Annotated in this window: 61 protein-coding genes (2 of these 61 running past the window's edge); 25 read left to right on the top strand and 36 right to left on the bottom strand. The window is 72.8% G+C overall.

The window, feature by feature from the left end:
• The 3 genes in view from G514_RS24985 to G514_RS0105045 are tightly spaced (at most 23 nt apart) and all read left to right on the top strand, a layout consistent with a single transcriptional unit that may run on beyond the window.
• Positions 1-210, top strand: the 3' portion of a protein-coding gene (locus G514_RS24985; RefSeq protein WP_051246826.1) for a DUF6457 domain-containing protein. 150 nt of this gene lie to the left of the window's left edge; the window shows 210 of its 360 coding nt (coding positions 151-360); the start codon falls outside the window, past its left edge; it ends in the stop codon at positions 208-210.
• A 7-nt stretch (positions 211-217) separates the two neighbouring features.
• A complete protein-coding gene (locus G514_RS0105050) occupies positions 218-1,198 on the top strand; it encodes an NAD(P)H-quinone oxidoreductase (RefSeq protein ID WP_028650869.1) in 981 nt (326 codons plus the stop codon).
• 23 nt (positions 1,199-1,221) lie between these two features.
• On the top strand, positions 1,222-1,818 hold the full coding sequence (locus G514_RS0105045) for a bacterial proteasome activator family protein (protein WP_028650868.1): 597 nt from the start codon (positions 1,222-1,224) through the stop codon (positions 1,816-1,818).
• A gap of 11 nt (positions 1,819-1,829) precedes the next feature.
• Here the strand turns inward: G514_RS0105045 and G514_RS0105040 are convergent, their stop codons facing one another.
• The 5 genes from G514_RS0105040 to serS are packed head-to-tail and all read right to left on the bottom strand — an operon-like array spanning position 1,830 to position 5,850.
• Positions 1,830-2,444 (bottom strand): hypothetical protein, encoded by a 615-nt coding sequence (locus tag G514_RS0105040; RefSeq protein WP_028650867.1) that lies wholly within the window; start codon positions 2,442-2,444, stop codon positions 1,830-1,832.
• A 20-nt stretch (positions 2,445-2,464) separates the two neighbouring features.
• Positions 2,465-3,259 carry a Cof-type HAD-IIB family hydrolase gene (locus G514_RS0105035; protein WP_028650866.1) on the bottom strand — a complete coding sequence of 265 codons (795 nt, stop codon included), beginning with the start codon at positions 3,257-3,259 and terminating at the stop codon, positions 2,465-2,467.
• Positions 3,256-3,750 (bottom strand): GNAT family N-acetyltransferase, encoded by a 495-nt coding sequence (locus G514_RS0105030; protein ID WP_028650865.1) that lies wholly within the window; start codon positions 3,748-3,750, stop codon positions 3,256-3,258. The genes G514_RS0105035 and G514_RS0105030 overlap by 4 nt, the downstream gene beginning before the upstream one ends.
• Positions 3,747-4,580 (bottom strand): HAD family hydrolase, encoded by an 834-nt coding sequence (locus G514_RS0105025; protein ID WP_028650864.1) that lies wholly within the window; start codon positions 4,578-4,580, stop codon positions 3,747-3,749. The genes G514_RS0105030 and G514_RS0105025 overlap by 4 nt, the downstream gene beginning before the upstream one ends.
• Positions 4,573-5,850 (bottom strand): serine--tRNA ligase, encoded by a 1,278-nt coding sequence (gene serS, locus G514_RS0105020; protein WP_028650863.1) that lies wholly within the window; start codon positions 5,848-5,850, stop codon positions 4,573-4,575. Before serS ends, G514_RS0105025 begins: the two co-directional genes overlap by 8 nt.
• Positions 5,851-6,025: 175 nt before the next feature.
• On the opposite strand from serS, the gene G514_RS0105015 reads away from it, so the two are divergent.
• Positions 6,026-7,603 (top strand): bifunctional phosphatase PAP2/diacylglycerol kinase family protein, encoded by a 1,578-nt coding sequence (locus G514_RS0105015; protein ID WP_051246823.1) that lies wholly within the window; start codon positions 6,026-6,028, stop codon positions 7,601-7,603.
• A gap of 21 nt (positions 7,604-7,624) precedes the next feature.
• Here the strand turns inward: G514_RS0105015 and G514_RS0105010 are convergent, their stop codons facing one another.
• Positions 7,625-9,202 (bottom strand): MFS transporter, encoded by a 1,578-nt coding sequence (locus tag G514_RS0105010; RefSeq protein WP_036563702.1) that lies wholly within the window; start codon positions 9,200-9,202, stop codon positions 7,625-7,627.
• A 122-nt stretch (positions 9,203-9,324) separates the two neighbouring features.
• On the opposite strand from G514_RS0105010, the gene G514_RS28985 reads away from it, so the two are divergent.
• Positions 9,325-10,218 (top strand): MarR family winged helix-turn-helix transcriptional regulator, encoded by an 894-nt coding sequence (locus G514_RS28985; RefSeq protein ID WP_051246820.1) that lies wholly within the window; start codon positions 9,325-9,327, stop codon positions 10,216-10,218.
• On the opposite strand, the gene G514_RS24975 is transcribed toward G514_RS28985, so the two are convergent.
• Together G514_RS24975 and G514_RS0104995 are read right to left on the bottom strand one after the other, a co-directional pair.
• Complete coding sequence (locus G514_RS24975; protein ID WP_051246817.1) at positions 10,205-10,891, bottom strand: class I SAM-dependent methyltransferase; 687 nt, start codon at positions 10,889-10,891, stop codon at positions 10,205-10,207. The two genes, G514_RS28985 and G514_RS24975, sit on opposite strands and share 14 nt — an antisense overlap.
• Positions 10,888-11,280 (bottom strand): DUF4446 family protein, encoded by a 393-nt coding sequence (locus G514_RS0104995; RefSeq protein ID WP_245582108.1) that lies wholly within the window; start codon positions 11,278-11,280, stop codon positions 10,888-10,890. Before G514_RS0104995 ends, G514_RS24975 begins: the two co-directional genes overlap by 4 nt.
• Before the next feature lie 23 nt (positions 11,281-11,303).
• On the opposite strand from G514_RS0104995, the gene G514_RS0104990 reads away from it, so the two are divergent.
• From G514_RS0104990 to G514_RS0104960, 7 genes are all read left to right on the top strand, one after another.
• On the top strand, positions 11,304-12,167 hold the full coding sequence (locus G514_RS0104990) for a prephenate dehydratase (protein WP_028650859.1): 864 nt from the start codon (positions 11,304-11,306) through the stop codon (positions 12,165-12,167).
• 118 nt (positions 12,168-12,285) lie between these two features.
• Positions 12,286-12,963 carry a nickel pincer cofactor biosynthesis protein LarB gene (gene larB / locus G514_RS0104985; RefSeq protein ID WP_028650858.1) on the top strand — a complete coding sequence of 226 codons (678 nt, stop codon included), beginning with the start codon at positions 12,286-12,288 and terminating at the stop codon, positions 12,961-12,963.
• Entirely contained in the window at positions 12,960-14,147 is a 1,188-nt protein-coding gene (larC, locus tag G514_RS0104980; protein ID WP_245582107.1) for a nickel pincer cofactor biosynthesis protein LarC, read from the top strand. The genes larB and larC overlap by 4 nt, the downstream gene beginning before the upstream one ends.
• Complete coding sequence (locus G514_RS0104975; RefSeq protein WP_028650856.1) at positions 14,147-14,737, top strand: TMEM165/GDT1 family protein; 591 nt, start codon at positions 14,147-14,149, stop codon at positions 14,735-14,737. Before larC ends, G514_RS0104975 begins: the two co-directional genes overlap by 1 nt.
• A gap of 21 nt (positions 14,738-14,758) precedes the next feature.
• Positions 14,759-16,006, top strand: a complete 1,248-nt coding sequence (locus tag G514_RS0104970; RefSeq protein ID WP_036563655.1) for an arginine deiminase — start codon at positions 14,759-14,761, stop codon at positions 16,004-16,006.
• Positions 16,007-16,179: 173 nt separating this feature from the next.
• Positions 16,180-16,557: a Crp/Fnr family transcriptional regulator gene (locus tag G514_RS0104965; protein WP_028650854.1), complete on the top strand. Its 378-nt coding sequence runs from the start codon at positions 16,180-16,182 to the stop codon at positions 16,555-16,557.
• A 1-nt stretch (position 16,558) separates the two neighbouring features.
• Positions 16,559-17,563, top strand: coding sequence for an adenylate/guanylate cyclase domain-containing protein (locus G514_RS0104960; RefSeq protein ID WP_245582106.1), 1,005 nt, complete (start codon positions 16,559-16,561; stop codon positions 17,561-17,563).
• A 3-nt stretch (positions 17,564-17,566) separates the two neighbouring features.
• On the opposite strand, the gene G514_RS24970 is transcribed toward G514_RS0104960, so the two are convergent.
• The 7 genes from G514_RS24970 to G514_RS30120 form a co-directional block, all read right to left on the bottom strand.
• On the bottom strand, positions 17,567-17,797 hold the full coding sequence (locus tag G514_RS24970) for a hypothetical protein (RefSeq protein ID WP_036563651.1): 231 nt from the start codon (positions 17,795-17,797) through the stop codon (positions 17,567-17,569).
• A 24-nt stretch (positions 17,798-17,821) separates the two neighbouring features.
• Complete coding sequence (locus G514_RS0104950) at positions 17,822-18,238, bottom strand: MerR family transcriptional regulator (RefSeq protein ID WP_036563697.1); 417 nt, start codon at positions 18,236-18,238, stop codon at positions 17,822-17,824.
• On the bottom strand, positions 18,238-18,567 hold the full coding sequence (locus G514_RS0104945; protein ID WP_028650851.1) for a hypothetical protein: 330 nt from the start codon (positions 18,565-18,567) through the stop codon (positions 18,238-18,240). Before G514_RS0104945 ends, G514_RS0104950 begins: the two co-directional genes overlap by 1 nt.
• A gap of 133 nt (positions 18,568-18,700) precedes the next feature.
• Positions 18,701-19,639 (bottom strand): DUF5926 family protein, encoded by a 939-nt coding sequence (locus tag G514_RS0104940; RefSeq protein ID WP_028650850.1) that lies wholly within the window; start codon positions 19,637-19,639, stop codon positions 18,701-18,703.
• A gap of 11 nt (positions 19,640-19,650) precedes the next feature.
• Positions 19,651-20,451: a glycerophosphodiester phosphodiesterase gene (locus G514_RS0104935; RefSeq protein WP_028650849.1), complete on the bottom strand. Its 801-nt coding sequence runs from the start codon at positions 20,449-20,451 to the stop codon at positions 19,651-19,653.
• Positions 20,452-20,467: 16 nt separating this feature from the next.
• Complete coding sequence (locus tag G514_RS0104930) at positions 20,468-21,973, bottom strand: Ig-like domain-containing protein (RefSeq protein ID WP_028650848.1); 1,506 nt, start codon at positions 21,971-21,973, stop codon at positions 20,468-20,470.
• Positions 21,974-22,120: 147 nt separating this feature from the next.
• Positions 22,121-22,297, bottom strand: coding sequence for a hypothetical protein (locus G514_RS30120; RefSeq protein ID WP_157544607.1), 177 nt, complete (start codon positions 22,295-22,297; stop codon positions 22,121-22,123).
• 4 nt (positions 22,298-22,301) lie between these two features.
• On the opposite strand from G514_RS30120, the gene G514_RS0104920 reads away from it, so the two are divergent.
• The gene (locus G514_RS0104920) at positions 22,302-23,234 is read left to right on the top strand and encodes a hypothetical protein (protein WP_157544606.1); all 933 of its coding nucleotides are present in this window, start codon (positions 22,302-22,304) and stop codon (positions 23,232-23,234) included.
• A gap of 12 nt (positions 23,235-23,246) precedes the next feature.
• Here G514_RS0104920 and G514_RS0104915 read toward each other — a convergent pair whose 3' ends face one another.
• Positions 23,247-24,455, bottom strand: coding sequence for an ATP-binding protein (locus G514_RS0104915; RefSeq protein WP_028650845.1), 1,209 nt, complete (start codon positions 24,453-24,455; stop codon positions 23,247-23,249).
• A 159-nt stretch (positions 24,456-24,614) separates the two neighbouring features.
• Positions 24,615-24,857, bottom strand: a complete 243-nt coding sequence (locus tag G514_RS0104910) for a hypothetical protein (protein WP_036563648.1) — start codon at positions 24,855-24,857, stop codon at positions 24,615-24,617.
• Between the two features lie 163 nt (positions 24,858-25,020).
• Between G514_RS0104910 and G514_RS0104905 the strand changes: the two genes are divergently transcribed.
• Complete coding sequence (locus G514_RS0104905; protein ID WP_028650843.1) at positions 25,021-25,899, top strand: Fpg/Nei family DNA glycosylase; 879 nt, start codon at positions 25,021-25,023, stop codon at positions 25,897-25,899.
• Positions 25,900-26,029: 130 nt separating this feature from the next.
• Positions 26,030-26,347, top strand: coding sequence for a rhodanese-like domain-containing protein (locus tag G514_RS0104900; RefSeq protein ID WP_245582105.1), 318 nt, complete (start codon positions 26,030-26,032; stop codon positions 26,345-26,347).
• A gap of 31 nt (positions 26,348-26,378) precedes the next feature.
• On the opposite strand, the gene G514_RS0104895 is transcribed toward G514_RS0104900, so the two are convergent.
• The 3 genes from G514_RS0104895 to aat all read right to left on the bottom strand — a co-directional run bounded on the left by G514_RS0104895 (position 26,379) and on the right by aat (position 28,089).
• Positions 26,379-26,813 (bottom strand): hypothetical protein, encoded by a 435-nt coding sequence (locus G514_RS0104895; protein WP_028650841.1) that lies wholly within the window; start codon positions 26,811-26,813, stop codon positions 26,379-26,381.
• On the bottom strand, positions 26,813-27,325 hold the full coding sequence (locus G514_RS0104890; RefSeq protein WP_028650840.1) for a hypothetical protein: 513 nt from the start codon (positions 27,323-27,325) through the stop codon (positions 26,813-26,815). Before G514_RS0104890 ends, G514_RS0104895 begins: the two co-directional genes overlap by 1 nt.
• Positions 27,326-27,420: 95 nt before the next feature.
• Entirely contained in the window at positions 27,421-28,089 is a 669-nt protein-coding gene (gene aat, locus G514_RS0104885) for a leucyl/phenylalanyl-tRNA--protein transferase (RefSeq protein ID WP_028650839.1), read from the bottom strand.
• Between the two features lie 17 nt (positions 28,090-28,106).
• On the opposite strand from aat, the gene G514_RS0104880 reads away from it, so the two are divergent.
• Positions 28,107-28,799 (top strand): EcsC family protein, encoded by a 693-nt coding sequence (locus tag G514_RS0104880; RefSeq protein ID WP_028650838.1) that lies wholly within the window; start codon positions 28,107-28,109, stop codon positions 28,797-28,799.
• Here G514_RS0104880 and G514_RS0104875 read toward each other — a convergent pair.
• The 6 genes from G514_RS0104875 to G514_RS0104850 form a co-directional block, all read right to left on the bottom strand.
• Positions 28,760-29,974, bottom strand: coding sequence for a hypothetical protein (locus tag G514_RS0104875; protein WP_028650837.1), 1,215 nt, complete (start codon positions 29,972-29,974; stop codon positions 28,760-28,762). The two genes, G514_RS0104880 and G514_RS0104875, sit on opposite strands and share 40 nt — an antisense overlap.
• Complete coding sequence (locus G514_RS0104870; RefSeq protein WP_028650836.1) at positions 29,971-31,077, bottom strand: hypothetical protein; 1,107 nt, start codon at positions 31,075-31,077, stop codon at positions 29,971-29,973. Before G514_RS0104870 ends, G514_RS0104875 begins: the two co-directional genes overlap by 4 nt.
• Positions 31,074-32,165, bottom strand: coding sequence for a hypothetical protein (locus G514_RS24965; protein ID WP_036563646.1), 1,092 nt, complete (start codon positions 32,163-32,165; stop codon positions 31,074-31,076). Before G514_RS24965 ends, G514_RS0104870 begins: the two co-directional genes overlap by 4 nt.
• The gene (locus G514_RS24960) at positions 32,162-33,067 is read right to left on the bottom strand and encodes a hydroxymethylglutaryl-CoA lyase (protein ID WP_051246814.1); all 906 of its coding nucleotides are present in this window, start codon (positions 33,065-33,067) and stop codon (positions 32,162-32,164) included. The genes G514_RS24965 and G514_RS24960 overlap by 4 nt, the downstream gene beginning before the upstream one ends.
• Positions 33,054-34,805 carry an ATP-binding protein gene (locus G514_RS0104855; protein WP_028650835.1) on the bottom strand — a complete coding sequence of 584 codons (1,752 nt, stop codon included), beginning with the start codon at positions 34,803-34,805 and terminating at the stop codon, positions 33,054-33,056. Before G514_RS0104855 ends, G514_RS24960 begins: the two co-directional genes overlap by 14 nt.
• A 129-nt stretch (positions 34,806-34,934) precedes the next feature.
• The gene (locus tag G514_RS0104850) at positions 34,935-36,452 is read right to left on the bottom strand and encodes a carboxyl transferase domain-containing protein (protein ID WP_036563692.1); all 1,518 of its coding nucleotides are present in this window, start codon (positions 36,450-36,452) and stop codon (positions 34,935-34,937) included.
• A gap of 117 nt (positions 36,453-36,569) precedes the next feature.
• On the opposite strand from G514_RS0104850, the gene G514_RS24955 reads away from it, so the two are divergent.
• From G514_RS24955 to G514_RS0104835, 3 genes are all read left to right on the top strand, one after another.
• The gene (locus tag G514_RS24955; RefSeq protein ID WP_036563645.1) at positions 36,570-36,980 is read left to right on the top strand and encodes a VOC family protein; all 411 of its coding nucleotides are present in this window, start codon (positions 36,570-36,572) and stop codon (positions 36,978-36,980) included.
• Positions 36,981-37,014: 34 nt separating this feature from the next.
• Positions 37,015-37,386: a thioredoxin gene (trxA, locus tag G514_RS0104840; RefSeq protein ID WP_028650833.1), complete on the top strand. Its 372-nt coding sequence runs from the start codon at positions 37,015-37,017 to the stop codon at positions 37,384-37,386.
• Positions 37,387-37,522: 136 nt separating this feature from the next.
• A complete protein-coding gene (locus G514_RS0104835) occupies positions 37,523-38,086 on the top strand; it encodes an SACE_7040 family transcriptional regulator (protein ID WP_028650832.1) in 564 nt (187 codons plus the stop codon).
• Positions 38,087-38,196: 110 nt separating this feature from the next.
• Here G514_RS0104835 and G514_RS0104830 read toward each other — a convergent pair whose 3' ends face one another.
• A complete protein-coding gene (locus G514_RS0104830) occupies positions 38,197-38,889 on the bottom strand; it encodes an SWIM zinc finger family protein (RefSeq protein WP_028650831.1) in 693 nt (230 codons plus the stop codon).
• Positions 38,886-41,603 carry a DEAD/DEAH box helicase gene (locus tag G514_RS24950; protein WP_036563644.1) on the bottom strand — a complete coding sequence of 906 codons (2,718 nt, stop codon included), beginning with the start codon at positions 41,601-41,603 and terminating at the stop codon, positions 38,886-38,888. The genes G514_RS0104830 and G514_RS24950 overlap by 4 nt, the downstream gene beginning before the upstream one ends.
• A 54-nt stretch (positions 41,604-41,657) precedes the next feature.
• Between G514_RS24950 and G514_RS0104820 the strand changes: the two genes are divergently transcribed.
• Positions 41,658-42,149, top strand: coding sequence for a glutathione peroxidase (locus tag G514_RS0104820; RefSeq protein WP_028650904.1), 492 nt, complete (start codon positions 41,658-41,660; stop codon positions 42,147-42,149).
• Here G514_RS0104820 and G514_RS0104815 read toward each other — a convergent pair.
• The 3 genes from G514_RS0104815 to G514_RS28975 are packed head-to-tail and all read right to left on the bottom strand — an operon-like array spanning position 42,139 to position 44,030.
• On the bottom strand, positions 42,139-43,182 hold the full coding sequence (locus tag G514_RS0104815; protein WP_028650830.1) for an NAD(P)H-dependent amine dehydrogenase family protein: 1,044 nt from the start codon (positions 43,180-43,182) through the stop codon (positions 42,139-42,141). The two genes, G514_RS0104820 and G514_RS0104815, sit on opposite strands and share 11 nt — an antisense overlap.
• Positions 43,183-43,204: 22 nt before the next feature.
• On the bottom strand, positions 43,205-43,711 hold the full coding sequence (locus G514_RS28980) for a hypothetical protein (protein ID WP_157544605.1): 507 nt from the start codon (positions 43,709-43,711) through the stop codon (positions 43,205-43,207).
• Positions 43,698-44,030 (bottom strand): helix-turn-helix transcriptional regulator, encoded by a 333-nt coding sequence (locus G514_RS28975; RefSeq protein WP_051246811.1) that lies wholly within the window; start codon positions 44,028-44,030, stop codon positions 43,698-43,700. Before G514_RS28975 ends, G514_RS28980 begins: the two co-directional genes overlap by 14 nt.
• 48 nt (positions 44,031-44,078) lie before the next feature.
• Here G514_RS28975 and G514_RS0104800 point away from each other — a divergent pair, with 48 nt between their 5' ends.
• Positions 44,079-44,567: a nucleoside deaminase gene (locus G514_RS0104800; protein ID WP_028650828.1), complete on the top strand. Its 489-nt coding sequence runs from the start codon at positions 44,079-44,081 to the stop codon at positions 44,565-44,567.
• Between the two features lie 9 nt (positions 44,568-44,576).
• Here the strand turns inward: G514_RS0104800 and G514_RS0104795 are convergent, their stop codons facing one another.
• Together G514_RS0104795 and G514_RS0104790 are read right to left on the bottom strand one after the other, a co-directional pair.
• A complete protein-coding gene (locus G514_RS0104795; protein WP_028650827.1) occupies positions 44,577-46,673 on the bottom strand; it encodes a RecQ family ATP-dependent DNA helicase in 2,097 nt (698 codons plus the stop codon).
• A 58-nt stretch (positions 46,674-46,731) separates the two neighbouring features.
• Entirely contained in the window at positions 46,732-47,265 is a 534-nt protein-coding gene (locus tag G514_RS0104790) for a hypothetical protein (RefSeq protein WP_028650903.1), read from the bottom strand.
• Between the two features lie 562 nt (positions 47,266-47,827).
• On the opposite strand from G514_RS0104790, the gene G514_RS0104780 reads away from it, so the two are divergent.
• From G514_RS0104780 to G514_RS0104765, 3 genes are read left to right on the top strand one after another with little or no spacing between them, the layout of a single operon-like run.
• On the top strand, positions 47,828-48,514 hold the full coding sequence (locus G514_RS0104780; RefSeq protein ID WP_028650826.1) for a DUF6766 family protein: 687 nt from the start codon (positions 47,828-47,830) through the stop codon (positions 48,512-48,514).
• A gap of 36 nt (positions 48,515-48,550) precedes the next feature.
• On the top strand, positions 48,551-49,030 hold the full coding sequence (locus G514_RS0104775; protein ID WP_028650825.1) for a group II truncated hemoglobin: 480 nt from the start codon (positions 48,551-48,553) through the stop codon (positions 49,028-49,030).
• Positions 49,031-49,089: 59 nt separating this feature from the next.
• On the top strand, positions 49,090-49,626 hold the full coding sequence (locus G514_RS0104765) for a hypothetical protein (protein WP_157544604.1): 537 nt from the start codon (positions 49,090-49,092) through the stop codon (positions 49,624-49,626).
• Between the two features lie 14 nt (positions 49,627-49,640).
• On the opposite strand, the gene G514_RS0104760 is transcribed toward G514_RS0104765, so the two are convergent.
• The 3 genes from G514_RS0104760 to G514_RS0104750 form a co-directional block, all read right to left on the bottom strand.
• Positions 49,641-51,629, bottom strand: a complete 1,989-nt coding sequence (locus G514_RS0104760) for a M13 family metallopeptidase (RefSeq protein WP_028650823.1) — start codon at positions 51,627-51,629, stop codon at positions 49,641-49,643.
• Positions 51,630-51,762: 133 nt separating this feature from the next.
• Positions 51,763-52,485 (bottom strand): 2-phosphosulfolactate phosphatase, encoded by a 723-nt coding sequence (locus G514_RS0104755; RefSeq protein WP_245582104.1) that lies wholly within the window; start codon positions 52,483-52,485, stop codon positions 51,763-51,765.
• A gap of 101 nt (positions 52,486-52,586) precedes the next feature.
• Positions 52,587-53,549 carry an NADPH:quinone oxidoreductase family protein gene (locus G514_RS0104750; RefSeq protein ID WP_028650821.1) on the bottom strand — a complete coding sequence of 321 codons (963 nt, stop codon included), beginning with the start codon at positions 53,547-53,549 and terminating at the stop codon, positions 52,587-52,589.
• A gap of 97 nt (positions 53,550-53,646) precedes the next feature.
• Between G514_RS0104750 and G514_RS24935 the strand changes: the two genes are divergently transcribed.
• Positions 53,647-53,952: the beginning of an ArsR/SmtB family transcription factor gene (locus G514_RS24935; RefSeq protein WP_036563642.1), read on the top strand. The gene runs 675 nt beyond the window's last position; the window shows 306 of its 981 coding nt (coding positions 1-306); its start codon is at positions 53,647-53,649; its stop codon lies off the right edge, out of view.

The following is a 53,952-nucleotide window of genomic DNA, read 5'->3' as shown; positions in this document are numbered from 1 at the left end:
TTCGCGGCCGGCGCGCAGGACGCCGACCCCGACGCCGTCGAGGCGCTGGCGGCGAAGGCCCAGGTCCTTGCCGAGGGCTGGGACCGTCCCGCCGACGCTCCTGACCCCGACGACGTCAACGACCCGATCCCCGACGACCGGACGGTCGACCACACCGGCGAGGAGTACGTCGACGACCGCGTCGACGAGCTCGTCGACGAAGAGGTCTGACGCCCTGATGCGAGCCGTGCTCGCCGACGGGGCCGGCGGTCCCGAGGTGCTCGCCCTGCACGACCTCCCCGACCCCGAGCCGCGGCCCGGCGAGGTCCTGCTCGAGGTCGCGGCGGCCGGGCTCAACCGTGCCGACCTGCTGCAGCGGCAGGGCTTCTACCCGCCACCGCCCGGAGCCTCCGACGTCCTCGGCATGGAGTGCAGCGGCACGGTGGCCGCGCTCGGTGACGGTGTCGACGGCTGGGCCGTCGGCGACCGGGCCTGCGCGCTGCTCTCCGCCGGCGCCTACGCCACCCACGTCGCCGTCCCCGCCGGCCAGCTGATGCCGGTGCCCGCGGGCGTCGACCTGGTCGAGGCCGCGGCGCTGCCCGAGGTGGCGTGCACGGTGTGGTCCAACGTGGTCATGCTCGCCGCGCTCCAGCCCGACGAGGTGCTGCTGGTCCACGGCGGCGCGGGCGGGATCGGCAGCTTCGCGATCCAGCTCGCCTCGCAGCTGGGCGCGCGGGTGCTCACCACGGCCGGGACCCCCGAGAAGCGCGAGTTCTGCCTCGGCCTCGGCGCCGAGGTGGCGATCGACTACCGCGACGAGGACTTCGTCGAGGTCGTCAGGGAGCGCACCGGCGGAGCCGGCGCCGACGTCGTCCTCGACAACATGGGCGCGTCATACCTCGGGCGCAACGTGAGCGCGCTGGCGACCGAGGGGCGCCTCGTCGTCATCGGCATGCAGGGCGGGACGAAGGGCGAGCTCGACCTCGGCGCCCTGATGCGCAAGCGCGGTGCGGTCATCGCGACCACGCTGCGCGCCCGGCCGGCCGAGGAGAAGGCCGCGATCTGCGCCTCCGTCGTCGAGCACGTCTGGCCGCTGGTGGCCGAGGGCGCGGTCCGCCCGATCGTCGAGGACACGCTGGCGCTCGACGACGTACGCCGCGCGCACGAGCTGATGGAGTCCGGCACCCACACCGGGAAGATCCTGCTCGTCGTGCGTTGAGTGCCGCTGGATACCTTGGGGGCATGAACCAGCAGCAGCCGACGGGGAGCGCGCAGTCGCAGGACGGCCAGGAGGGCTCCGGCGAGCGTCAGGTCCTGATCGTCGGCCCCGACGGGCAGCCGGTCGGGGCCGTCCCGGAGTCCGCGCTGGCCCTCGCGCAGGGCGAGGACGACGAGGCCACGTCGGTCACCAACCAGGTGGAGCAGCCCGCCAAGGTGATGCGGATCGGCAGCATGATCCGCCAGCTGCTCGAGGAGGTGAAGTCGGCGCCCCTCGACGAGGCGAGCCGCAACCGCCTCAAGGAGATCCACAAGGCCTCCGTGCACGAGCTGGAGGAGGGCCTCTCGCCCGACCTGGTCGAGGAGCTCGAGCGGCTGGCGCTGCCGTTCTCCGACGACCAGACGCCGTCGGAGGGCGAGCTGCGCATCGCCCAGGCGCAGCTGGTCGGCTGGCTCGAGGGACTGTTCCACGGCATCCAGACGGCGATGTACGCCCAGCAGATGGCGGCGCGGGCGCAGTTCGAGCAGATGCGTCGCGGGCTGCCCGCGGGCTCCGGCGGGCCTGAGCAGCAGCAGGACCCACGCCCCCAGCCGGGTGACTCCGGCGGGATGTACCTCTAGCTAGGTGGCTCCTAGCGGCCGCGGCTGACGCCGCGCACGACCACCAGGCCGAGCAGGCCGACCAGCACGAGGGCCGCGCCCGGAGCGGCCGACCGGGTGAACGACTGCGGCTCGCTCGTGTCGACCGGCGTGAAGCTCGCCGTCTCGGGCGTCGGGTCGATCGGCGGCCTGCCCTCGCCGATGAGGCCGACCACCTCGGCGGCCACGGCGTCGCTGGAGATGCGGGTGCCGCTCCCCCCGGTGGCGATCCACGGCTGGCCGTTGCCGGTGACGAAGAACATGTACTCGACGTCCTTCGCGAGCGCGCCGAGGCTGCACTCCGCGCGGTTGCGGTCGGTCTGCACGGTGACCGTCTCGGTGTCGATCTTGCCCTGGTAGACGAGGTCGACCGTCACGGTCTGGGTGTAGATCGCGCCCTGCTGCCCGTCGGTGCGGGGGGCACGCTGCACGTCGGTGACCACGCCGCTGAAGACCGCCATCGCGCGCTTGGTGCTGTCGTCGACGGTGACCGCGGGGCAGGTCGGCGCCTTCTTGTGCGGCTTGGCGGCGTGCGCCGGGGCGCCTGCACCGAGCACCACCAGGGCCGCGAGCAGACCGCCGAGGAGGGTCGTCGAGAGGCGGCGCATAACCCGCTCATCACAACAGATCACAGGTCGAACATGCCAGCCAGGACCTGAGCCACGCCGTCCTCGTCGTTGCTCGGCGCCACCTGGTCGACGGCGGCGAGCACGCTCGGGTGCGCGTTGGCCATGGCGTACGGCGTGCCGGCCCACGCCAGCATCGGCAGGTCGTTGGGCATGTCGCCGAACGCGACGACGGCGTCCGATGCGACGCCGAGGTGGTCGGCGAGCAGCGCGAGGGTGGTGGCCTTGGTGACCCCGTGGGCGCTGATCTCCAGCAGCGTGCTGGACGACGACCAGGTGATCGTCACGTGCTCGCCGATCGCCGTCTCGGCGGCGTCCCAGTAGTCCTGCGGCCCGAGCTCCTCGTGCCGCGCGAGCAGCTTGAGGACGGGGCCGGTGACGAGCTCGTCGAGCGACGCGCGGCGGGCACCGGCGGGGACGGGGTGCCGCTCGAGGAAGCCCGGCTCGAGCCCGATCCCGTCGAGCGTCTCCACGGCGAACGCCGAGCCAGGCACGGCGGCGCGCAGCTCGGCACAGACGCGCAGCACGGTCGCCGCGTCGATCTCGCGGCGCAGCCGGGGCCGGTCGGCTGCGACGTCCCAGACCAGGGCGCCGTTGGAGACCACGGCGAGCCCGTGGTCGCCGACGTGGTCGAAGACCTCCTCGGCCCAGCGGAGCGGACGTCCGGTGACGAAGACGACCGGGACGCCGGCGGCCTCCACGGAGACGAGCACCGCGCGGGTGTGCTCGGAGATCGTGCCGTCGGAGCGCACCAGCGTCCCGTCGAGGTCGGTGGCGACGAGGCGCGGCAGGCTCACCGCAGCGGCCGGGCCATCACGAGCTCGCCGTCCTCGTTGCTCCCGCGCAGGTCGGTGAACCCGCACGTGGCGAGGACCCGGAGGCTGGGCGCGTTGTCCGGCAGCACGCTGGCCCTGACCCGCGCACCGGCCTCCTCGGCGGCGGCGACGAGCGCGGTGAGCGCCTCGGTCGCGTAGCCCCGGCCGCGCGCGGCCTCCACGAGGCCGTAGCCGACCTCGACCTCGGGCGTGCCGTCGGCGGCGGGCTCGGGCGGCCCGAAGAAGCCGATCGAGCCGACGACGACGTCGTGGACGGTGATCGAGCGGCTGGACCACGGGTCGCCGTCGCGCCACAGGGTCGTGGCGTCCCGGTCGTCCTCGCGCGGGAACTGAGGGTGCCAGTACGGCGCGCGGGCGCCGCCGCGGATGGCGGCCACGTCGGCAGCGGTCCACAGCGGCAGCCGCAGCCGCTCGGTCGCCAGCACGGGCGCCAGCGCGGGAGGCAGGGTCACGGGAAGTACTTCCCCAGCTCGACGGCCGCACCGTCGTCGGCGACCGGGCCGGTCACGTCGTCGGCGGCGTCGATGACCGCCTGGACCGCCTGCCCCATCGCCACGCCGCGGCCCGCCCAGCGGAGCATCTCGATGTCGTTGCGGCCGTCGCCGATGGCGAGGACGTCGGCGGCGTCGATGCCGAGCCGCTCGGCGACGTGGGCGAGGCCCGAGGCCTTCGAGACGCCGACCGGGGCCAGGTCGAGCCAGGCGGTCCAGCCCACGACGTAGTCGGTGCCGTGCAGCCCGAGCTCCCTGGCGAGCGCGACGAAGTCGTCGGCGGTGGCCTCGGGGTCGCGGATGATGACGCGGCTGACCGGGGCCGCGACGAGGTCCTCGACGTCGGTGACGATCATCTCGCCGGACAGCTCGCCGACCGGGAACTCCTTGGTGACGCGGTAGCCGACCCCGCGCTCCTCGACGGCGACCAGGGCCGTGGGGTGCCGCTCGAGGATGGCCTGCACGGCCGGGGCCGCGTCGAAGGTCTCCTCCACGACGACCTCGATCGGCGGGTAGCGGAAGACCACGGCGCCGTTGCTGGCCACGATCCAGAGCGGCTCGGTGTCGTCGAGGTGCAGCTCGAGGAGGTCGGCGACCGGGGTCATGCCGTGCGGCGAGCGGCCGCTCGCGAGCACGACGTGGCAGCCCGCGTCACGGGCGCGGCGTACGGCGTCGCCGACCGCGGGCGCGATCTCCTCGTAGGTCGTGCCGGCGCCCTCGATCCACTTCAGGAGCGTCCCGTCGATGTCGAGCGCGACCAGGCGCGGGACCCATCCGGCGGGGTCAGGCATGCATCGGCTTGAGGACGTCGAGCCCGCCCATGTGCGGCCGCAGCGCCTGCGGGACGGTCACCGAGCCGTCGGCGTTCTGGTGGGTCTCGAGGATCGCCACGATCGTGCGGGTCATCGCGCAGAGGGTGCCGTTGAGCGTCGAGATCGGAGCGGTGCCCTCGGGGAACCGGCCGCGGATGTCGAGGCGGCGGGTCTGGAACTCGGTGCAGTTGGACGTCGAGGTGAGCTCGCGGTAGCGACCCTGGGTGGGGATCCACGCCTCGCAGTCGAACTTGCGGGTCGCCGACAGGCCGAGGTCGCCGGCGGCGACGTCGATGACGCGGTAGGCGAGCTCGAGCTTGTCGAGGAACTCCTTCTCCCAGGCCAGCAGGCGCTGGTGCTCGGCGTCGGAGTCCTCGGTGGTCGTGTAGACGAACATCTCGACCTTGTCGAACCAGTGCACCCGGATGATGCCCTTGGTGTCCTTGCCGTGCGAGCCGGCCTCCTTGCGGAAGCAGGGGCTGAACGCCGCGTAGCGCAGCGGCAGCGACGAGCCGTCGAGGATCTCGTCGGAGTGGTAGGCCGCCATCGGCACCTCCGAGGTGCCGACGAGGTAGAGGTCCTCGCCCTCGATGCGGTAGACGTCGTCAGCGGCCTGGCCGAGGAAGCCGGTGCCCTCCATGGCCCGCGGGCGCACCAGCGAGGGCGCGATGACCTGGGTGAAGCCGGCGTTGCGCGCCTGCTCCATCGCGAGGTTGACCAGCGCCAGCTCGAGCTGCGCACCGACGCCGGTGAGGAAGTAGAACCGCGAGCCGGAGACCTTGGCCCCCCGCTCCATGTCGATGGCACCGAGCATCCGCCCGAGCTCGACGTGGTCGCGCGGCTCGAAGCCCTCCGCCGCGAAGTCGCGCGGGGTGCCGACCGTCTCGAGGACCGTGTAGTCGTCCTCGCCGCCGGCAGGAGCGTCGTCGTGGGCGAGGTTGGGGATCGCCAGCACCGCGGCCTGCCAGGCCTCCTCCGCCGCCACCTGGGCCGCCTCGGCGGCCTTGACCTCCGCGGCCAGCGCCTTCGTGCGCTCCAGCAGGGCCTGCTTCTCCTCGCCCTGCGCCTGCGGGATCTGCTTGCCGAGCGCCTTCTGCTCGCCGCGCCTCGCCTCGTACTCGGCGATCGCCCGGCGCCGCGCCTGGTCGGCGGCCAGGGCCTCGTCGACGACCGCGTCGGACAGCCCACGCTTGGCCTGGGCGGCGCGCACGCGGTCGGGCTGGTCACGGAGGATGCGGGTGTCAATCATTTGTCGGGGTCCCCTCGAAAGCGCGCGCGCTCCGCGCGCAGCGCGCCCAACGCAGGGTTTCGTGGGGTGAGGTCACGCGCCAAGGCTAGTCGTGGGTCCCCGCGCTCCTCACGCGGATTGCACAGGGGGCATCGCCGTTGCTCGGGATCACGACGGGCCCAGCCATACTCGTGACGTGCTGGACCGACCTCGCCTCGTGCTCCTCGGCTGGGCGCTGCTGTCGTTCCTGCTGTTCGTGCTGGTGCTGCTCGCGGTCGTCCAGGGCTGGGGTCCGGCCGCGCAGTTCGACGACCGGGGCTCGCCCGCGGCCGACTGGGCCGTCGACGAGCACTGGATGATCCGGCCGCTCCGGGTCATCGAGGTGGCCTTCGGCAACGTCGGCATGGCGGTGCTCACCCTCGCCGTCGCGCTGCTCATGCTCACACGCGGCCACCGCCGGGCCGCGACCTACACCGTCGGCGTCATGGTGGCGACCACGGCGACGTACACCGTGATCAAGCTGCTGGTCGGCCGTGCGCGCCCCGAGTGGCAGCTCGAGCAGGCCCTGCTGTCCTCGAAGTCGTTCCCCTCGGGGCACGCCTCGTCGATCACGGCGTTCGGCGGGATCCTGATCGTGCTCGTGGTGATGCTGGTACGCCGCAGCAGCGTGCGACGCGCCCTCTACGTCCTCATCGGGCTGTTCGTCGTCGTGGTCTGCCTCGACCGGGTGTTCCTCGGGCGGCACTTCCCGTCCGACGTGCTGGGCGGGTTCCTGCTCGGCATGGGCATGGTCGCTCTCGGCCTGGCCGTCTACAGCCCGCTGCCGCGCAGCCACGCCCAGCAGCTGCCCGACCTGGCGTCGCCGTTCCCGTCCGACCGCAACCTCGCCGTCATCCTCAACCCGTCGAAGGTCGAGGACATCGAGGCGTTCCGCGGCATCGTGAACTCGATGGCCGCCGAGGCAGGCTGGTCGCTGCCGGTCTGGCACTACACGACCGTCGAGGACCCCGGCACCGGCATGGCGGAGGCGGCCGCGGTCGCCGGCGCCGACCTGGTGCTCGTCTGCGGCGGCGACGGCACCGTGCGCGAGGTCTGCGCCGAGCTGGCCGGCACGGGCATCCCGATCGGGATCATCCCCGCCGGCACGGGCAACCTCCTGGCCCGCAACCTCGATGTCCCGCTGTTCCTCCGCGCGGCCATCGACATCGCGCTCACCGGCCAGGACCGGGCCATCGACATGGTGCGGGTCAGCGGCGACGGCGTCGAGGACGGCACCCACTTCATGGTCATGGCCGGGATGGGCTTCGACGCCGCGATCATGGAAGGCGTCAACGAGGAGATCAAGGCCAAGGTCGGGTGGCTGGCCTACGTGCTCTCCGCCCTGAAGTCGCTGATGTTCCCGCCGGTGCGGGTCGAGGTCTCCATCGACGGCGGCGAGTTCACGACCCACCGCGCCCGGACGATCGTGGTCGGCAACGTCGGCTACCTCCAGGCCGGGATGCCGCTCCTCCCGGACGCCGCGATCGACGATGGCCTGCTCGACGTCGTCATGCTGCACCCGCGGCGCTTCCTCTCCTGGATCCCGCTGGCCTTCCGCGTGCTCGCCAAACGACCGCGCACGGACGAGCTGGTCGACCGGATGACCGGTCGCACGGTCGTCGTGCGGGCGAGCGCCGAGACCCCGCGCCAGCTCGACGGCGACTCGATCGGACCCGGCCGCGAGCTGCACATGGAGTGCATCCACGGCCGGGTCCTCGTGCGGGTCCCGCGCTAGCGAGCTCAGCCAGCCCGGGCGCTACTCCGCCGGCGGGCCCGAGGGACCCTGCTGCACGAAGTCCTGCTGGCGGATCAGCACGAAGCAGCAGGCCGCCGCGACGAACGCCACCACCATCGCAATGAGCGTGATCTGGTTGAGCGCGTCGACGAAGCTCGAGGTGGCGACAGCAGCCAGGTGGTCGCGCGCGCCCTCGGGCGCCGACTGGATCACCGCGTCGGTCCGGCCGCCGGTGACCGCGCCAGCGATCCGGTCGGACTGCCCGGCGGCGGGCGTGCCGGCGAGACCGTCGCGGATCCCGTCGGCGACCCGGTGGCTGAAGATCGTGCCGAGCACAGCGATGCCGGTGGCGATGCCGACCTGGCGGAACGTCGAGTTGATGCCCGACGCCATGCCGGACCGCTCGACCGCGACCACGCTGACCGCGGTCGAGGCGAGTGGGGTGTTGATCATGCCGACCCCGACGCCGCTGACGAGCAGACCGGGGATCAGGTGCGTCCACGACGAGTCGACCTCGATGCCGCGGATGAGGAGCAGCCCCACGCCGAGCGCGACGAAGCCGGGTGCGATCAGCCACTTCGCCGGGACGTGCTCGGTGAGGCGTCCGGCGACCGCGGCCGCGACGAACGCCGCCCCGGACAGGAACAGGAAGCGCACGCCGGCGCCGACGGCGGAGTAGCCGAGGACGTTCTGGACGTAGATGACGAGGAACGTGAGGAGCGAGAACACCGAGGCGGAGACACCGAACGCCGCGATCAGGCCACCGGTGAAGGTGGGCTTGCGGAGCAGCCCGAGGTCGAACATCGGGTCGTCGTTCCTGACCTGGCTGATGACGAACACCGCGAGGAGCACCGCGGCCGCGGCCAGGCAGAGGACCACGCGGCCGTTGCCCCACTCGGTCTGCCCCGCCCGGATCAGGCCGTAGACCAGCGACCCCAGCGCGAGGCTGAACGTGACGAACCCGAACCAGTCGGGGCGCCCCGCGCGCGGGTCGTGCGACTCGCGGACCCGGGTCAGGCCGATGAAGATCGCGAGCAGGCAGATCGGGATGTTGACGAAGAAGATCCACCGCCACGAGATGCCGCTGGTCAGCACGCCGCCCAGCACCGGGCCGATGGCGACGGCGACGCCCGTCGTGGCGCCGAAGGCGCCGAAGGCCACACCCCGGTCGCGCCCGTGGAACGCCGAGGCGATGAGCGCGAGCGCGGTCGCGAACATCGCGGCGCCGCCGATGCCCTGGAAGGCGCGGGCGAGCTGGAGGAAGAGGATGTCCTGCGCCGCCCCGCACGCGATCGAGCCGGCCATGAAGAGCAGCGCCCCGATCACGAAGACCCGACGCCGCCCGAAGAGGTCGGCCAGCGAGCCGGCGGTGAGGAGGAGCGCCGCCAGGCTGAGGGCGTAGGCGTCGATGACCCACTGGAGGTCGGAGAGGCTCGCGTCGAGCTCGGCCTGGATGTCGACCAGCGCGACGTTCACGATCGTGATGTCGAGCAGCAGGATGAAGATGCCCAGGCAGACGGCGACGAGCGTCCACCACTTGGGGTCTCGGGTGGGGCTCCCGGCGGTGTCGGGACTGGTGACGGCGGTCTGCTCGGTCATGAGCACCTCTTCAGTCGGTACGAGTGGTTGAATCGTCATGCGCTAAATCATCAATTGCCTAACGATTACCTTGTGTACGATACGCCCGACTGAAGATCCGTCAAGCGCATAATGATCAGGGAGTGGACGAAGTGGGCCTCGCCGACGCCACCGACAGCCGCGAGCTGCTGCCGGGCCTCGAGGACCAACCTGGCCACCTGATGTGGCGGGCGGCGGCGCGGGTCACGGTGAACCTGGCCCGGGTGCTCCCGCCCGGCGTGGACATCCACGCCTACGCCGCGCTGCTCACGCTCGCGGGCGGGACGGCGCGGTCGCAACAGTCGATCGCCGACACGATCGACGTGAGCCGGACCACGATGGTCAAGGTGGCCGCCCAGCTCGCCGACCAGGGGCTCGTGAAGCGGGTGCGCAACCCGGAGGACCGGCGCTCCTACGCGCTCACCCGCACCCCGGAGGGCGCCGCGGCCGCGCGCCGGTGGCGGCGGCACGCGGAGGACCTCGAGGAGGCGCTGACCCCGGGGTTCTCACTCGGCGAGCGCGAGGAGCTGCGCCGCCTGCTGCTCGGCATCCTCGGCGCCGAGCTGGCGGCCGACACGCCCGAGCCGCTGCTCGAGAGCCTGGGCTTCCTCATCACGCGCGTCCACCTGCGCATGCATCGCACGTTCTCCGAGGCGCTGGGACCTCTGGGCATCGCGCCGGCGCACTTCGGCCTGCTCACGACGCTGGCGACGCTCGGCCCCGTCCCTCAGGCCGAGGTCGGCCGTCGGCTGGGGATCAGCGGTGCGAGCGTCGTGCAGATGGTCGACCACCTGGAGAAGCGCGGGCTCGTCGAACGGCGCCGGCTCGAGTGGGACCGGCGCACGCAGGTCCTGCACCTGCGGCCCGGAGCGACCGACGCGCTCGTCGAGGCCCGCGCGCTGGCTGACGAGACCCTCGCCACGCGGCTCGGCACCCTCGGGGTCAGGGAGACCAAGCGGCTGGTGCTGCTGCTGCAGCGGTTCGTCACGGGCGAGTGAGCAGCATCCGCCACAGCGGGTTGACGCGGCCGGCCGGCAGCACCTCGTCGAGCGACGCCAGCTCGACACCGTCGCCGGCGACGGCCTCCATCTCGGCGCGGGTCAGCAGCCACGGCGGCTCGGCGGTGCGGGGCTGGTCGTCGCGGCGGACGACCTGGACGACGAGCGCGGTGCCGCCCGGGGCAAGCAGCCCCCGCACGCCCGCGACGGCACGCTCCCGCAGGCTCGGGTGCAGCGCCTGGAGCGTGTAGATCTCGACGACGAGGTCGAAGGCGCCGCGCAGGTCGGGCGTGAGCTCGAGCAGGTCACCGGTGCGGTAGTCGACCGGCGAGTCGGGGTAGCGGTCACGGACCGCCGTCACGGCGGCCGGCGAGATGTCGAACGCCGTGGTGCGCCAGCCCTCCCGCGCCAGGTGCTCGGAGTCCCCACCCAGCCCGCACCCGACGACGACGGCGCGGCGTCCGCCGCCGTCGCCGTGCTCCGCGGTCCGCTCGGCCGCCCCCTGGGCGGTCCACTCGGCCAGCAGCGGGTGCGGGTCGGTGTGGTCCCACGGCAGCGGCACGTCGCCGCGACCCGCGGCCGACCACAGCTCGTCGTACCAGCGCGTCGGCTCGCCGTCGGCGACCGCCCGGACGCCGAGCTCGTCGGCGAGGTCGTCCCAGTCACGGGTCATGACTTCGCGGACGCCACGGCGTCCTCCTCCTCCGGTGACATCGGTTGCTCGCACCGCCAGGCGGCGATGCTCTTGGCATAGCTGCGGGCCTCGCTGCGGCCGTGGATGGCGGTCAGCACCACGCCGTTGCCGCCGTCGTCGAGCAGCGCGATCGACCACGAGAGCCGGCCACCCGCGTCGGCGAACGCGTCGTAGCGCACCAGCCCGACGTGCCGCAGCGCTCCGCGGGCCTCGGCGCGCAGCGCGGCCACCTCCTGCCGCAGCCCGACGACGTCCTCGGGCAGGGCGTCGACGTCGCCGCCGCGGCGCGTCGTACGCCGCAGCGCGGCCACGGCCGCGACGAGGGCGGCGAGCGCCACCACCGCCGTGGGCACCACGATCAGGAGCACGCCTCCCAAACTACGATGCGGCGGTGACCGAACCGCGCCGCATCGCCTACCAGGGCGAGCCGGGTGCCAACTCCCACCAGGTGTGCCGCGAGCACTACCCGGACCTGGAGGCCGTGCCGTGCGCGTCGTTCGAGGACGTGTTCGCGGCGGTCGAGGGCGGCGCCGGGGTCGAGCCCAGCGCGGACCTCGCGATGATCCCGATCGACAACTCGATCGCGGGGCGGGTCGCGGACATCCACCACTTCCTGCCCGACTCGGGGCTGCACATCGTGGCCGAGCACTTCCTGCGCATCCGGTTCCAGCTGCTCGGGATCCCCGGCGCGCGACTCGACCAGGTCCGCACGGTGCACAGCCACGTGCACGCGCTGGGCCAGTGCCGCAGGTTCATCCGCGAACACGACCTCAACCCCGTGATCTCCGGCGACACCGCCGGCGCCGCCCGCGAGATCCTCGAGGCCGGCGACCCCACCCAGGGCGCGATCTCACCGCCGCTCGCGGCCGAGATCTACGGGCTCGACGTGCTGGCGGAGGACGTCGAGGACGAGGACCACAACACCACGCGGTTCGTGGTGCTCTCGCGCGACCTCGTCGAGGCGGCGCCCGGCAACGGCCCGGTCGTGACGTCGTTCATCTTCAACGTGCGCAACCTGCCCGCGGCGCTCTACAAGGCCCTCGGTGGCTTCGCGACCAACGGCGTGAACATGACCAAGCTCGAGAGCTACATGGTCGGCGGGTGGTTCACCGCGACGCAGTTCCTCGCCGAGGTCGACGGCCACCCCTCCGACCCCGGCGTCGCGCGCGCCCTCGAGGAGCTGCGCTTCTTCACCACCGACGTGAAGATCCTCGGCGTCTACCCCGCCGACTCCTTCCGCGAGGACCACGCCTGACGCCGGCTCGTCTCATCGCCAGCCCGATCGACCTGGCAGCCATCACGGAGGCGACCGACTGACCTACGAGCGGCACCTCGAGGCGCTGCGCGAGACAGCCGGCGACTAGCCTGACCCGGTGGAGCCGGACCCGTTGACCGAGGACCTCGGGTTCGCGCGCGTCGACCTCGACCGGGCCCGCCGCACGGGTGACGCGGAGGTCGTCTTCGGCTCCGGCAAGACGCCGGGCCAGGTCATCGCGATCCTGCGGACGCTCCACGAGCGGCACCCCGACCGGGCGGTGCTCGCGACGCGGCTGTCCGAGGAGGCGCTCGCGCAGGTCGCGACGTCGCTGCCAGAGGCGAACGTCGACGCGGTCGCGCGCGCCGCGACCCTCGGCCCGTTCCCGGAGCCCCGGGGCACCGTCGCCGTCGTCTCCGCCGGCACCAGTGACGCCCCGGTCGCGGCCGAGGCGGCGCTGTCGATCCGCGTGCACGGCGCAGGCGTCGAGGTGATCGAGGACGTCGGGGTCGCCGGGCTGCACCGGCTGCTCGCCGTCCAGGACCGCCTCGAGGCGGCCGACTGCCTGGTCGTCGTGGCCGGCATGGAGGGCGCGCTGCCGTCCGTCGTCGGCGGACTGACCGGCGTACCCCTCGTCGCGGTGCCGACCAGCGTCGGCTACGGCGCCTCGTTCGGCGGTCTTGCCGCCCTCCTGGCCATGCTCAACTCCTGCGCGCCCGGCGTGACCGTGGTCAACATCGACAACGGGTACGGCGCGGGCGTCTTCGCGGCGCGGGTGGCGCGGGCCGCCCGATGACCGGCACCGTGACGACGATCTGGGTCGACGCCTCGTCGGGCGCGAGCGGCGACATGCTGCTCGGCGCGCTGGTCGGCGCGGGCGTGCCGGTCGAGACGATCCGGACGGCGGTCGACGCCGTCTCGCCCGAGCCCGTCGAGCTGCGGGTCGAGGCGGCCACCCGCCACGGGTTCGCCGCGACCCGCGTGCACGTGGAGGTGGCCGACTCGGCCCACCACCGCACCTGGCGCGACATCCGGACGCTCCTGCTCGAGGCGCCGCTCGCCGACGACGTCCGCGACCTGGCGCTGCGTGCCTTCGAGCGGCTCGCGGTCGCCGAGGGCACGGTGCACGGCCACGACCCGATGGACGTGCACTTCCACGAGGTGGGCGCGCTCGACGCGATCGCCGACGTGGTCGGGGTGTGCGCGGGCTTCGTGCACCTCGCGGCGGGCGAGGTCGTGGTGAGCCCGGTCGCGGTCGGCTCGGGGTCGGTGCGCGGTGCGCACGGCGTCCTACCGGTGCCGCCGCCGGCGGTCGCCGCGCTGCTGACCGGCGTGCCGTCGTACGCCGGACCCGGCGAGGGCGAGCTCTGCACGCCGACCGGCGCCGCGCTGCTGACCACGCTCGCCACGGCGTACGCCGCCCAGCCGGCGATGACCACCACGGGCATCGGCGTGGGTGCCGGCGGTCGCGACCCGGAGAGCCACGCCAACGTGCTGCGCCTGCTCGTCGGCACCGCGGTGCCACGGGCCGAGGACCCCGACGACCTGCTCGTCCTCGAGACCAACGTCGACGACCTCGACCCCCGGCTCTGGCCGGAGGTCATCGCCGCGGTCATGGCGGCCGGCGCCCTCGACGCCTGGCTCACCCCGATCCTGATGAAGAAGGGCCGCCCGGCGCACACCTTCCGTGCTCTCGTCGCCCCCGACCGCGCTGCCGAGGTGCGCGCGGCGGTGTTCCGGGAGACCACCACGATCGGGATCCGCGACTACCCCGTGTCGCGGCACGCGCTCCCCCGCGAGACCACGACGGTCACGGTGGGCGGCCTCGAGATCGCGGTGAAGGTCGCGCGGCTCGACGGTCTCGTGGTCACCGCGCAGCCGGAGTACGACGACGTCGTGCGCGCCGCCCGCGCCCTCGACCGGCCGGTCCGCGAGGTCCTGGCGGAGGCGACGGCGGCCGCCCGGGTGCTGACCGCCTGATGGACCTCGCCGCCCTCGCGCTGACCTTCGGCGCCATCTTCGTCGTCGAGCTGCCCGACAAGACGTTCCTCGCGACGCTCGTGCTCGCGACGAAGTACCGGCCCCTGCTCGTCTGGCTGGGCGTCGGCGCGGCGTTCGCCGTGCAGACGACTGTGGCGGTGCTGCTCGGCCACGCGGCGTCGTTCCTGCCCGAGGAGGTCGTGCAGTCGGTCGCGCTGCTGCTGTTCCTGGCGGGAGCGGTGATCCTGGTGCGGGAGGGACTGCGCCACCAGCAGGCCTCGGGCGAGGAGTACGTCGAGGGCGCCACCAATGCCACCGGCTTCCGGGCGGTGCTGGCGTCGTTCCTGGTGCTGTTCGCGGCCGAGTGGGGCGACCTCTCCCAGCTGCTGACGATCTCGCTGGTCGCGCGCTACGAGGCGCCGGTGAGCGTGTTCGTCGGCGCGCTCGGCGCGCTGCTGCTCGTGAGCGGGCTCGCCGTGCTGGCGGGCCGCACGCTGCTGCGGTTCGTGTCGCTGCACGTCCTGCACTTCGTCGGCGCCGGGGTCTGCCTGCTGCTCGCGGCGCTCACGCTGACCGAGCTCGTGCGCTGACCCCTGACTACAGTTCGGCCCATGACGCAGGGATCCCCGGACAGCGCCGCGACGCCGCCGCACGGCGCGGACAGCGAGGTCGGACGGCTGCGCACCGTGATGCTGCACCGCCCCGGCCCCGAGCTCAAGCGGCTCACCCCGCGCAACAACGACAAGCTGCTCTTCGACGGCATCCCGTGGGTGTCGCGAGCGCAGGACGAGCACGACGCGTTCGCCGACGAGCTGCGCCGGCGCGGGGTCGAGGTGCTCTACCTCACCGACCTGCTCACCGAGACGCTCGAGCAGGAGGAGGCGCGGGCCGCCGCGATCGAGGAGGCGCTGCGCGACCTCGACCTCGGCGACACGATGAGCGGCTACCTCGAGGGGCTGCTCGGCGAGTCGAGCCCCGCGGAGCTCACGACGTACCTCACCGCCGGGATCCGCAACGACGAGGTGCGCGGCGGGTTCGGCCTGGTCACCTCGCTGCTGGCCTTCGACGACTTCCTCATCGACCCGCTGCCCAACCTGCTCTTCACGCGCGACTCGTCGGTCTGGGTGCGCGACCGGGTCGCGATCACGTCGCTGGCGATGCCCGCGCGCAAGCGCGAGACCGAGCTGACCGAGCTGATCTACACCCGCCACCCCCGCTTCGTCGGCACGCCGCGCATGCACGGCGCGCACCTCGAGCACGTCGAGGGCGGCGACGTGCTGCTGCTCGCGCCGGGCGTCCTCGCGGTGGGCTGCGGCGAGCGCACGACGCCGGCCGGCGCCGAGCGGCTGGCGCGGCAGTGCTTCGAGGCCGGCCTGGCGCACACGGTGCTCGCCGTCCCGATCGCGCAGGAGCGCGCGACCATGCACCTCGACACGATCTGCACGCTCGTCGACGTCGACAAGATGGTCGTCTACCCCAACATGGCCGACTCGCTGATCGCCTACACGGTCCGCCCCACAGGTGACCGCGAGGCCAGCGGCCGCCTCGTGCTCGAGGTCGGGAAGGCGGAGCCGTTCCTCGTCGCCGCTGCGGCGGCCATGGGCATCGACAAGCTGCACCAGATCGACACCGGCCTCGACCCGGTCACCGCCGAGCGCGAGCAGTGGGACGACGGCAACAACACGCTCGCGCTCGCCCCACGGGTGGCCGTCGCCTACGAGCGCAACGACGAGACCAACGCGCGGCTCGAGGACGCCGGCATCGAGGTCGTCCGCATCGCCGGCTCCGAGCTGGGCTCGGGCCGGGGAGGCCCGCGCTGCATGAGCTGCCCGGTCTCGCGGGAGCCGCTGGGGGCCTGACCCCCGTGCTGCCGAATCGACGCAATTGCGCTGGATCGGTCTTGTTCCACGCGTGAAACAAGACCGAATCAGCGCAAAGGCGCCCGTTCGGCTCTCCCAGGCCCCCCGCCGAGACCGTGCCCTCAGGCAGGCTCCGTCGTTCTGCTAGACAGACCCGACCCGAAAGGCTGGCCATGGCAGACACCTTCTTCTCGATGTTCACACCCGAGGAGATCGCTCTCATCAGTGCCTCCGGCACCCGCGTCACGCTGCCCGAGGGCTGGGCGCCGATCTCGGAGTCGACCGGCGCGGACAAGGCCTACATCATCCTGAACGGCACGGTCTCGGTCCGCTCGCACGGCGAGGAGGTCGCCCAGCTCGGCCCCGGCGACATCGTCGGCGAGACCGCGATCCTCAACCACTCGCTGCGTACGGCGACCATCGTCGCGCTGACGCCGCTGGAGCTCATCCACTTCACCAAGGAGCAGCTCGACCGGCTCGGCGTGGAGATGCCGTCGTTCCACGAGGCGCTGGAGAAGACCGCCGCCGAGCGGTTCCCGCAGAAGTCCTGACTTGGACGAGCCCGACTTCTCCGAGGCGCTCGACACGATCGAGCGCTACCTCCTCGGCGACGTCCCGTCGCTGACCCGAGTCGAGGTCTGCGAGCGAGCGGGCGTGCCGATCGAGGTCGCCCAGGAGCTGTGGCGGCTGCTCGGCTTCGCTCACCAGCCCGACGACGCCGTGGCCTTCACCGAGGCGGACGTGAAGGCGCTGGAGTACACCCACGACCTCGTGAAGCTCGGCATCCTCAGCCCCGACCGGCAGGCCGCCCTGGTGCGCACGTGGGGCCGCAGCTTCGCCCGGCTCGCCGAGTGGCAGACCCTCCTGCTCACCGACCTCGCGCTGGAGAGCCCCGACCCGGTGCAGCAGGTCACCGACCTCGCCTCGGAGGTGCTGCCCCGCGTCGAGGAGCTGCAGAACTACGTCTGGCGGCGCCACCTCGCCAGCGCCGGCGTGCGGTTGCTGGCGAGCGACTCCTCGGGGTCCGACACGTCGCGGCTGGCCGTGGCCTTCGTCGACATCGTCGGCTTCACCTCGCGCAGCAAGGAGCTTGACGAGACCGAGCTGGTCGAGTGGCTGGAGTACTTCGAGGCCGAGTGCTCCGGGCTCGTCATCGACCACGGCGGCCGGGTCATCAAGAACATCGGCGACGAGGTGCTCTTCGTCGCCGAGGACGTCGCCCGCGCCGCCGACGCGGCGCTCACCATGACCGCGCGCGGCTCCGACCCCGACGACAGGTTCCCGGAGGTGCGGGCGGGCGTGGCGTACGGCGACGTCGTCTCCCGTCTCGGCGACGTCTTCGGCCCCACGGTCAACGTCGCCTCGCGGCTGACGTCGATCGCGCGCCCCGGCTCGGTGCTCGTCGACCAGGGCGCGCACGACGCGTTGACGGGCGACACCGAGGACCAGGGCCATGAAGAGCGCGAGCACGCCGGCTTCTCGTTCCGCCGGATGAGGCGCACGTCGGTGAAGGGCTACTCCCGCCTGCAGTCGTGGGTCCTGCGACGCGCGGGCTGACCCCTACCGGGTGGCGACCCGACGGCGTACGACGTGGAGCGCCGTCAGCGCCAGTGCCACGGCCAGCGCGACCACCAGCCCGACGGCCAGCGCGGCGCTGAGCACCGCCACCGCGCCCGTGCCGATCCCGAGCACCCCGACGACCGGCGGTGCGCAGCAGGCCGCGCACGCCGCGAGTCCGCCCGCACCCGTCACCACGCCCAGGCTCCGGCGCTCTCCGGGCTCGGTGCTCATCGTGTGGTGCTCATCGTGTGGTGCTCATCGTGCGGACCCGACCGACGCCAGGTCGACGAACGGGATCGGGCAGCACTCGCTCGTGGCGCACTGGTGCAGGTCGTCGCAGCCCATGTCGAGCGCGGCCACGAGGTTGTCGCGGATCGTGGTGAGGTCGGCGATCCGGGCCTCGACCTCCTCGAGCTTCTCCCTCGCCCTGGCCTGGAGGCCGTCGTCGCGACCGCGCCGGCGGCCGACGGCGAGCAGGTCGCGCACCTCGTCGAGCGTGAAGCCGAGGCGTTGCGCCGCCTTCACGACCCGCAGCCGCGTCACCGCCTCCGGCGCGTAGACCCGGTGTCCGCCGGGGCTCCGGTCGGGCCGCTGCAGCACCCCGCGCCGTTCGTAGTAGCGGATCGTCTCCCGGTTGACCCCGGCCGCGGCGGCGAGCTCACCCGCGCGCATCACCGGGCCGCTCGCTCGGCGAGGTTCGCGAGGGAGGCGAGGAGGTCGCCGCGCTCGGGCGGCACGCCGACGTCCAGCACGACCGCGTCCGCCGCCCCGGAGATCCGGAAGTCGAAGAAGGAGCAGCACGCCGACTCGCGGGCGGTCAGGTCCGCGACCCGCTCGTGCAGGTCGGCGTCGCCGGCCAGCTCGAGCCGCAGCCGGTCGCCCGCCCACGACGAGCCGGTGAGGTGCCTGGCGAACAGCCCGTCGAACTCGGCCAGCCGCAGCGACCGCTCGAGGGTGGGCAGCGTGCAGGCGTCGGTGGTCAGGAGGTCGTCGGTGGTCACGAAGCCATGATGAACCCGGACCTGGGTACCGGATGCAAGTCTCGCTGTGAGATCGCGCCCGAGGACGCGCTGCTACCGCGTCCTCGGGCTGGTCTCTGCTCAGGCAGCGGGGCTGAGCCTCCTAGGCCGTGGCCTAGCGGATCGTGACCTGGCGGTTGGCGAGACCGGAGCGGGCGGCCCGCTGGTCGGCGTCGAGCGCCGACTCGTCGGCCAGCGCGTTGCCGAGGTCCTCGGCGAACGTCGAAGCAGGGTCCTCGAGCGCCTCGGGCCCGGTGCCGACCGGCAGGTCCCAGACCGGTGCGAGGAGGCCGTGGGCGCGGAACATGCCGACCAGGCGCGCGTCCTCGACGATGACGTCGCGACCGGCGACGTGGAGCCTGGCCAGCGCGTCGAGCAGCCGGTCCTCGGGCTCGGGCATCACCCAGCGCAGGTGCTCCTTGGTGCCGACGTCGGTCCAGTACGCCGCCTCGACCTGGGTCAGGCGCGCGGTCGGGTTGGCAGCGGCGTTGGCCTGCTCGAGCGCGGCGGCCAGGTCGTCCTTCTCCTCGACGTCGGCGATCCAGAACTCGAAGCCGTCGTGCACGGTGACCTCGAGCCGGGTGTCGGTCACGAGGTCCTGGAGCCGCGGCGCGTCCACGCCCGGCGGGTCGGTCAGCCCGACGACACCGGGCTCGTCGGCGTCGATCGCGAGCTGCAGCACCGCGCCGAGGTCACGGGACGGGTCGCCGAAGTTGTGCTGGACCTGGAGCCCGAGCCAGAGCTGCCCGCTGTCGCGGACCATCGCCGGCGCCGCCATCGGCAGCAGCGTGCACAGCTGGACGGGCTTGTCGGTGCCCTTGACGGTCAGCGGGGCGGTCGCGCTCGGCACGAGCTCGCGCATCGCGACGATGTCGCACTCCGACGGCAGCCCCTCGAACGGCCGGCCGACGTACACCGCCGCCGCGCCGCCCGCGGACCCGTGGCACGCCTTGTAGCGCTTGCCCGACCCGCACGGGCACGGCTGCCGAGGGCCGACCTCCCCCGGGGTGGTGGACTGGGTCTCTCGGGCCTTGGTCCGCGACTTCTTCGCCATGGCGCCGAACGCTACTTGCCGAGCAGCTCCAGCACGTACGCCGGGCGGTCGGTGATGACCGCGCGCACGCCGAGCTCCTGGCAGCGACGCAGGTCGCGCTCGGTGTTGACCGTCCAGACGTGCACGGGGTGGCCGGACGCGACGATCTGCTCCGCCAGCCGCGGGTGTTCCTGGAGCAGCTCGATGCCCGGCCCCACCAGCCAGTCCTTGTGCATCATCCGGCGCACCACCGGCCAGTACGCCGCCTTGTCGACCAGCTGCACAAGCTGCACGTGGGGGGTGAGGCGGTGCATCCGGTGCAGCGCGGTGTTGCTGAAGCTCATCACCCGGACGGGGTTCGGCTCGGGCAGGTCGGGCCCGTCCCACCCGAAGTCGTGCAGCATCGCCGCGACCCGCCGCTCGACCAGCCCGCCGTACCTCGTCGGGTGCTTGGTCTCGATCGCCACCTCCACCCGGCGGTCGTAGTCGGCGACCATCTCCAGCAGCTTGCGGAGCGTGAGCACGCTGTCGAGGCTCTTGTCGCGGTCGGGCGCCTCGTCGTCGAGCTCGGCCCACGGGCTCTTCCACGCCGCGAAGTCCAGCGCCTCGAGGTCCTCGAGGTTCGAGGTCGAGATCAGGCCGCGGCGCGACGCGGTGCGCCGGAGGTCGCGGTCGTGCACGCACACCAGGTGCCCGTCGGCGGTCAGCCGCACGTCGCACTCGAGCCCCTCGGCGCCCGCGTCGAGCGCCTTCACGTAGGCGCCGAGGGTGTGCTCGGCGTTCTCGAAGCTCGCGCCCCGGTGTGCGACCACCTGGGGCAGCGGCGGGGTCATGACCTCATTGTGGCGGTCAGTGGCGCTTGTGGACCCGCTTGACCTTCCACGAGATCGTGAGTGTCGGCGACACATTGCCGGCGGCGTCCACGGCCACCACCGACAAGCGGTGCTTGCCCCTCTTGACCTTGAACGCGACGGAGGACGCGCACGGGGTGTAGGCCGCACCGTCGAGGCTGCAGCGCAACGTCGACCCGGGCTCACTGCTGAAGGCGAGCCTCACCTTCGCCTTCCGCTTGCGGACCTTCACGACGCGCTTGGGCTTCTTGGCCACGCTCAGCGCCGGCGGCGTGGCGTCGACGCTGAACGTGCGCGCGACCGGGGTCGGGTCCACGTTGCCCACCGCATCCACGGCGCGCGCCTCGAAGACGTAGGAGCCGTCCTGCAGCCCGCTCGCGGAGAACGGCGTCGCGGCCGGGCACGGCACGAAGGCGGGAACCGCGGTGCCACTGCGGTAGAGACGACAGCCGAGGTCGGCCCCCACGTCGTCGCTCGTCACACCGAAGGACACCGAGCGCGTGGTGAGCACACTGCCGTCAGCCGGGCCCGCGACGACGCTGGTCTCGGGCGGCGTCGCATCGATGACGAACGTGCGTCGGGAGGGCTGGACGACATTGCCGACGGCATCGGTCATCTCGGTCCGGAGCTCGTAGGTGCCGCCCGGCAGGTCGGTCACGGAGTGGCCGGCAGTCCCGGCGGAGCAGGGCCCGAAGCTGGCGGGCGACCCCGAGGGCGTCACGGAGCACCTCGCCGTCACGGAGGTCAGGTCGCTGACCGAGAACGCCCAGGTCTGCGTCGAGCCCGGCCCGAAGGTGTCGCCGTCCGGTCCGGTGATCACGACGGACGGTGGCGTGCGGTCGATCGTCACCGTCCGGGCGGCGCTCTCGGCGACGTTGCCGGCGGCGTCGTACGCGCGCGCCCTGACGGTCGCCGGCCCGCCGGCGAGGGACGAGGTGTTGAAGGTGCCGGTGAACGGCGGCGAGGTCCGCGCCAGGACCATGACGTCGCGGACGAGGAACTCGACCTTGACGACCCCGGCGTTGTCGGTCGCCGAGGCGCCGAGCGGAAGCATCGGGACAGCGGGGCCGAGCACCAGGCCGTTGGGTGGGTCGGTCAACCCGACCGAGGGCGCGGCCACGTCGCGGAACACCGCGGACACGGTGCGCGGGATGGAGACGAGGAGCGTGCAGGTCCGACCAGAGACGAGGGGGCAGTCGTCGAAGTGGTCGAAGACGAACCCGTCCCGGTCGGCCGCGGCCGTGAGCTCCACCTCGGGGGGCTGGAAGCACGGGGGTGGTGTGTCCTCGCACGGCTCGTTGGCGTAGAACTCCGAGCAGTCGCTGCCGGCGGACTCCGTGCAGGTGATGCCGGGGCCGGTCACGGTGCCCTTGCCCTGGATGCTGACCGTGACGGTGCCCTGCGCGGCGGCGGGTCCCGACGTGCCGACAGACGCCACGACGCAGGAGGCCACGAGGGCGACCGTGAGGACGAGCAGGGTGGCGGGGCGGGAGCGGAGGGCCATGGACACCTCGAGATTGGGAGAGAGCCGAGGGGGTCCCGAGAGCGGCGTGAGCCAGATAGGAGACTAAGTCAACCAATCGACCCGCACCCTCATCCTTAAGGACGATTTGCCCGGTCGGCCACGCGCTGCGCGCCGACACCGCCGCGCCTATCTCTCCTCGCCGCGGAGGCTCCGGTAGGCCAAGGTCGCCGCGATGGCCCCCGCGATGAGCGGTCCGATGCTCAGGGCCGGCTCGATGTCGACCACCGCGAACAGGATCACGACGAAGGCCGCGCACAGCACGAAGGAGCCGACGGACAGGAGGAGTGCACGTTCCTGGCTCATGCCCGTGGCGTCTCCCCGTTCCAGCCCGCGCGAAACCTCCGCCGTCGGCTCCTCGTGGTACGACGAGCACGTGACCGGGCACAGCGAGTCGACCAGCAAGACCTACCTCTACCTGCGGGTCGGGCTGGTGGCCCTCGCGCTCTTCCTCGGGGCCTCGCTCGTCCTCGAGATGGCCTTCGGCAGGACCGAGTGGCTCGGCTCGATCAGCGCCTACTACTACACACCGGTCCGCAGCGTCTTCGTCGGGACCCTGTGCGCGATGGGCGTCTGCCTGATCGCGATCAAGGGCCGCGACCGGCCGCGCGAGGACCTGATGCTCAACCTGGCCGGGATGTGCGCACCGGTGGTCGCGCTGTGCCCCACGCCCCTCGACGACAGGTCCGTCTGCGGCAGCGCGACCCCCTGCGTGCCCGACACCGTCGTGCCGGGCGTCGTCAACAACATCGAGGCGCTCCTCGTCGTCGGTGCCCTCGCGGTGCTGTTCGCCGCGCGCACGGTGCGGCGCGGCCGCGAGGAGCGCCGTGACCTGCTCGCCCTGGCCATCTCGGCCGTCGGGCTGACGGCGTTCGCGCTGTGGTTCGCCCTCGGCCGCGACTCCTTCCTCGACTACGCCCACTACGGCACCGCGGTCCCGATGTTCGGCCTCATCGTTGCCGTGGCCCTGGTCAACGCCGCCAAGGTCGACGAGTTCGTCGCCGCCGGGGGCACCCTCACCGTCGGCCGGGCCGCGACGTACAGGCGGGCCTACCGCTGGATCGCCTACGTCATGGGCTGGGTCATCGGTGGCGCACTGGCCCTGTTCGTCGTCAAGGCCGCCAGCGGCGCCGAGCCGTTCGCCCGCTGGGTCTTCGTCGTCGAGGCGCTGCTGCTGGTCGCCTTCACGGCGTTCTGGGTCCTGCAGACGCTGCAGTACGCCGAGGACGGCACCCCGGACTGACGCTCCTCGCGCTCACGCCTGCTGGCGCAGGTAGCGGCCGAAGTGGGGCACGGTGAAGGCGATGCGGCCGCGCTCGCCGGAGTAGATCAGCCCCTTCTTGAGCAGCGCGTCGCGCGCCGGCGACAGCGACTGGGGCTTCTTGCCCAGCACGCCCGCGACCTCGGCGGTGGCGACCGAGCCGACCGGGTCGTCGGGGTCGTCCTCGGGCCCGGCCGCGTCGGCCATCGCCCGCAGGTAGTCGCGCTCCCCCGGCGTCGCGCGCTCGTAGCGGCTGCCGAAGAACCCGACCGCCAGCTCGCGCTCGGCCTCGGGCGCGGCGACCGCGACGTCGGCGGCGGTGATCGGTGAGCGCGGGGCGAGGTCCCAGACGGTCTTGCCGTAGGCCTGGATGAAGTAGGGGTAGCCGCCGGTGGCGGTGTGCATCGCGGCGAGCGCGTCGTCGTCGTACGACGCGTCCTCCTCGGCGGCGGGCGCGCTCAGCGCGCGGTCGGCCTCGGCGCGCGAGAGGCGGTCGATGCGCTGGTAGGAGAACAGCCGCTCGGAGTAGGACTTGCTCGCGCTCAGCACGGCGGGGAGGTGCGGCAGGCCCGCGCCGACGACGATGACCGGCAGCCCCGACTGGCTGACGTCGTGGCACGCCGCGCACAGGGCGGACACGTCGTCGGGCCCGAGGTCCTGCATCTCGTCGACGAACACCGCGACGCCCTTGCCGAGGTCGGCCGCCAGCCCGCCGACGTCGTTCATCAGCTCGACCAGGTCGATCTCGACGTCACCGGAGTCGGCGCGTCCGCGCACCGCCGGGGCGTCGATGCCCGGGCTCCACCGCTCGCGCAGCTTGGCGTCGGGCCCGGCCTGCCGCTCGGCGAAGGAACGGATGACCCCGAGCACGTGGTCGGCGTCTCCGCCGTCGTCGGCGCCGGGGCCGAGCTCGCGGACGGCCTGGTGCAGCGCGCTCGCGAGCGGCCGGCGCAGCGACTGGTCGGGCCGGGCCTCGAGCTTGCCGGTGCCCCAGCCCTTGCGCACCGCCTGTCCGCGCAGCGCGTTGAGCAGCACGGTCTTGCCGACCCCGCGCAGCCCGGTCAGCACCAGCGACCGCTCGGGCCGGTGCCGCGCCACCCGCTCGAGCACGACGTCGAACGCCCGCACCTGCTCGCCCCGGCCCGCCAGCTCGGGCGGTCGTTGCCCGGCGCCGGGTGCGTACGGGTTGCGGACCGGATCCATGGCTACGACGGTATGGAACCGTCTAGCGAATTCCGTAGATTTCGCCGCCTCGGCGTTTCTGCTGACGAGGAACTGCCCCCACGAAACTGCCGCTGACCGGATGGAGTTCCTTGCGGTCAGCGCCAGTTTCACCGGGTACCCGGTGAAACCTCCCCGCGGTCAGGCGGGCTCGCGGGTCGGCGCGTGGCGGTAGGCGCGGTCGAGACCGGAGCGGAGGAGCTCGATCAGCTCCGGCACCTCCTCGACGGCCAGGCGGAACGACGCCGCGCACACGTTGTCGCGCCACAGCGACAGCACCACGACGTCGGCCTCGGAGTGCCACGAGACCCGGAGCGCGCGCTCGCTGCCGCGCGAGTCGAGGAAGATCGACCCCAGCTGAGGCAGCGGCCGGGCGGCGGGCATCTGCCCATTCTGCTCGCCGGGTCCACGCCTGTCACTGGCTCGCTGGCGTGGGAAGGTCCGGGCCGGCCGGGGTAGTCCGTGACGCAACGGCCCCGATGGGTGCCGATCCGGGGTCGTTTCGTCACGGACTACCCCGGAGGGTGGGCCGACTTACACTTCCTGCGTGCCCGAGCTGCCCGAGGTGGAAGCCCTGGCCCTCGACCTCAAGGGCCGGCTCGACGGGCACGCCATCGCCACGGTGCACATCGCGGCGTTCAGCGCGCTGAAGACGTTCGACCCGCCGCTGCGGGCGCTCGAGGGGCTGCTGGTCGAGGACGTCGGCCGGCACGGCAAGTTCCTCGACGTCACCGTGGGCGGGCTGCACCTGGTCATGCACCTGGCGCGGGCCGGCTGGATCCGCTGGAAGGACGAGGTGCCGACGGTGCCGCCCCGGCCCGGCGGCAAGAACCCGCTCGCCGCGCGGGTCGTGCTCGACGACGGGTCGGGCCTCGACATCACCGAGGCCGGCACCAAGAAGAGCCTCGCGATCTACCTCGTCCGCGACCCGCAGGAGGTCCCCGGCATCGCCAGCCTCGGGCCCGACCCGCTGACCGACGACTTCACGCTCGAGAGGTTCCGCGAGATCCTCGCCGCCGAGGGCCGCAAGCAGATCAAGGGCGTGCTGCGCCACCAGGGCACCATCGCGGGCATCGGCAACGCCTACTCCGACGAGATCCTGCACGCCGCGCGGATGTCGCCGTTCAAGCCCGCCTCGTCGCTGCTCGAGGGCGAGGACGACACCGAGCTGGTCGTGCTCTACGACGCGATCCGGGTGACGCTCGGCGACGCCGTCGAGCGCTCGCGCGGGCTGGCGATGAGCGAGCTCAAGGGCGAGAAGAAGTCCAACCTCGCCGTGCACGGCCGCACCGGGCAGCCGTGCCCGGTGTGCGGCGACACCGTGCGCGAGGTCTCGTTCGCCGACTCGAGCCTGCAGTACTGCCCCACCTGCCAGACCGGCGGCAAGCCGCTCGCCGACCGGCGGATGAGCAAGCTGCTCAAGTAGCCCCTACCAGCAGTAGCACCGCCGAGGCGAGCGCCGCGCGCATGGCGAGGCCCGGGGTCGTGGCCGAGGGTCGTCGGTCCGGGGTCGAGCGGCGCGTGGTCAACTGGACCACATGAGTGGCGTTCCCACCGTGGCCATTTCAGGCGTCCCCGACCCGCTGCCCGACGGCCTGTCGGTGGTCGACGTGCGCGAGCCCGTCGAGTGGCACCACGGCCACGTCGAGGGCGCGATCCACATCCCCCTCGGCGAGCTGACCAGCCGCCTCGACGAGGTGCCGGAGGGCCAGACCCTCGTGGTCTGCAAGGTCGGCGCGCGATCGGCCCGGGCGGTGATGTGGCTCTCGCAGCAGGGCCGCGACGTCGTCAACCTCGACGGCGGGCTGCTCGACTGGGAGGCGGCCGGCCGGCCGCTGGTGAGCGAGTCCGGCCAGCCGCCGACGATCGTCTAGCGGCGTACGACGCCGGGCGCGGCCCCTGGTCCTAGCCGTCCGTCTCGCCGCTCAGCTCCGGGCAGGTCTTGGAGATGTACTCGTCGAGGGCGTCCAGCTTCTTCTGGTCCTCCTCGCTGACGTCGCCGAGGTCGGCCAGGTCGTCGACGCTCGCCGAGTCGGACAGGTCCTTGATCTTCCCGATCGTGAGCTCGAAGCCGTCCTCGGCCGCGTCGGACATGTCGTCGGGCGTGCCGACGTCCTCGAGCCGGTCCGCGGCCTCCTTGAGCGTCTTGATGTAGCCCGCGAGGTCCTTGGTCGGGTCGGCCTGGGCGAAGTCGTCCTGGAACGTCTTCAACGCGCCGCAGAACTCCTTCGTCGACGGAGCGGCGTCGCCCCCACCTCCGCCGCTGCCGTCGTCGTCACCGCAGCCCGCAGCCGCACCCGCGACGAGCACGAGGGACGCGGCGAGCAGACCCAGCCGCATCAGCCGTCGTCGCCGGAGTCGTCGCTCGCCTCGTCGCTGGGCGCGTCGCTCGAGTCGCTGCCCTCGTCGCTCTCCGAGGCGCCGCTGCCGTCGCCGAGGTCGGGGCAGGTCTTCTCGAGGTACTCGCTGAACGCCTCGGTCTTCTTCTCGTCCTCCTCGGAGAAGTCCTCCTCGAGCCCGGCCATGTCCTCGACCGACGCGTCGTCGGGCAGGTCGTGGATCGCGTCGAGGGTCAGCTGGAGACCTTCCTTGGCGTCGTCGGGGATGCCGTTGGGCGTGCCGACGTCCTCGATCCGCTGGGCGGCCTTCTTGAGGATCTCGCCGAGGTTGTCCTCCTGCCCGGTCACGCCCGAGAGGTCGTCTGCGAACGCCGCGAACGCCGCGCAGAAGTCCTCCGTCGACGCCGCGTCGTCCGCCTTCGCGTCGCCGCCCTTGCTCCCGTCGTCGTCGCCGCACGCGACGGCGCCGCCGGCCACGAGGACCAGGCTTGCGGCCAGCAGTCCGAGCTTCATCCAGGTCTCCCCACGTTTGGTTCGGTCGGCCCCCACCCTCGCACGTGCGTTCAGGCGGCGCGCAGGTCGGGTCGGCGGTGGAACGTCGCGCCAGGTCAGCCCGGCCACGGCGGCGCGGGCAGCAGGAGCGCCTGCGCCAGGAGGTCGAGGTAGGTGCGTCGCGGCACCTCGACCGCGCCAAGGCTGGCCAGGTGCGGGGTCACCCACTGGACGTCGAGCAGCCGGCCCGCGACGCCGTCGGAGCACAGCAGGTCGACGAGACCGACCAGCGCGACCTTCGACGCGTCCCGCGCGAGGTGGAACATCGACTCCCCCGCGAAGAGCCCGCCGATCCCGACGCCGTACAGCCCCCCGGCGAGCCGGCCGTTCTGCCACGCCTCCACCGAGTGCGCCCAGCCGAGACGGTGCAGCTCGGCGTACGCCGCCGCGATGTCGCGGGTGATCCAGCCCGCGTCGCGCTCCGGGTCGCCGCACCGCGCCACCACCTCGTCGAACGCGGTGTCGACCCGGATCTCGAAGTCGCGGCACGAGCGACGCAGCGAGCGCGACACCACGAGCCCGTCGAGGGGCACGATCCCGCGGTGCACCGGGGAGAACCAGTGCATGGGCGGCCGGACGCCGTGCTCGGGCATCGGGAAGATCCCTGAGCGATAGGCCGTCAGGAGGGTACCGGGGGCGAGATCGGCGCCGATGCCGACGAGGTCGTCCTCGGCGTCGAGGGGGTCCGGGAACGCCCACGGCGAAGGCGGGGGCTCGACCGGCACGAACGTAGGATTCCATCATGGGCGTGACCAGCAAGGCGGCAGGCGCGGTGAGCAAGCAGCTCGCGCCCAGGATCACGCAGGTCGCACCCGGTCTGACCTCGTCGTTCGTCCGCGAGGCGCTGCACCGCGCGATCGTCGGCGTAGGCCCGCTGCCCCCGGCCAGCAAGGCGGCCGACGCCCAGCTGAAGGAGCAGAAGGGCAACGTCGAGAAGGCCGTCCACGAGGTGATCGAGAACCACGTCCGCTACGCCGCGGCGCAGGGGTTCGTCACCAACCTCGGCGGCCTGGTGACCATCGCGCTGACGATCCCGACCAACATCACCGGGCTGGCGCTGATCCAGTGCCGGATGATCGCCGGCATCGCCCACCTGCGCGGCTACGACCTCGACGACCCGCGGGTCCGCAACGCGATCCTCACCACGATGCTCGGCGAGGACGTCGTCAACGCCCTGGTCAAGAAGCGCAAGCTGCCCGCGCCGCCGATGGCCCTCGCGACCGCCCCGCAGCACGACCCCGACCTCGACGTCGTGATCTCCTCCGAGGTCGCCGCCGAACTCGTCACCAAGGTCGCGGGCAAGCGGCTCGCGACGACGGTCGGGCGCCGCATCCCGGTCGCCGGCGGGTTCATCGGGCTCGGCGCCGACGCGTTCGCCACGTGGAAGGTCGGCCGCTACGCCGACCGCGAGCTCCTGCCCCGCGCCCGGCGGTAGGCCCCGAGCAGGCCGCGACCGAGACCGCTGCCCTCCAGGCGGACGACGAGCGCGCGGCGCACGCGGTAGGACGGCGTCGCGTAGGCCCGCTCCAGGGCGCCGCGCACGTCGGCGAGCTCCTCGCGCAGTCGCTGCTCCTCGCGCCGCAGCCGCGCGTCGTCGAGCAGCAGCGCGGTGATCGCGTCGACCGCCGCCGCGGCGACCTGCTTCTCGCGCGGGCGGTCCGGGTCGGCGTACTCCGCCACGGGCGGCGCGCCGACCAGGTCGGCGAGGTCGCCGACTACGTCGTAGCCCCGCGCCCCGAGCTCCGCGATCCAGGACGCCGACAGCTCCCGCACCCACGGGTGCAGGTCCGGCGGCAGCGCGAGGCGAGGTGAGCTCGTCCGGCGCGACAGGGTCTGGTGCGCCAGCAGCTCGCGGACCAGCGGGCGGTAGTCGGCGGGGGCGAGCTCGGCGTTCGCCTTGCGGTTGATGCGCCGCAGCAGCGTGGTCTCGGGCGCGCCGAGCGAGGGGTTGTGCCGCTCGCCCTCGAGGTCGAGGTCGATGCCGTCGAGGCCGAAGGCCTGGCTGAACCGCTTCCACAGCACCTCGGGGGCGCCGCCGGGCGGCGGGACGGTCACGACGTGCACCTGCTCCGGCGGGAGCTCCTGGCCCCACCGGTCGAGGATGTCGGGGATCTCCTGCACGCCCCAGAACCAGGCGCCGATCCGCGTCGCCCGCTCGGGGTCGCGGACCTGGTCGAGGAAGGCGCCGTAGCCCAGCTGCGCGCGGTGCTTGACGTTCTCCTGCCACTCCGCGGGGATCTGGCGGACGAGGTCGCGCACGCTCAGCACGACGTGGACCTCGGCGCCGGCGTTGTGGCCGAGCGAGTCGAGCGCGCGGCCGATCTGCGAGCGGGACGCGGTCGCCAGGATCTCGTGGCTGATGATCGCGGTCCCGTCGTGGCCGCGCACCCGCTCGGCCAGCGCGTCCCAGGCGCCGATCGCCTCGGCCTGGAGGCCGCCCCACGGCAGCTGCATGAGGTCGAGGGCCGCGAGGAAGTGCGCGTCGGGGCGGTCGGCCGGGTAGGCGATGCCGGCCGCGGCCAGCACCTCGCGGTTGCGGAACAGCACGTCCTGGAGGTACGACGTGCCGGTCTTCGGCGTACCGACGTGGAGGAGCACCTTGCGGCTCACGTTGCCTCCTCCAGCAGCAGCTCGATCGCGAGACCGAGGACCGAGCCCTCCACGGGCTCGGACCAGGTGGGCAGGAGCTCGTCCGGATCGCCCACCACAGGGTAACGAGCGCGCAGCAGCTGCTGCCGCAGGCCGAAGGCGGCGTCCTCGACCCAGTCACGGTGCTCGGCGGGGACGACGGGCAGGGGGCCGGCCACGCGGGCCAGCCGGGGCAGCAGGGCCGACGCCAGCAGCTCGGCCTGCTCGGCCGGCACCACGTGCAGGCTCAGCGCGGCCCCCACCTGCCGGGCCAGCTCGGTGGCGTGGGCGGGCACGTCGGGCACCGGCTCGAGGCGGCGTACGCCGACCAGCCGCGGCAACGCCGCCAGGTCGAGCACCACCCCGACCCGGCCGGTGTGCGGCCGGGCGCCGAACCGCTCGACCACGCCGGGCAGGTCGACCCGCCGCGGCAGCCGTCGGCGGGCGCGCACCCGGGCGAGGAAGTCCGGCCAGCTCGGGGCGCCGGTGCCGAACGACCCCGCCGCCCAGGTGTGCGCGAGCATCGTCTGGAGGTCGCTGCCGAGCACGTGCACCGACCGGCCCGGCCCTCCGGGCGGGCGTCCGTCGAGCGTGAGCTGCCGGGTGTGGGCCGCGGCCAGCCACGGGTCGCCGGCGAGCTCGTAGCGCGTCCGGAACCGTCGGGTCCGCGGCGGTCGGCGTCGAGATGTGGAAACCGGCTGACCAGCGGGCCCGTCTCCAGCCACGTCCCTCATCTCGACGGGAGCCGCGAGCTCAGCGGCCAGCAGCCCGGTCGCCACCCGCAGCAGCTCGTCGTCGGAGAGAACGGCGGGGTCGACCGCGGGCGGGCCGAAGCGCCGCGGCTCGCCGACGCCGACGAGCTCGAGGTCGGGCCGGCCCCGGCCCGGGGCCGAGGCGGTCAGCACCCGCTCGACCAGCGCGGGCGACGGGCGGCCGGCCACGTTGAGACGGCGCAGCAGCTCCAGCTGCTGGGCACCCGGCAGGTAGCCGCCCTCGTCGGCCGCGTCGGTCGACGTCCAGGACTGCCAGGGCGTCGTACCTCCCGCGCGCAGGTGCGCGACCCACGCCCACGCACCGGCGGTCATCGTCGGAGGTGGCGGGCCAGCTTCGCGGCCCGCGAGGTGAGGGTGTCGTCGGGGTCGGGACGTCGGGCGGCCTCGAGGGTGAGGGCGACGATCGCGTCGATGGCGGCCGAGGTCACGTCGCGCGGCCGGGGCCGGTCGGGGTCCTGCCAGACCGCGTCGGCCGGCGGTCGCACCGGGCGCAGCTCCTCGAGGTCACCCTCGACGTCGACGCCGGATCCCCGGACCCAGTCGATCCAGCCCTGCGCGACCTCCTCGGCCCAGTCATAGGCGTCGGGCGGGAGCGTCACGGGCTGCATCCGCGGCCGGGTCGCGAGCGTCTCGTGCACGACGAGCTGCCGCACCAGCGAGCGGTACTGGTCGGACGGCAGGCCGGCCTCCTTCAGCCGCGCGTTGACCCGCCGCACGAGCGTGCTCTCGGCGCGGCCGATGGAGGGGTTGCGACGGGCCCCCTCGCGGGGCGCCCAGTCGGGGTCGATGCCCAGCACTGCACAGAACCGCTCCCACAGCTCCTCGGGCCGTCCACCGGGCCGCGGCACGGTCACCACGTGCACCCGCGCGGGCGGGAGTCCGTTGCCCCACCGTTCCAGCACGCCGGGAAGCCCCTGCACGCGCCAGAACCACCGGGTCGCCTTGCGCTGGTCGGTCTCGCGGAGCTGGCGGAGGAACGTCTTGAAGCTCACCTTGCGCTGGTGCTTGAGCTGCTCCTGCCACTCCGCCGCGACCTGCCGGGCCACGTCGCGCGCGCTGTAGACCACGTGCACCTCGGCGAACGACAGGTCGCTCAGCGCGCGCTGCGCCTCGTGGGGCTTGGCGCCGGCGAGGATCTCGTGGCTCAGCACGACGGTGGCGCGCGCTCGTCGTACGCGCTTGACCAGTGCGTCCCACTCGCCCTCGGCCTGCGGTCGCATGCCGCCCCACGGCCGGTCGAGGAGGTCGAGCGCAGCCAGGAACATGTCGCCGTGCGGCCCCGTCGGGTAGCGGTAGCCGTGCCCGCGCAGCGAGGCGGCGTTGAGCGCCAGCCGGTCCTGGAGGTACGTCGTGCCGGTCTTGGGCGCGCCCACGTGGAGATAGACGCGCCGGGTGCTCACACCTCTGATTGTGACAGCGCCCGGACCACGGCCGAGGGAGACGGGCGGCCGAGCTCGCCGGCCATCCACGCGCTGGTCGCCACGAGCGCGTCGAGGTCGACGCCGTGCTGTATGCCGAGGCCGGTGAGCATCCAGACGAGGTCCTCGGTGGCGAGGTTGCCGGTGGCGCTCTTGGCGTAGGGGCAGCCGCCGAGCCCGCCGGCGCTGGCGTCGAACGTCGTGATGCCCGACTGGAGGGCCGAGTAGGTGTTGGCCAGCGCCTGGCCGTAGGTGTCGTGGAAGTGCATCGCGAGGTCGTCCTTCGCCATCCCCGCAGCCACGAACGCCTCGATGAGCTCTGTCACCTGGCCGGCGGTGCCGACGCCGATCGTGTCACCCAGGCTGAGCTGGCTCGCGCCGAGGTCGAAGAGGCGCTTGCCGACGCCGACGACCTGCTCGACGGGCACGGCGCCCTCCCACGGGTCGCCGAAGCACATCGAGACGTACGCGCGGACGTCCAGCCCGGCGTCGCGGGCCCGCGTCACGGTCGGCTCGAACATCGCGAACTGCTCGTCGAGGCTGCGGTTGAGGTTCTTCTGCGCGAAGGTCTCGGTGGCCGACCCGAAGATCGCGACGTGCCGCAGCCCCAGCTCGAGCGCGCGGTCGAGCCCACGCTCGTTGGGGACGAGCACCGGCAGGTCGTTGCCGTCGGCGCCCAGCCGCGTCATCAGCTCCTCGGCGTCCGCCAGCTGCGGCACCCACCTCGGGTGCACGAACGACGTCGCCTCCACGACCGGTAGCCCCGCCGCGAGCAGGCGGCGCACGAACTGCTCCTTCACGTCGACCGGGACCATCGACTTCTCGTTCTGCAGGCCGTCTCGCGGGCCGACCTCGTAGATCGTGACGTGCTCAGGAAGGTTCATCGGCCGCCTCCACCACGGGCTCCACCACGGGTTCCACCACGAACACCGTGTCACCGAGCTTGACCTGGTCACCCGCCGATGCGCCGACGGTGGAGACGGTGCCCGCGAACGGTGCCTTGAGGGCGAGCTCCATCTTCATCGCCTCAAGCACGCCGAGCACCTGGCCCTCGTCGACCGTCTCGCCCTCGGTGACCCGGACGTCGAGCACCGTGCCGGGCATCGGTGCGGTCAGGGCGCCGTCGGCGACCGCGGCGGCGTGGTCGCCCATCACGTCGGGTCGCTCGAAGACGAAGCGCTGGCCGTGGTGGACCACCTCGACCCGGTCGTGCCGGACCGCGGCGACGGGCCGGTGGGCCGGCTGCACGGTGAGGGTGACCGGCGCGTCGAGCTCGACGACGATGGGCACCGGCTCCGCGCCGAGCCGGAAGCCGTCGGAGGTGAACGGGCCGTCGTCCGTGCGGTCGCGGAGGAACACCTCCCACGCGGCGAGCTCGCGCGCCGGCGCGGGATCGGGTGCCGGCACGTCGTGACGGTCGAGCCACGCGGTGTCGATCGTCGCATCGCGGAACTCCTCGCTCGCGACCAGCGCTCGCAGGAAGCCGACGTTGGTGGTCAGGCCGAGGATCGCGGTCTCGTCGAGCGCCGCGACCAGGGCCTGGCGGGCGTGCTCGCGGTCGGCGCCGTGGGCGATCACCTTGCCGAGCATCGGGTCGTACGCCGTGGACACGGTCTGGCCGGACTCGAGCGCGTGGTCCACGCGCACGCCGGTCGGCCACACGACCCGGGTCGCGGTGCCGGCCTGCGGCAGGAACCCGCCGAAGGAGTCCTCGGCGTAGACCCGCGCCTCGATCGCGTGGCCGGTGACGCCGACGTCGTCCTGCGTGAGCGGCAGCGGCTCGCCGGCCGCGACGAGCAGCTGCAGCTCGACGAGGTCGAGGCCTGTGACGGCCTCGGTGACGGGGTGCTCGACCTGGAGCCGGGTGTTCATCTCCAGGAAGTAGGCCTCGTCGGTGTCGGAGTCGAGGAGGAACTCGACGGTGCCGGCGTTGGTGTAGCCGACCTGCTTCGCCAGGGCGACGGCCGAGCTCGTGACCAGCGCGCGGACCTCGTCACTGATCGTCGGGGCGGGCGCCTCCTCGAGCACCTTCTGGTGACGGCGCTGGGTCGAGCAGTCGCGCTCCCAGAGGTGCAGGACGGTGCCGTGGCTGTCGGCCATCACCTGCACCTCGATGTGGCGGCCGCGCTCGACGTACTTCTCGACGAGGATCGTGTCGTCGCCGAAGGCGCTGCGGGCCTCCCGGGCCGCGGCCGCTCGCGCCTCCTCCAGCTCGGACTCGTCGCGGACCACGCGCATGCCCTTGCCACCACCTCCGGCGGCGGCCTTGACCAGGACCGGGTAGGGACTGTCCTCACCACGCGGCACGACCGGGACGCCCGCGGCCACGGCGATCTCCCGCGCGTGGTCCTTGCGGGCCATCGCCTCCATGGCCTCGGGCGGCGGCCCGACCCACGCGAGCCCGGCCGACGTGACCGCGCGCGCGAAGGCGGGGTTCTCCGACAGGAAGCCGTAGCCGGGGTGCACGGCGTCCGCGCCGGCCGCGACCGCCTGGGCAACCTGGGCCTCGACGTCGAGGTAGTCGCCGCTGCTCGCGGTCGCCGCGATCCCGAGGCGGTCACAGGTCCGGGCAACCCGAGCGGCGATCTCGCCGCGGTTGGCGATGAAGACGTGGGTCAGCATGACGTGCGTTGGGTGCCTTCCTTGCGGTGGTTTCGACGCGCCCGTTGCGACCTCGTTCCTCGGTCGCAGGGCTTGCTCAACCTGAGCTCGCCCACGTGCCGTGCTCGTTCCTCGCACGTCACTGCTCCCTCACATCCGGAAGACGCCGTAGGAGGGGTCGCCAACCGGCGCGTGGGCGGCCGCGGCCAGCCCCATGCCGAGCACGCGGCGGGTGTCGACGGGGTCGATGACGCCGTCGTCCCAGAGCCGGGCGGTGGAGTAGTAGGGCGAGCCCTGGGTCTCGTACTGGTCTCGGATGCGCGCCTTGAACTCCTCGACCGGCTCCGGGTCGTCGGGGCGGCGTACCTCGGCGAGCACCGACGCGGCCTGCTCGCCGCCCATCACCGAGATGCGCGCGTTGGGCCACATCCAGAGGAAGCGCGGGTCGTAGGCGCGCCCGCACATGCCGTAGTTGCCGGCGCCGAACGAGCCGCCGATGACGACGGTGAACTTCGGGACCACCGAGCACGCGACGGCGGTGACCAGCTTGGCGCCGTCGCGGGCGATGCCCTTGTTCTCGTACTCGCGGCCGACCATGAAGCCGCTGATGTTCTGGAGGAAGACCAGCGGGATCCGCCGCTGGTTGCACAGCTCGATGAAGTGCGCGCCCTTGAGCGCCGACTCGCTGAAGAGGATGCCGTTGTTGGCGACGATGCCGACCTCGTGGCCCCAGATCCGGGCGAAGCCGCAGACCAGCGTCTCGGCGTAGAGCCGCTTGAACTCGTGGAACCGGCTGCCGTCGACGACCCGGCGGATCACCTCGCGGACGTCGTACGGCGTGCGGGTGTCGGTCGGCACCACGTCGTAGAGGCCGAGCGGGTCCTCGTGCGGCTCCTCGACCTCGGCCACCGCGAGGTGCTGCTCGCCGCGGGGCAGGGTGTCCACGATGGACCTGACGATCGCGAGCGCGTGCGCGTCGTCGTCGGCGAGGTGGTCGACCACGCCGCTGGTGCGGGCGTGCACGTCGCCGCCCCCGAGCTCCTCGGCGGTGACGACCTCGCCGGTCGCGGCCTTCACCAGCGGCGGCCCGCCGAGGAAGATCGTGCCCTGGTCGCGGACGATCACGGTCTCGTCGGACATGGCCGGCACGTAGGCGCCGCCCGCCGTGCACGAGCCCATCACGCTCGCGATCTGCGGGATGCCCCGGGCGGAGAGGTTGGCCTGGTTGAAGAAGATCCGGCCGAAGTGCTCGCGGTCGGGGAAGACGTCGTCCTGCATCGGGAGGAACGCCCCGCCGGAGTCGACGAGGTAGACACACGGCAACCGGTTGTCGGCCGCGACCGCCTGCGCGCGCAGGTGCTTCTTCACCGTCACCGGGTAGTAGGTGCCGCCCTTGACCGTCGCGTCGTTGGCGACGATGACGGTCTCGCGTCCGCTCACGCGGCCGATGCCGGTGACGATGCCGGCGCTGGGCACGGCGTCGTCGTACATCCCCGTCGCGGCGAGCGGGCTCAGCTCGAGGAACGGGCTGCCCGGGTCGAGCAGACGGTCGACCCGGTCGCGGACCAGCAGCTTGCCGCGGTCGGTGTGCTTCCGGCGCGCCGACTCCGACCCGCCGCGGCGCACGACGGCGAGCCGCTCGCGCAGGTCGGCGACGAGCTCCCGCATCTCCTCTGCCACCCGGCTAGGTTAGCGATCATTAACCAGTGGGGCCAGCGAAGCGCGACTCCTACGATTCGACCGTCGTACGACGTGCGTCGCGACGCTGGAGGAGGCAGACGAGTCGTGAGCTTGAGCTGGCAGTGCGTCGTCGTCGACTGCGTCGACCCCGAGCGGGTCGCCGGCTTCTGGGCGGAGGCGCTGGGGTGGCGGCGGACCCACACCTCCGAGGACGGAGGCGAGATCGTCCTCGAACCGCCGGCCGGCAGCCCGCAGGACGGCGTCAGCCCCGACCTCATCTTCATCCGGGTGCCGGACCCGACGCCCGGCAAGAACCGCCTGCACCTCGACGTGCGCCCGACCGACCAGGCCGCCGAGGTGGCCCGGCTGGAGGGGCTCGGCGCGACCCGCATCGAGATCGGCCAGAGCCAGCGCGCCGAGACCTACTGGGTCGTGATGGCGGACCCGGAGGGCAACGAGTTCTGCGTGCTGCGGCCCTACACCGCCGAGGAGCTGGCGTCGTTCGCCGCCGAGTGAGGAACATCGAGCGCCGGCACGGCGTTCTCCTGCCATGAGCGCAGTACCCCTGACCGGCGAGACCTTCGAGCAGACCGTCACCGACAGCGAGATCGTCCTCGTGGACTTCTGGGCGTCGTGGTGCGGGCCGTGCCGGCAGTTCGCGCCGATCTACGAGGCGGCCTCGGAGAAGCACGAGGACATCGTGTTCGGCAGCATCGACACCGAGGCCGAGCAGTCGCTCGCCCAGGCCGCCCAGGTCACCGCCATCCCGACCCTGATGGCCTTCCGCGACGGCATCATGGTCTTCCGCCAGGCCGGCGCGCTTCCCGCGCCCGCACTGGAGGAGCTGATCACCGCCGTCAAGGGGCTCGACATGGACGACGTCCGCGCCCAGGTCGCGGCGGCCGACGGCTCCTCGTCGTAGCTCGTCGTCGCTGGTCGTCCGGGGTAACTCACCGTTACGTCCACTTGTCGACCGGCAGACCGCCTGGGGAGCGGAGGTAACGGTGAGTTACCCGCGGGCGGCCCGACGCAGGGTTAGCGACCGCTAACCTCGTGGCATGGCGACGGAGCAGCTCCTCCCGCGGCGCGAGCAGATCCTCGCGACGGCGGCGCAGCTGTTCGCGGCGCGCGGGTTCCACGGCGTCAGCGTCGCGGACATCGGGTCGGCGTGCGGGATCTCCGGACCGGCGCTCTACAAGCACTTCGCGTCCAAGGACGCCGTCCTCGCCGAGATGCTGGTCTCGATCAGCGAGCGGCTCCTCGCGGTCGGCCGCGAGCGGTCGGAGCAGGCCCCCGACGCCCGCGCGGCCCTGGTGGCGCTCGTCGACTGGCACGTCGACTTCGCCCTGCGCGACCGGCCGCTCATCGTCGTCCAGGACCGCGACTGGGAGTCGCTCCCCGGCGACGCGCGCGAGCAGGTGCGCCGACTCCAGCGCGAGTACGTCGACCTGTGGGCCGGGCGGCTCCGCGAGGTGCACGCCGACCTGCCGCCCGACAGCGCGCGGGCGATGGCCCACGCGGCGTTCGGGCTGATCAACTCCACGCCGCACAGCGCGCTGCTCCCCGACGCCCGCATGCGCGAGCTGCTCACGGCCATGGCCCGGTCGGCCCTCGGGATCTAGGCCCAGTCATCTAGGGCCTGTCATCCAGGCCCCGTCATCCAGGCCGGTCCTGGCGCCGCCGTCAGCGACCCCGCTCCGCCTGGTGTCCCCCTCTCGGGCGGAGTGAGGCGTCAGGTCGCGGAGGGCCGGTCGGCCGCCTCGAGCTCAGCCAGCAGCGCGGCCGCGCGCAGGGCAGCGTCTGCCGCGATGTCGACGTCGGTGTCGACGTCGGTGTCGCCGTCGTCGCCCGACCCCGTCTCGGACTCAGGGGCGCTGCGCTCGTGCAGCCGCGCCAGGAGCTCGTCGCGGGCCAGGCCGCGCAGGTGCAGCAGCACGAGCGGGTCGTCGTCGAGCAGCCAGGCCAGCTGGTACATCACCGCGAGCGCGTGGGGGCACGGGTCGGCCCACGCCTGGCAGGTGCAGGTCGAGCCGAGCTCGGTGCCGAAGGGCAGCAGCTCGACGCCGGCCTCCTCGGCGTGCTCGACCAGCGTGTGCGGCAGGTCGCCGGCGAGCAGGGCGGCCACCCGGCCGGACTCGGCCGCCACCGCCTCGACGAGCGCGTCGAGCGCGGACGGCTCGAGCACCGGCACCGTGCCGAGCACCGCCCAGAGGCCGCTCTCGTCCTCGACCGCCGCCACGAAGCGGCCGGGCTCGACGCTGATCTGCCCGATCCGGCCGGACCGCGAGATCGTGCGTGCCGTCGACAGGTCGGCGGAGGAGTACGACGCCTCCTCGACCGCACGGACCCACGCCTTCGCCCACCAGCGACTCGCCCGCGCGGCGCCGCGCCGGGCCGGCGTGCGGGGGTGGACGACGGTGGTCACCGGTCGCGGCCCTCGCGGCGGGCGTCCTCGCGGCGCAGCGTGACGAGGTCGCGCAGCTCGTCGTCGTCGAGCTCGGTCAGCGCCGCCTCGCCGCCGCCGAGCACCGCATCGGCCAGCGCACGCTTGCGCTGCAGCAGGAGCGCGACGCGCTCCTCGATCGTCCCCTGGGTGACCAGCCGGTGCACCTGGACGGGCCGGGTCTGGCCGATGCGGTAGGCCCGGTCGGTGGCCTGCTCCTCGACCGCGGGGTTCCACCACCGGTCGAAGTGGATGACGTGGTCGGCCCGGGTGAGGTTGAGGCCGGTGCCGCCCGCCTTGAGCGAGAGCAGGAAGACCGGTGCCTCGCCGGCCTGGAAGCGCGCGACCATCGCCTCGCGCTCGCGCACGGGGGTGCCGCCGTGGAGGAGCTGGTGGGGCACGCCCGCCTTCGCCAGGTGTGACTCCAGGAGGCGCGCCATCGCGACGTACTGGGTGAAGACCAGCGCGGCGCCGTCCTCGGCGAGGACGGTGCCGAGCAGCTCGTCGACCAGGTCGAGCTTCTCCGAGCGGCCGATGAGCCGCACGACCCCGGACTCCTTCAGGAACTGCGCCGGGTGGTTGCAGATCTGCTTGAGGCCGGTCAGCATCGCGAGCACCAGCCCGCGCCGCGTCACCTGGTCGTCGGGCCCGGCGCGCTCGATGCGGGCCATCGTGTCGCGGACGAACGACTCGTAGAGGACCACCTGCTCGCGGGTGAGGTGGAGCGGGTGGTCGGTCTCGGTCTTCGCGGGCAGCTCGGGAGCGATGCCCGGGTCGGACTTGCGCCGTCGCAGCAGGAACGGCCCGATGAGGTCGGCGAACTGCCGGGTCTTGCGCTCGTGGACGCCGGCCTCGATCGGCGAGGCCCACACCCGCCGGAACGCCTGGCGGCTGCCGAGCAGCCCGGGGATCACCCAGTCGAGGATCGCCCACAGCTCGGTGAGGTTGTTCTCCATCGGCGTGCCGGTCAGCGCCACCCGCACCGTGCTCGGGATCCTGCGGAGCGCCTTGGCGGTCGAGGAGCGGGCGTTCTTGACGTGCTGCGCCTCGTCGGCGACGACGAGGTCCCAGCCGACGCCGGCGAGCTCCTCGTGGCTGACGCGCATCGTGCCGTACGTCGTCAGCACGAACCCCTCCGTGAGCCCCTCCAGCGAGCGGCTGCCGCCGTGGAAGCGCCGCACCCGCACCTCGGGTGCGAACCGCCCCAGCTCCTGCTCCCAGTTGCCGAGCAGGCTGGCGGGGCAGACCACGAGCACCGGACCCCGGTGGCCACGCTCGACACGGTGCAGGTGCAGGGCGATCAGCGTGATCGTCTTGCCGAGCCCCATGTCGTCGGCCAGGCAGGCGCCGAGACCGTGGGAGGTGAGCTCGGCCAGCCAGGTGAGCCCCTGCTGCTGGTAGGCGCGGAGCGTGCCGCGCAGTGCGCTCGGGACCTCGACAGGAGGCTGCTCGGCGGCGTGCAGCAGCCGCTCGCGCACCTGCAGCAGGCTGGCGCCGAGCACCACCTGCTCCTCGACGGGCTCCTCGGCCGTGCCGAGCTGGACCACGCCGGTCAGCGCGGCCGCGATCGCCTCGGCCGGCGTGGCGGTCCGGATCACCCGCGTGCGGGCCTTGCGCGCGGTCGCGGGGTCGATGACCGTCCAGTTGCCGCGCAGCCGCAGCAGAGGAGAGGCGCTCGAGGCGAGCTGCTCCATCTCCTCGTCCGTCAGCGGATCACCGTGCACCGCGAGCTGCCACCTGAAGGCGAACAGCTCGCCCTCCCCGAACACGCCGGTGCGCAGCTGGGCCTCGCGCTCGGACATCGGGCGCGACCGGTCGAGGACCGTGCTGGAGGTGAGGTCGCGACCGAGGCTGCGCGGCCAGAGCACGTCGATCCCGCGGGCGGCCAGGGCCGAGACGCCGTCGGAGAGCAGGCTCTCGAGCTCGTCGCCGTCGAGGGTGATCTGGTCGGGGACCCGCAGCTCGAGCAGCCGGTCGAGCACCGGCCACGCCTCGCTCGCGCCGCGGAGGGCGATCGCCGCGTGGGTGCGCGCCCGGTCGCCGAAGCCGTGCTCGGCCGGGTCGCCGGTCCAGAGCACGGCCGCGTCGCAGAGGTGGAGCGGGTCCTGCTCGTCGTGCACCTGGAGGACCAGGCGCACCGACCCCGCCACCAGCTCGTCCTCGTCGGCCTCGACGCGCAGCGAGATCCGCACCAGCTGGCGCAGCTCGGGCCTCGGCTCGGTGTAGCGCGCGAGGCGCTCGCGCAGCCGGTCCTCGAAGAGCGGCCGCTCCACCGGGGGCTTGCGATCGGATGTCGGTGCGGCGCGCGGCATCGCGTCGGCGACCGCGTCGAGCATCGCGCGCACGACGTCCTCGGCGTCGTCGACGGTGAGCTCGTCGTGCGCCCGCGCCCGGGCCAGCCGCAGCACGCGGTCCTCGTCGTCGGCCGCGAGCGGGCCCATCCGCCAGCTCGGCGCCCCGGCGGCGGGCTCGATCTGGCCGGCCGCCACGAGCCGCAGCCCCAGCAGCGCGGCGCCCGAGAGCAGACCGACGCTGGGGTGCAGGTCGTCGCGGCTGTGCGCCTTGGTGAGCACCGGCAGCGCCGCGCGGATCGGCAGCGCGACCGTGCGCCGCTCGTCGGTGAACTCCACGACGCCATCGCGCGGCGGGTCGGCCGCGCGGAACGTCGCGGTGCCGGTGACCGGGACGAAGCTCACGGTGTCGAAAGTAGCCGTCAGAGCCGACAGCCAGCGGCCTCCTACGATTGAGAGGTGAGCATCCTCGACGCCAAGATCGCCCGCCTCGACGGCAGCCCCAGCACCCTCGGCGAGATCACCGCCGGCCGTCCGGCCCTCCTCGTCAACGTCGCGAGCAAGTGCGGCCTCACGCCGCAGTACGCCGGGCTCGAGGAGCTGCAGGAGAAGTACGGCGACGAGGCGTTCACGGTCGTCGGCCTGCCGTGCAACCAGTTCTACGGGCAGGAGCCCGGGTCGGCCGAGGAGATCGCAGAGTTCTGCTCCGCGACGTACGGCGTGACGTTCCCGATGACCGAGAAGATCGAGGTCAACGGCGAGGACCGTCACGAGGTCTACCGCACGCTCGTGGAGACGCCCAACGAGGAGGGCGAGGCCGGCGACGTGTCGTGGAACTTCGAGAAGTTCCTCCTCGACGCGAACGGCGAGGTGGTCGCGCGCTTCAAGCCGCAGGTCCTCCCCGACGACCCCAGGCTGGTCGCCGCGATCGAGGGCCTCGTCAGGGACTGATCCGCCCGGTCACCGGCGGCAGGTCCGCAAGGGTGACTATGCCTGGCGGCGCGGCGACGACGTAGGGCACCGCGTTGGTCACCGGCATCGCGGTGTAGATCATGCCGAGGCCCATGAAGCCGGGCTCGGTCCAGTCCGCCGGCGGGAGGCAGTGCAGCACGGTGCGCATGTTCGGCAGCCCGAAGACCTGGATGACGTGGCCGTGCGCGAGGGGCTTCGACGGCTCGGTGTGCGCGCCCATCACCCAGTTGAAGCCGACGCTGACGACGTTGCGGTCGCCGACCCAGCCGCGGTGGTAGCCCATCACCCCGCCGACCGTGCCCTCGGGGATCGTCATGAACCCCAGGTCGCTGTCGCCGGTGGCGGCGGTGAACTCCACGTCGAAGGTCATCTCGTCGAGCTCGACGCCCATCGCGCTGGCCATCATCGCCGCGGACTCCGCGAACACCTCGCTCTCGCGGCGCACTGCGTCGGCGAGCCCCGGGGTGTCGGGCGACTGCGAGAACCCCATCGCGGTCTGGGTCTCCGCCGACTCGTACGTCGAGCAGTCGACCGACTCGGTGATGACCACCGAGTCGACTCGCTCGCACGACCCGCTCAGCGCCATGGCGACGAGGTTGGTCATGCCCGGGTGGGCGCCCGACCCGAAGATCGTCGAGCCGCCGCGCTCGCACGCGTCGAGGATCCGGGCCCGGTCGGCCTCGTTCTGCTTGCCGCCGGTGATCCAGGCCGCGCTGGTGCAGACGTTGACGCCGGCCTCGAGCAGCGCGACGAGCTCGTCGATGCTCGGCCAGAGCGGGTTGTAGCAGCACGCGTCGGGCTGCAGCGCGAGCAGCGACGCGACGTCGTTCGTCGCCAGCACGCCGGTCGGTTGCGGCCAGCCGCACAGGTCCGCCGCATCCTTCCCGACCTTGTCGGCGCCGTGGGCGTAGACGCCGACCAGCTCCATGTCCGCGCGGCCGATGATCGCGTGCAGCGAGCGGCGGCCGATGTTGCCGGTGGTCCACTGGACGACGCTTAGAGGAGCGGTCACGACCGCGAGACTAGAACGTGTTCTATTTCGTGTCGAGGTCGCGATTGGCCAGGATCTCGCGCAGGGTCGGGAGGACCCGCTGGTCCTTCGCTCGGTTGGCCGCCTGCTTGCTCCGGATGACGTCGGCCAGCGAGGCCACCCGCACCTGGATGCCCATGATGTCGAGCTCTCGCGCGTCGGCAACGAGATCCGCATAACCGCCGGTGCCGGCCGGGACCATCGAGATGTCCAGCCATCCATGAGGCGTCACGAGGTTCCACACCCCCGCCGCGCCGAGCGACTCACCGTCGTGGTCGAACGGCAACCCGTCGGGGACGGCGTCGGTCCGGATCCGGGCGTCGAGGTCACGCAGCGCTGCTGACAGGCGGTCCAGGTTGTCGCGGGTCATCTCGGGGGTGACGTCGACGTCCTCCGTCGGGAAAGGCGAGCCCTGCGCCACTGCCGCGAGTCCGCCGATCACCACGAACTTCACGCCGTGGTCGGTCAGCGCCTCGACGATGCGATCGAAGTCGAAGCTACGCGGCACCATGCCGGGCACCTGCCTCACGGATCACCTGCAGCTGCCGAGCCACGTGCTGGGCGCGCTCGACCCGCCCGCTGGGTGTGAGCTCGCCGGCCGCGAGGGCCTGGTGCCAGTCGGAGTCGTCGCGCAGGACCAGCATGACGTCGAGGTCGAGGCCGCACAGCCTCACCAGCCGCAGGACGTCGTCGAACGCCGGTCGCGTGCGGCCGGACTCGAGCCGGGCGATCGCGCTCTGCGTCGTACCGGCGCGCTCGGCGAGGGCGCGCTGGGTGAGCCCCGCTCGCTTGCGGGCCTCACGGACCAGGTCGTTGCCGTGCGTCGCCATAGCATAAATGCTATCAGGATCGGTACGCTACGTGGCATGGTGGCGGCCATGGCCATCTCGGAACAGGACCTGACCCACCTGCGCGCCTGCGTGGAGCTGGCTCGGGAGGCGTTCGACGCCGGCGACGACCCGTTCGGGTCGGTCCTGGTCGACGCGGCGGGCGCGGTGCTGCGCACCGACCGCAACCGTGCGGGGTCCGGCGACGAGACCCAGCACCCCGAGTTCGAGCTCGCTCGCTGGTCGGCGCGGCTGCCGCCTGACGAGCGCGCCGGGTGCACCGTCTACACCTCCGGCGAGCACTGCCCCATGTGCTCGGCCGCGCACGCGTGGATGGGGCTGGGCCGGATCGTCTACGCCGGCTCCTCGGAGCAGCTCTCGCAGTGGCGCGCGTCATGGGGGCTGCCGGCCGGACCGGTGGCGGTGCTGCCGATCAACACCGTCGCGCCCGGCCTGCCCGTCGACGGCCCGGCCCCGGAGCTCGAGGAGGAGCTGCGCGCGCTGCACCGGGCGGCTTACGCGCGCAGCCTGCGCCGCTAGCGTGCCTGGCTAGCTCTGCACCGCCAGCGTGAGCGGCAGCACCGCGGACGCACCCGCGGCACGGAGTGCGCGGGCGGCGAGCGTGAGCGTCCAGCCGGTGACGACCTGGTCGTCGACGAGCAGCACGCGGGAGCCGGGCGCGACCTCGGCCTCGAGCGAGAAGCGCCGGCCCACGGCCGCGACCCGCTGCGCGGAGTTGACCGCACCGCGGCCGGGCGGCACGTCGGGGTCGACGATCGCCCAGCGACCGACGACCGGCACCTGGAGCCGCCGGGAGAGGCCTTGGGCGAGGTCGTCGGTGAGGACCGGTCGGGTCGAGGACTCGACCACGACGATCGCGTCGACGTCAGGACGCCAGTCGTCGAGCATCGTGAGCACGGCCTGCACCAGCGGCACGGGGACCTGGCCGTCGGGTGTGTCGGGCCGGAACAGCGCGCGCAGGGCCTGGCCATGCCCGAGGTCGGTGAGCCGGGCCACCGCGCGACCCTCCTCGGCGGGCTCGGCGATCCGGCCCTTGAGGTCGATGCCGAGCGCGGCGAGGGCGGTCGGCCACATCTTGCGCGGCTCGATGGCCACTCCCGGCCGGGACAGGCGGGTGCCGGCCTCCTCGACCGCGGCACTCGAGACCGAGGTGTCGAGAGTCAGGCCGCCGCAGTTGTCGCAGCGGCCGCAGTCGGTGGCCTCGGGGTCGTCGAGCTGCTCCCGGAGGAAGCGCATCCGGCAGCTGTCGGTTTCGAGGTAGTCGAGCATCGCCCGCTGCTCTCGCTCGCGTGCCTCGCGGACCCGCTCGTAGCGCTCCGCGTCGTAGGACCACGGCTGGCCGGTGGCCTCCCAGCCGCCACGGACGCGGCGCACCGCACCGTCGACGTCGAGCACCTTGAGCATCGTCTCGAGCCGGTTGCGGCTGAGCTCGACCCGGGTCTCGAGGGCGGGGGTGCCGAGCATGCCCTCGGTGGAGAGGGCGTCGAGGGTCTGGCGGACCTGCTCCTCGCGCGGGAAGGCCAGCGAAGCGAAGTAGGCCCAGATGTCGCGGTCCTCGGTGGCCGGGAGGAGCACGACGGTCGCTCCCTCCGGCGGCAGGCCGGTGCCGCGGCCCGCGCGGCCGACCTGCTGGTAGTAGGCGACCGGCGACTGTGGCGCCCCCATGTTGACGACGAACCCGAGCGTGGCGTCGAAGCCCATGCCGAGCGCGCTCGTCGCGATCAGCGCCTTGACCCGACCGGCCGCGAGGTCCTCCTCGAGGGCGGTGCGCTCGGTGGTCTCGGTCTGGCCGGAGTAGGCGGCGACGTCGTGACCACGCGAGCGGAGGTATCCGGCGATCTCCTGGGTGGCGGCGACCGTGAGGCAGTAGACGATGCCGACGCCCTGTTGCTCGGCGAGGTGGTCGGCCAGCCAGGCCAGCCGTTGCTCGGCGGTCTTGAGCCGGACCACCCCCAGCCGCAGCGACTCGCGGTCGAGCGACCCGCGGAGCACGAGCACGTCGCTGCCGAGCTGCTCTGCGACGTCGCGGGTGACCCGGGCGTTGGCCGTCGCGGTCGTCGCGAGCACCGGGATGCCGTCGGGCAGGTCGCCGAGCAGGGTGCGGATCCGGCGGTAGTCGGGCCGGAAGTCGTGGCCCCAGTCGGAGATGCAGTGCGCCTCGTCGACGACGAGGAGCCCGCAGGTGGCGGCCAGCCGCGGCAGCACCTCGTCGCGGAACCCTGGGTTGTTGAGCCGCTCGGGGCTGACCAGCAGCACGTCGACCTCGCCTGCCCGGATCGCGTCGTGCACCGGCTCCCACGACTCGGTGTTGGTGGAGTTGATGGTGACCGCGCGGATGCCGGCCCGCTCGGCGGCGGCGATCTGGTTGCGCATCAGCGCCAGCAGCGGGCTGACGATCACCGTGGGGCCGGCCCCCTGCGACCGCAGGAGGAGGGTGGCGACGAAGTAGACCGCGGACTTGCCCCACCCCGTGCGCTGCACGACGAGGGCTCGCTGGTGGCCGACCGCGAGCGCCTCGATCGCGCGCCACTGGTCCTCGCGCAGCTCGGCGTCGTCACGGCCCACCAGCGCGCGCAGGTGCCGCTCGGCGTCGCGGCGTACGTCGCTGTCGGTGGTGGCGGTCACGCCTTCTGTCTACCAGCGACGACCGACCGCGGGCGTCGCTCGTCCACAGCCGGGCCGCTCAGGCGGCCGGGCCCTTGCTGCGGACGTCGGCGACCGCGGTCATCGCGTCGCGAAGCTCGGTGAGCCAGTCGTCCTCGTGCTGGCCGACGAGCCGCACGCACCACGCGAGCGCGTCGGCACGCGAGCGTGCGACGCCGGCGTCGACGAGCGTGTCGAGCACCAGCCGCTGGGGCTGGCGCAGCCGCGTCATCACGGGCGCGGCGACGTGGGTCCAGAGCTCGCGGTGCTGGTCGTCGCCGGCCCCGAGCGCCACGCCCCACGACACCTTGGCGTCGTAGCGGTGCTCGGCCTCGCGCGCGATCTCCATCCGCTTGGTCCGGGTCTCCTCGCGGAACGCCTTCGCGCGGCCCGCCCTGGCCTCGGACCGTGCCACGTCGCTTGCGTCAGCTGCGAGGTCGACGTCGGGGATGGTCAGCCGGACCGTGATCTCCTCGCGGTCGATCGTGATGTCCGCGGGGGCCGACTGCCACTCCGCGGGGAGCCGACCGGCGAACCAGCCCTCGACCCGCTCACGTGCCTCCTGAGTAATCATGATTACATCATTACACACTGCGCCGATCCAGGCACCCCGGCCGTGTGTGAGCGCCCACCGCGACGGGCACCGGTACGCCGAAGCCAACCGAGGAGGTCGGATGCGCGGCGCGCTGCTGGCGGTGGCGCTGCCGGTGCTGCTGAGCACCGGCTGCGGGGCCGGCGCCGACGCCCCCGAGGCCGTGGCCGGCCAGTTCGAGGCCGCGCTCGTTGCGAAGGACGGCGCAGCGGCCTGTGCGCTCCTGGCGGCCGCGACGGTTGACGAGCTCGAGAAGGCGGCAGGCACGTCCTGCGACAAGGCCGTGCTGAGGAGGCGAAGGACGGCGGCGACCTCGTCGAGGGGTCGCGCTACGGCACCATGGCGCAGGTCCGCTACCGCGACGACGTGCTGTTCTGACCCGCGGCCCCGACGGGTGGCGCGTCCTGGCCGCAGCGTGCAAGCCGACTCGTGGGGCGCCGTACGACTGCGACGTCTCGGGAGGCTGACGTGCGGACCTTCTTCAGTGCCTACCTCTTCCTGATCGTCGCGGGGCTCTGCTACTTCCTGGTGATCGCGGTGCGCCATGTCTGACCGCGCCCGCACCTGGCTGCGCCCCCAGTCGCTCAGCATCGTCTTCGGCCTGCTGTTCCTCGGCAGCCTGGTCGGGCAGGCGCTCGTCGGGTGGCACCTCTACAACGACGAGCAGCACGCGGCGCGGCTGCCGGGCGTCGGCCTGGGCTACTACCTGCGCTCGGCCGACTTCGCCGCCGACGTCACCGAGAACTGGCAGTCGGAGTACCTCCAGTTCCTGCCCTACATCGTGCTGACCGTGTGGCTCCTCCAGCACGGCTCGTCGGAGTCGAAGGAGCTGGACAAGGCCGGACGTGAGTCGGACGAGGACCAGAAGGTCGGCGGACACGCGGTGGAGGGATCGCCCCGCTGGGCCAAGGCCGGCGGCTGGCGCCTGGCGATCTACTCCAACAGCCTCGGGCTGGTGATGGGCGCGATCTTCGTGGCCTCCTGGCTGACCCAGTCGATCGCGGGCTGGGCGGCCTACAACCGCGAGCGGCTGCAGGACCTCCGCGACCCGATCAGCTGGCCGGCGTACCTCGGCCACCCGGACTTCTGGTCGCGAACGCTGCAGAACTGGCAGTCGGAGTTCCTCGCGGTCGCCTCGATGGCGGTCTTCGCGATCTACCTGCGCCAGCGCGGATCGCCGGAGAGCAAGCCGGTGGGCGAACCCCACGACAGCACCGGCGTCGAGGGGTGAGGACGGCCGCTGGTGCGGCCGCGCCATGATGGCGCCATGGGCGTGGACGAGCCGGGGCTGCCGACCCTCTACGACTGGGCGGGCGGGTCGGATGCTCTCCGGCGCTTCATCGACGCCTTCTACGACCGTGTCGAGCGCGACGACCTCCTGACCGCGTTCTTCCCCGGCGGCGTCTCCGAGGAGCACCGCGCGCACGTGACCGCGTGGTGGAGCGAGGTGCTGGGCGGGCCGGCGACCTACACCGACGAGCTCGGCGGCTACGAGCGGATGCTGGCCCACCACCGCAACCTCGGCATCACCGCGGAGCAGCGCCACCGGTTCGCGGCCACGATGAGCCTGGCCGCCGACGACGCGGACCTGCCCGACGACCCCGAGTTCCGCGCCGCGGTCATGGGGTACGTCGAGTGGGGCACCCGGCTCGCGATGCACAACTCGCAGCCCGGCGCCGAGGGCGTCGCCGAGCACGCGCCGGTGCCGAGATGGGGCTGGGGGGTCGCGCCGCCGTACGACGGATGAGCCAAAGGGATGTGGCGGTGGGGGGTGACACGCCCGGTGAAATGGATTAGGCCTCTCCCATGAGATTTCTCCCGAGAAGCACGCCCGCCATCGCCCTGCTCGTCGTCGCCCTCGTCGTGGCCGCCTCCGGCGGCGCCATGGCCGCGAAGAAGATCACCGGCAAGGACATCAAGAACAACTCGGTCACCTCGGCCGACATCAAGAACGGAACCCTCGCGGCCTCGGACTTCAGCCCCGGGGCGACATCGTCGCTCGTGGGTCCCGCGGGTCCGGCCGGCGCGGCCGGTGCGGCAGGCCCGGCAGGCCCAGGCTTCGACGACTTCGCGTGGTACGAGGTGGTCGTCGACGACGTCCCCGCCAACACCGACGACATCGTCGCGGAGGGCGACTGCCCCGAGCACCAGCTCCTGGTGAGCGCGTTCGCCTACTGGAACAACCACAACGACGCGCTGCAGGTCTCGCACAACTTCATCGGCGCCGACACCATGCAGGCCGTCGCCTGGTCGACCGGCGTGGACGACGTCGACACCGTGGTCCTCCAGTACGCCTGCGCGAGCCTGCCCGTCCAGGCGCCGCGGCCGCACTCGTCGAAGTAGCCGACCGACCGTCGCTACCAGATCCGGACGCGCTGCTCCGGGTCGACCCACAGCCCGTCGCCCTCGGCGGTGCCGAAGACCTCGTGGAACTCATCGAGGTTGCGCACGATGTTGGCGCGGAACTCCGGCGGGCTGTGGGGGTCGATGGTGAGGTACTGCTGCGCCTGCTCGAGGCGCCGCTTGGTGCGCCAGCAGTAGGCCCAGTTCATGAACAGCGCCTGGCGCTCCTCGACCGTGGCCTCGCCGCCCTTGGCGATCAGGAAGGCGCGGTGGGCGATCGTGAGCCCGCCGAGGTCGCCGATGTTCTCGCCGACCGTGAGCGCGCCGTTGACGTGCTGGTCGGGGAGGTCGCGCGGGGCGAAACCGTCGTACTGCTCGATGAGCGCCTTCGACTTCACCTCGAACGCCGCCTTGTCGTCGGGCGTCCACCAGTCGTTGAGGTTGCCGGCGCCGTCGTACTGCGCGCCCTGGTCGTCGAAGCCGTGCCCGATCTCGTGGCCGATGACCGCGCCGATGCCGCCGTAGTTCTCCGCCGGGTCGGCGTCGGGGGCGAAGAACGGCTTCTGCAGGATGCCGGCCGGGAAGCAGATCTCGTTGGTGCCCGGGTTGTAGTAGGCGTTGACGGTCTGCGGCAGCATGAACCACTCGTCGCGGTCGACCGGTGACCCGATCTTGCCGAGCTGGCGGTCGGTCTCGAACGCCGCGGCGGCCGCGACGTTGCCGAGCAGGTCGTCGGGGCGGATCCGCAGCGCGGAGTAGTCGCGGAACTTCTCGGGGTAGCCGATCTTGGGCCGGAACGTGTCGAGCTTGTCGTAGGCCCGCGCCTTGGTCTCCTCGGTCATCCAGTCGAGCCGCCCGATCGACTCGCGGTAGGCCGCGAGCAGGTTGGCGACGAGCTCGTCCATCTGCTGCTTGGACGACGGCGGGAAGTGGCGGGCGACGTACTCCTTGCCGACCGCCTCGCCGAGCGCGCCCTCGACGAGGCTGACGCCGCGCTTCCAGCGGGCACGGAGCTCGGGAGTGCCGTTGAGGGTGCGGCCGTAGAAGTCGAAGTTCGCCTCGACGAAGTCGTCGGTGAGGTACGGCGCCGACGAGCGGAGCACCCGGGTGAGCAGCCACGTCCGCCAGTCCTCGATCGCGACCTCGCCCAGCACCGTGGAGAGGTGCTCGAAGTACGACGGCTGCCGCACGCACACCTCGAACAGCAGCTCGTCGGCCTCGTGCGCGGACGCGCTGAGGTTGGTGACATAGACGTCCCAGTCGAAGCCCGGGCAGAGCTCGCGGAGCTCGGCGACGGTCTTGAGGTTGTAGGTCTTCTGCACGTCGCGGGTCTCGGCCCGCTCCCAGTGGCCGGCGGCCAGCTTCGTGTCGATGTCGAGGACCGTCCGGGCGCCGGCGTCGGGGTCGCCCGCCCCCTCGTCGACGAGCCGGAGGACCGTGGCGAGGTAGTCGACGTACGACTCGCGGATCGCCGCGAACTTCTCGTCGCGGTAGTAGGACTCGTCGGGGAGCCCGAGACCGCCCTGCACGAGGTGGAAGAGGTAGCGGTCGGAGTTGCGGTCGTCGGTGTTGACGTAGGAGCCGAAGAGCCCGTGGCCGCCCAGCCGCTCGAACTCGCCGAGGAACGCCGCCATGTCGCGGACGTCGCGCAGCGCCGCGACCGCGTCGACCAGCGGCTTGATCGGGCGGGTGCCGAGCTTGTCGACGCGCTCGGTGTCCATGAACGACGCGAACAGGTCGCCGATCTTCTGGGCGTCGGCGTTCAGCTCGGTCGCCGCACCGTCGGCCGAGTCGGTGTCGGTCGCGACCTTCGCGAGGTCCTCGATGATCGCGTGGACCTGCTCCTCGGCCACGTCGGCCAGCTGCACGAACGGCCCCCAGCTCGACCGGTCCGCGGGGATGTCGGTCTCGTCCAGCCAGCGACCGTTGACGTGGCCGAAGAGGTCGTCCTGCGGCCGCACGTCGGGGTTCATGCCCTCGCGGGCGTCGTCGAGGATGCTCACGCGCTCGAATCTATACGGGCGGCGGCGGGCGGCAGATTCACCGGGTACCCGGTGAAACTGCCGCTGACCGCAAGGAACTCCAGCCGGTCAGCGCCAGTTTCTTCGGGTCAGTCGCGCAGATATCTGTGTCAGGTCACAGCGATGCGCGGAACTCGGCGTCGGTCAGCAGGGGTACGACGCCACTCACGTCGAGCTCGACCGCGACGTCGACGTCCTCGGCGAAGCCGGCCGCGATGAGCTCGACACCCGAGGCGCAGGTGCGCAGCCCGGCGTCCAGAGTGGGTTCGACCGCGGCCCACGCGTCGGCCGCGAGCCGGGCCTCGGGCGACAGGTCCTCGCGGGGCAGGAGCGCGAGCAGCGCGCCGGCGCCCCACAGGTCCTCCGCGGCCGGCCGGAGGGAGCCGTCGGGCCAGCGCTCGCCCGCGGCGATCACCGCGACGGTGCCGCCGTGCCCGGTGAGCCAGTCGGCCACGGCGCTCCGGTTGCGCAGGCACGCGCCGACGACGGTGCAGCCGAGGTCGGCGAGGCCGAAGGAGATCGAGGAGCCGTTGGGCGAGGGCAGCACCACGCGGTCGACACCGGTCGCCCGCGCCATCGCGCCGGGCGAGAGGCTGACCGCGGTGCCGCCGTGGTCCTCGAGCGAGCGCGCCTCGAGCCGCCCGACGGCCAGGGTCGCCGACCGCTCGGCGGCGTACGCCTCGGCGCGCTCGTCCTTCCAGCGGTAGGGCAGCACCGTCATGCCGCGCTCGACCGCGACGCAGAGGGTGGTGGTGAACGACAGCACGTCGACGACCACCGCGACGTCCGCACCCCCCGCGACTGCCGCGGCGCCGGTCGGCCCCCAGTCGAACCGCACCCGGTGACCATGCTGGCGATGAGCGGGATCCACGCAGGGAGCCTGCCACGGCGGGGCCGCTGCCGTGGCGGCGCCGGGGGCCGAAGGTCCCGGCAGGGCCGTCACCGCACCCGCACGACCAGCTTGCCGAGCGCCTTGCGCTGGTCGAGGTCGACGAGCGCCCGGCCGAAGTCGTCGAAGGCGTACGTCGCACCGATCGGCGGCTTGACGACGCCCGACTCGATCATCGGCACCAGCGCCTGCCACTGCTCCTGCATGTAGCCCGGCCGCACCATCGCGTAGGCGCCCCAGCCGACGCCGCGGACGTCGACGTTGTTGAGCAGGAGCCGGTTGACCTTGACCTCGGGGATGCCCTGGCCCGACGCGAAGCCGACCACGAGCAGCCGGCCCTGCGTGCCGAGCGAGCGCAGCGAGTCGGTGAACGAGTCGCCGCCGACCACGTCCATCACGATGTCGACGCCGCGCCCGCCGGTCAGCGCCGCGACGGCGTCCTTGAACCCGTCGAGCAGCACCACCTCGTCGGCCCCCGCCGCCCGCGCGACCTCGCCCTTCTCGTCGGTGCTGACGACGGCGATCGTGCGCGCGCCGTACCCCTTCGCGACCTGGATCGTCGCGGTGCCGACGCCGCCCGCCGCACCGTGCACGAGCACTGTCTCACCGACACGGACGCCGCCGCGCTCGGCCAGGGCGAACTGCGCGGTGAGGTAGTTCATCGGCAGCGCCGCCCCCTCGTCGAAGGAGAGGGCGTTGGGCAGCGCGAACACCGAGTCGCGGTGGCACGCGGTCAGCTCGGCCGCGTTGCCGTAGGGGCCGACCCCGGCCACGCGCCGGCCGGGCTCGAGGCCCGGGCCGGAGACCACGGTGCCGGCGAAGTCGACGCCGAGGGTGAACGGCGGCTCGGGCTTGAGCTGGTACTCGCCGCGGCTCAGGAGCAGGTCGGGGAACGAGACGCCGACCGCGTGCACCTCCACCAGGACCTCGTCGGGGCCGGGAGCCGGGTCGGGCACCTCGCGGAGCTCGAGGTGCTCTGGACCGGTGGGCTCGACGACCTGGACCGCGCGCATGGAGGTCGAGGCTACCGAGTGCGCCCGGCGTACGCCGGACCCTTCGGCACAGACCGAACCTTCTGCAAAGGCACCTTCCGGCCGCAGACTGTGCGTCGTGTTCGAGATCGAGGTCGAGGTCACCGACCTGGCCAGGGTGCGCTTCACGACCGATGCCGTGTGGGAGACCACGGCCAGCATCCACGCCTTCGTCTTCCTGCGCCACCACCTCCTGCACCAGCGGCTCCGGCGGCTCGTGCCGAAGCGGCCGGACTTCGACCTCGACCTCCTGCTCACGCTCGCGCGGGACGCCGACTGGCTGCCCGACGTCTGGGCGCCGCCGCCGTCCGCGCGCCCCGGCACCCCGCTCGAGCAGCTCGACGCGCTCCGCCGCACCGACCTCGCCGTGGCCGAGGCCGATCTC

Source organism: Nocardioides halotolerans DSM 19273 (assembly GCF_000422805.1).
In the GTDB taxonomy this organism is placed as follows: Bacteria; Actinomycetota; Actinomycetes; order Propionibacteriales; family Nocardioidaceae; genus Nocardioides; species Nocardioides halotolerans.
The sequence above is the reverse complement of the archived record's forward strand: the minus strand, read 5'-3'. Positions and strand labels throughout refer to the sequence as shown.

Excerpts from the sequence above, each read along its gene's own strand:
- G514_RS28980 (WP_157544605.1), bottom strand. The coding sequence starts at position 43,711 with ATGGTGCCGCGTAGCTTCGACTTCGATCGCATCGTCGAGGCGCTGACC.
- G514_RS0105040 (WP_028650867.1), bottom strand. The coding sequence starts at position 2,444 with ATGCGCCGCCTCTCGACGACCCTCCTCGGCGGTCTGCTCGCGGCCCTG.
- G514_RS0105050 (WP_028650869.1), top strand. The coding sequence starts at position 218 with ATGCGAGCCGTGCTCGCCGACGGGGCCGGCGGTCCCGAGGTGCTCGCC.
- G514_RS0105045 (WP_028650868.1), top strand. The coding sequence starts at position 1,222 with ATGAACCAGCAGCAGCCGACGGGGAGCGCGCAGTCGCAGGACGGCCAG.
- G514_RS0104790 (WP_028650903.1), bottom strand. The coding sequence starts at position 47,265 with ATGATTACTCAGGAGGCACGTGAGCGGGTCGAGGGCTGGTTCGCCGGT.
- G514_RS0104965 (WP_028650854.1), top strand. The coding sequence starts at position 16,180 with ATGGCAGACACCTTCTTCTCGATGTTCACACCCGAGGAGATCGCTCTC.
- G514_RS0104800 (WP_028650828.1), top strand. The coding sequence starts at position 44,079 with ATGGCCATCTCGGAACAGGACCTGACCCACCTGCGCGCCTGCGTGGAG.
- trxA (WP_028650833.1), top strand. The coding sequence starts at position 37,015 with ATGAGCGCAGTACCCCTGACCGGCGAGACCTTCGAGCAGACCGTCACC.
- G514_RS0104750 (WP_028650821.1), bottom strand. The coding sequence starts at position 53,549 with ATGCGCGCGGTCCAGGTCGTCGAGCCCACCGGTCCAGAGCACCTCGAG.
- G514_RS0104895 (WP_028650841.1), bottom strand. The coding sequence starts at position 26,813 with ATGCGGCTGGGTCTGCTCGCCGCGTCCCTCGTGCTCGTCGCGGGTGCG.
- G514_RS0104910 (WP_036563648.1), bottom strand. The coding sequence starts at position 24,857 with ATGCCCGCCGCCCGGCCGCTGCCTCAGCTGGGGTCGATCTTCCTCGAC.
- G514_RS0104835 (WP_028650832.1), top strand. The coding sequence starts at position 37,523 with ATGGCGACGGAGCAGCTCCTCCCGCGGCGCGAGCAGATCCTCGCGACG.
- G514_RS24970 (WP_036563651.1), bottom strand. The coding sequence starts at position 17,797 with ATGAGCACCGAGCCCGGAGAGCGCCGGAGCCTGGGCGTGGTGACGGGT.
- G514_RS0104890 (WP_028650840.1), bottom strand. The coding sequence starts at position 27,325 with ATGAAGCTCGGACTGCTGGCCGCAAGCCTGGTCCTCGTGGCCGGCGGC.
- G514_RS30120 (WP_157544607.1), bottom strand. The coding sequence starts at position 22,297 with ATGAGCCAGGAACGTGCACTCCTCCTGTCCGTCGGCTCCTTCGTGCTG.
- serS (WP_028650863.1), bottom strand. The coding sequence starts at position 5,850 with ATGATTGACACCCGCATCCTCCGTGACCAGCCCGACCGCGTGCGCGCC.
- G514_RS0104775 (WP_028650825.1), top strand. The coding sequence starts at position 48,551 with ATGGGCGTGGACGAGCCGGGGCTGCCGACCCTCTACGACTGGGCGGGC.
- G514_RS0105010 (WP_036563702.1), bottom strand. The coding sequence starts at position 9,202 with ATGACCGAGCAGACCGCCGTCACCAGTCCCGACACCGCCGGGAGCCCC.
- G514_RS0105025 (WP_028650864.1), bottom strand. The coding sequence starts at position 4,580 with ATGCCTGACCCCGCCGGATGGGTCCCGCGCCTGGTCGCGCTCGACATC.
- G514_RS0104970 (WP_036563655.1), top strand. The coding sequence starts at position 14,759 with ATGACGCAGGGATCCCCGGACAGCGCCGCGACGCCGCCGCACGGCGCG.
- G514_RS0104940 (WP_028650850.1), bottom strand. The coding sequence starts at position 19,639 with ATGGCGAAGAAGTCGCGGACCAAGGCCCGAGAGACCCAGTCCACCACC.
- G514_RS0104870 (WP_028650836.1), bottom strand. The coding sequence starts at position 31,077 with ATGACCGCCGGTGCGTGGGCGTGGGTCGCGCACCTGCGCGCGGGAGGT.
- G514_RS0104780 (WP_028650826.1), top strand. The coding sequence starts at position 47,828 with ATGTCTGACCGCGCCCGCACCTGGCTGCGCCCCCAGTCGCTCAGCATC.
- G514_RS0104975 (WP_028650856.1), top strand. The coding sequence starts at position 14,147 with ATGGACCTCGCCGCCCTCGCGCTGACCTTCGGCGCCATCTTCGTCGTC.
- G514_RS0104930 (WP_028650848.1), bottom strand. The coding sequence starts at position 21,973 with ATGGCCCTCCGCTCCCGCCCCGCCACCCTGCTCGTCCTCACGGTCGCC.
- larC (WP_245582107.1), top strand. The coding sequence starts at position 12,960 with ATGACCGGCACCGTGACGACGATCTGGGTCGACGCCTCGTCGGGCGCG.
- G514_RS0104915 (WP_028650845.1), bottom strand. The coding sequence starts at position 24,455 with ATGGATCCGGTCCGCAACCCGTACGCACCCGGCGCCGGGCAACGACCG.
- G514_RS24960 (WP_051246814.1), bottom strand. The coding sequence starts at position 33,067 with ATGAACCTTCCTGAGCACGTCACGATCTACGAGGTCGGCCCGCGAGAC.
- G514_RS0104950 (WP_036563697.1), bottom strand. The coding sequence starts at position 18,238 with ATGCGCGCGGGTGAGCTCGCCGCCGCGGCCGGGGTCAACCGGGAGACG.
- G514_RS24975 (WP_051246817.1), bottom strand. The coding sequence starts at position 10,891 with ATGACCCGTGACTGGGACGACCTCGCCGACGAGCTCGGCGTCCGGGCG.
- G514_RS28975 (WP_051246811.1), bottom strand. The coding sequence starts at position 44,030 with ATGGCGACGCACGGCAACGACCTGGTCCGTGAGGCCCGCAAGCGAGCG.
- G514_RS0104880 (WP_028650838.1), top strand. The coding sequence starts at position 28,107 with ATGGGCGTGACCAGCAAGGCGGCAGGCGCGGTGAGCAAGCAGCTCGCG.
- G514_RS0104855 (WP_028650835.1), bottom strand. The coding sequence starts at position 34,805 with ATGCTGACCCACGTCTTCATCGCCAACCGCGGCGAGATCGCCGCTCGG.
- G514_RS0104850 (WP_036563692.1), bottom strand. The coding sequence starts at position 36,452 with ATGCGGGAGCTCGTCGCCGACCTGCGCGAGCGGCTCGCCGTCGTGCGC.
- G514_RS0104765 (WP_157544604.1), top strand. The coding sequence starts at position 49,090 with ATGAGATTTCTCCCGAGAAGCACGCCCGCCATCGCCCTGCTCGTCGTC.
- G514_RS0104935 (WP_028650849.1), bottom strand. The coding sequence starts at position 20,451 with ATGACCCCGCCGCTGCCCCAGGTGGTCGCACACCGGGGCGCGAGCTTC.